The organism is Cryobacterium sp. TMB3-10 (assembly GCF_004402305.1).
GTDB lineage: Bacteria > Actinomycetota > Actinomycetes > Actinomycetales > Microbacteriaceae > Cryobacterium > Cryobacterium zongtaii.
Window position 1 is genome coordinate 626,832 of record NZ_SOGH01000020.1, and the last position, 54,723, is coordinate 681,554.

Consider the following 54,723-nt stretch of genomic DNA (forward strand, 5'->3'; position numbering starts at 1 on the left):
GGCGAGCACGACAACCGCGAGCTGGTGCTCGAGATCACCCGCTTGCGAGCCCGGCGCGCGCGGCTACTCGGCTTCGCCAGCCACGCCGCATACGTCACGGCCGACGAAACCGCGAAGTCCCCGGAAGCCGTCGCCGGGATGCTGGATCGACTCGCGCCCGCCGCGGCACGCAACGCGCGCGACGAACAGCAGGCGCTGCAGGCCGCGGTACGAGACTCTGGCGGCGACTTCGAGCTCGCCGCCTGGGACTGGGCGTTCTACACCGAGAAGGTACGACAGGCCAGGTACGACGTCGACACGAGCGCCATGCGGCCGTACTTCGAACTGGAGCGGGTGCTGCACGACGGGGTCTTCTACGCTGCCACCCGGCTCTACGGGATCACCTTCACCGCACGGCCCGACCTCACCGCCTGGAATCCCGAGGCTCGCGTTTTCGAGGTCGCGAACGAGGACGGCTCCCCGGTGGGCCTGTACATCGCCGATTTCTACACCCGCGACTCCAAGCGCGGCGGTGCCTGGATGAACGCGCTGGTCTCGCAGTCCACCCTGCTGGGCACTCCCACCATCGTCACCAACAACCTCAACGTGCCCAAGCCCGCCGCCGGCTCCCCCACCCTGCTCACCTTCGACGAGGTGACCACCTTGTTCCACGAGTTCGGGCACGCCCTGCACGGTCTCTTCGCGCAGGTCACCTACCCGCGCTTCGCCGGCACCAATGTCTACAGGGACTTCGTCGAATTCCCGAGCCAGGTCAACGAGATGTGGATGCTCTGGCCCGAGGTCCTGGCGAATTACGCCAGGCACTACCGCACCGGCGAGTCCATGCCGCAGGAGCTCGTGGACCGCATCCGCGAATCGGCGACGTTCAACGAGGGATTCGCCACCAGTGAGTACCTTGCCGCCGCCCTGCTCGACCAGGCCTGGCACCGCATCACCGCCGACGACACCGTGGCGGATGTGGCTGCCTTCGAAGCGGCCGCGCTGGCCGCGGTGGGCCTGGACAACCCCGTGGTCCCCACCCGGTACGCGAGCACCTATTTCGCGCACACCTTCTCCGGCGGCTACGACGCAGGCTATTATTCCTACATCTGGAGCGAGGTGCTCGACGCGGACACCGTGGCCTGGTTCACCGAGAACGGCGGCCTGACCCGGGCCAACGGTGACAGGTTCCGTGACCGGCTGCTCGGCGTGGGCGGCAGCGGCGACCCGCTGGTCGCCTACAGGTCCTTCCGCGGTCGCGACGCGCACATCCAGCCCCTGCTCGACCGCCGCGGGCTCGACTAACCGGCCGTAAACGTAATCGACCGTGGACGCAGAACCGCCCCCGATGTGAGGTCGGGGGCGGTTCGGGACGGACGGGACCGGTTACGCGGACTTCTCCTCGCGCCGAGCCGAGTGCAGCACGATGGTGGGAGCCGCGTTCTCGAGGACCGATTCGCGGGTGACCACGACGCGGGCGACATCCGTGGCAGACGGTACCTCGAACATGATCGGTCCGAGCACCTCCTCCATGATGGCGCGGAGGCCTCTGGCACCGGTCTTGCGCAGGACCGCGAGGTCGGCGATGGCCTCGAGCGCGGGCTGTTCGAAGTCCAGTTCCACACCGTCGAGCTCGAACATGCGCTGGTACTGGCGCACCAGGGCGTTCTTGGGCACCGTGAGGATCTGCATCAGGGCGACCTGGTCGAGTTGGGTGACCGTGGTCACCACGGGCAGCCGGCCGATGAATTCGGGGATCAGCCCGAACTTGTGCAGGTCTTCCGGCAGCACCTCACTGAAGAGGTTGATGTCGTCGCCCTTGCTGTGCAGCGGGGCGCCGAAGCCGATGCCCTTCTTGCCGGCACGCTGGGAGATGATGTCGTCGAGCCCGGCGAAAGCGCCGGCAACGATGAACAGCACGTTGGTGGTGTCCACCTGGATGAACTCCTGGTGCGGATGCTTGCGGCCGCCCTGCGGCGGCACCGAGGCGACGGTTCCCTCGAGGATCTTCAAGAGCGCCTGTTGCACGCCCTCCCCGGACACGTCGCGGGTGATCGACGGGTTTTCGGCCTTGCGGGCGATCTTGTCGATCTCGTCGATGTAGATGATGCCGGTCTCGGCGCGCTTCACGTCGTAGTCGGCGGCCTGAATGAGCTTGAGGAGGATGTTCTCGACGTCTTCACCCACGTAGCCGGCCTCGGTGAGGGCCGTGGCATCCGCGACGGCGAACGGCACGTTGAGCCGCTTCGCGAGGGTCTGGGCGAGGTAGGTCTTGCCGCAACCGGTGGGGCCGATCAGCAGGATGTTGGACTTGGCGATCTCGACGTCGTCATGGATGGCGTCCGCCGCGGTCAGGGTGGCGCGGCTGCGCACGCGCTTGTAGTGGTTGTAGACGGCCACGGCGAGGGCGCGCTTGGCGGCTTCCTGCCCGATGACGTACTCCTCGAGGAATCCGAAGATCTCCCGGGGCTTGGGCAGCTCGAATTCGCTGCCGACTTCTTCGGCTCCGGCCTCGGCCAGACGTTCTTCGATGATCTCGTTGCAGAGCTCAACGCATTCATCGCAGATGTACACGCCGGGTCCGGCAATGAGCTGCTGCACCTGCTTCTGGCTCTTTCCGCAGAAAGAACACTTCAACAGGTCGGCGCTCTCGCCTATTCGGGCCATCCGTGAGCCTCCTCCATCAATGACGCTGAATTCGAGCCTAGCTTGTGCGTGTGACAGATGCGTGCAGCCACGGAACAATGCGAAACGGCGCGCCGCCTCGGGGCGACGCGCCGTTCGGTGAACAGGCTGACCAGAGGGCCAACCCGTCCGTTGCGGTACTACTTGACCAGCGTGGGCACGTTCTTGCGGCTGGTCAGGATCTGGTCGATCAGACCGTATTCGAGGGCCTCTTTCGAGCCGAGGATCTTGTCGCGGTCGATATCCTTGTGGACCTGCTCCTTGGTGCGGTTGGAGTGACCGGCGAGGGTCTCTTCAAGCCATTCGCGCATCCGCTGGATCTCGGCCGCCTGGATTTCGATGTCGGAGGCCTGGCCGCCACCCTGGCCGCCGGCCGACGGCTGGTGGATGAGGATGCGGGCGTTCGGCAGCGCGAGGCGCTTGCCGGGTGTTCCACCGGCCAGCAGCACGGCGGCGGCGGAGGCCGCCTGGCCGAGGCAGACCGTCTGGATGTGCGGACGGATGTACTGCATGGTGTCGTAGATCGCCGTCATGGCGGTGAAGGAGCCACCGGGCGAGTTGATGTACATCACGATGTCGCGGTCGGGGTCCTGGCTCTCGAGGACCAGGAGCTGGGCCATGACGTCGTCGGCCGAGGCATCGTCAACCTGCACGCCGAGGAAGATGATGCGGTCCTCGAACAGCTTGGCGTACGGGTCCTGGCGCTTGTAGCCGTAGGCGGTGCGCTCCTCGAAGGTGGGGAGGATGTAACGCGACTGCGGGGCCTGCGGTGCCATTCCACCGGGCGCCATTCCGCCGGCCTGGTGGCCAAAATTAGTGAATTCCATTTTCTGCCCGTCCTACTTCTTGTTCACTGAGTCGTCGGTGCCGCCGCCGCCGACAACCTGCGTCGCAGATTCGCGCAGGTGGTCAACGAATCCATAGTCCAGAGCTTCCTGGGCGGTGAACCAGTTGTCGCGGTCGTTGTCGATGAGGATCTGCTCGACCGACTTGCCGGTCTGCTCGGCCGTGAGCTCTGCCATCCGCTTCTTCATGTCGAGGATGACCTTGGCCTGGGTCTGGATGTCGGCCGCCGTGCCGCCGAACCCACCGGACGGCTGGTGCAACAGCACGCGCGCGTTCGGGGTGATGTACCGCTTGCCCTTGGTGCCGGAGGAGAGCAGGAACTGGCCCATCGAGGCCGCCAGTCCGATTCCCACGGTGACGATGTCGTTCGATACGAACTTCATGGTGTCGTAGATTGCCATGCCCGCGGTGATCGAGCCACCAGGTGAGTTGATGTAGAGGAAGATATCCCGCTGCGAGTCCTCTGCGGCCAGCAGCAGGATCTTGGCACAGATCTCGTTGGCGTTGTCGTCTCGCACCTCTGAGCCGAGCCAGATGATGCGGTCGGCCAGCAGTTTGTCAAAAACGCCGGGTGTAAGTGCCATTTCGGCCATGTCGCGCTCCGTTTCGCTTGTCGCTTCAGAATGAATCTATAGGGTCCAACGCGCGCAAAAGGCTCTGTTCGCCCTCGGCAGATTCACGCCGGCGGCGGTACACGCAGAACGGGCCGGATGTCCGCAGACATCCGACCCGTTTACCAGCGCCATCAGGCGTCGGGGTTACTTCTTTGCAGCAGCCTTCTTCTTCGGCTTGGCCTCGGCGGCCGGGGCCTCCTCGGCTGCTTCATCAGAGGCGGCTTCATCAGAGGCGGCTTCGTCAGAGGCGGCTTCGTCAGAAGCAGCCTCGTCGGCTGCAGGCTCGTCGTCGACGACGGCCGTGAACTCGGACAGGTCGACGGAGGCACCGTTGGAGTCGGTGACCTCGGCCTTGCCCAGGGCGATCGCGAGGGCCTTGTTGCGGGCGACCTCGGCGACCATGGACGGGATCTGGCCGTTGCCGGACAGGGCCTGAACGAACTCGCTCGGGTCCATGCCGTACTGCGAGGCACCCTGGATCAGGTACTGGGTGAGCTCGTCCTGGCTGACCTTGACCTTCTCAGCCTCGGCGATGGTGTCGAGCAGGATCTGCTGACGGAAGGTCTTCTCGCTGGCCTCGGTGACCTCGGCGCGGTGGGTCTCGTCTTCGAGGCGGTTCTCGCCCTCGAGGTGACGGTGCACCTCGTCGGCGATGATGGCCTCGGGGATCGGGACCTCGACGGAGGAGAGCAGCTGCTCGATGAGCAGCTCGCGGGCCTGGTTGCCCTGGCCGAAGACCTTGGAGCGGCCGACCTGGACCTTGAGGCTCTCGGTGAGCTCGTCGATGGTGTCGAACTCGCTGGCGATCTGCGCGAAGTCGTCGTCGGCGGTGGGAAGCTCGCGCTCCTTGACAGCGATGACGGTGACGGTGATCTCCGCGGTCTCGCCCTCGTGGTCGCCGCCGAGCAGCTTGGAGGCGAAGGTGGTGGTCTCACCGGCGGTGAGGGACTCGAGGGCCTCGTCGATGCCCTCGATGAGGTCGCCGGAGCCGACCTCGTAGGAGATGCCGCTGGCGTTGTCGACCTCGACACCGTTGACGGATGCGACGAGGTCGATCTGGGCGAAGTCGCCGGAGGTGGCGGGACGGTCGACCGTGATCAGCGTGCCGAAGCGGCTGCGCAAGGTGTTGAGTTCTTCGGTGACCTCATCGTCGGAGATCTCGACGGCGTCGACGGTGAGCTTGATGCCCTCGTAGACGGGCAGGTCGATCTCGGGACGCACGTCGACCTCGATGGCCAGCTGCAGGTCTCCGGAGAAGTCCTTGTCGCTGGGCCACTCGACGATGTCGGCCTCCGGACGGCCGAGCGGGCGCAGCTTGTGCTCATCAACGGCCTTGCGGTAGAAACCGTCGAGGCTCTCGTTGACCGCGTGCTCCAGCACGGCGGACTTGCCGACGCGCTGGTCGATGATGGCGGGCGGGACCTTGCCCTTGCGGAAGCCGGGGATGTTGATGTCTTCGGCGATGTGCCCGTAGGCGTGGGTGATGCTGGGCTTCAGCTCTTCCGGAGTCACCGAGATGGTGACCTTGGCGCGCGTGGGGCTCAGCTTTTCTACCGTGGACTTCACGTTTAAATCTCCTGTGTTCGACAGATTATGTTCGACAGATGTGCAGGGGGGTGATGGTCGGGGCGACAGGATTCGAACCTGCGACCTCTCGGTCCCAAACCGAGCGCTCTACCAAGCTGAGCTACGCCCCGGATGTCATCTCACCCGTTGGGGCCACCAACTTGGCACGCATACTCACGCGACAGGCGGATTGACCTCCGTCAGTCTAGTGCACCACCCGCAGCCCGGGGCGTCCCTGAGCGGATTCCGGGCGCGTTCCGGGGTGTTTGTCGGCGCTGGGGAAATCACGCACCGAAACCTGTACTACGATATTCGAGTGCCAGCAGGTGTGGCACATGGGGATGTAGCTCAATGGTAGAGCCTCAGTTTTCCAAACTGATGGCGCGGGTTCGATTCCCGTCATCCCCTCCATATTGCAAGGGTCTCGGGCCCTTCCGGGTCAGGCGAAGACGTAGGTCACACCGGTGAGGCGCTCGCTCTCCGTCCAGAGGCGGCGGGCGTCGTCGGTGTTCTGTGCGCGCTTGGAGCGTGTGACGGGCACCGGATGCCCGTGCTGCTGCCCGAACCCCTCCGGCCCGACGAACGAGTTGCCGGCCAGCCCGGGCAGGGTGGCCGCGTACAGCGACGGCAACGCACCCCACACCGCCGGTTGGGCGAATTCCCGGGTCAGCGTCGCCATCAGGCGGCTGCGCCTGGTGGTGGTCTTCGCACCGCGCATGGCAGGACCGGCGGTCTGCAGGTTCGTCAGGGCGAAGCCCGGATGCGCAGCCATCGCCCGCAGGGACAGCTTCGCGGCCGCCGACCGGCGCTGCAGCTCGCTGGTAAACAACAGGTTGGCGAGCTTGCTCTGCCCGTACGCCGGCCACGGCCGGTAGCGCCTGGTGCCCATCAGGTCGTCGAAGTTCATCCGTCCGATGCGGTGCACCGTCGACGACAGCGTCACCACGCGCGCATCCGGGCCGGCCACCAGCAGCGGAAGCAGCCGCCCGGTCAGTGCGAAGTGACCCAGGTGGTTGGTGCCGAACTGCATCTCGAAGCCATCGACGGTGCGCCGCTCGGGCAGGTTCATCACACCGGCGTTGTTCACCAGCAGGTCGAGACGACCGGGGCCGGCGATGAACTCCTCGGCGAAGGCGGCAATCGAGACCAGGCTGGCCAGGTCCAGCACTCGAACCGACAGATCGGCATCCGGCAGGCGATCCCGCATCCGCTCCACGGCCGCCGCTCCCCTGGCGCCGTCCCGCACGGCCAGGGTCACGGATGCGCCGTGCGCGGCCAGCTGCGCCGCGGTCACGAAGCCCAAACCCGAGTTGGCTCCGGTCACGATGGCGGTGCGGCCGGTGAGGTCGGGAATCTTGTCTTCGGTCCAGCCGTAGCCGAGTTTCGGTTCCACGGGTCAGGCCAGTCCGAGGGTGTCGAGGGAGGCGCGGAGGGTGGCGGCGGAGTGTTCGAACAGCGCCTGCTCCTTGGCCGAGAACGGCACGTCGATGACGCGGGCGATACCGCTGGCGTCAATGACGCTGGGCACCGACAGGGCCACCCCGCTGACACCCCGGTAGTCGGTGAGCACCGAGCTGACCGGCAGGATGGCTCCCTCGTCACGCAGCACCGCCTCGACAATGCGGGCGCCGGAGAGGCCGATGGCGTAGTTGGTGGCGCCCTTGCCCTCGATCACCTTGTAGGCAGCGTTCTTGACCTCGTCAGCGATCGACTCGAACTCGGCCTCGGAGAACGGCACAGATCCGCTGCCCTGCGCCGGTCCGGTGGCGCCGCGGGCCAGCATCCAGTCGGCCAGCGAGATCGGCCCGATACGCGCCTGCGACCAGAGCGGGAACTCGGAGTCGCCGTGTTCGCCGACGATGAGGGCGTGCACGTTGGAGATCGCCACGCCGACACGTTCGGAGAGCATCCAGCGCAGCCTGGAGGAGTCGAGCACGGTGCCGGAGCCGAACACCCGCGCCGGCGGCAGGCCGCTGAACTGCTGGGCGGCCACGGCGAGCACGTCGACGGGGTTGGTGACGAGGACGAAAATGGCGTCGGGGGCCCGCTCGACGAGCTTGGGCATCAGGTCGCGCAGGATCTCGACGTTCACGCCGGCCATCTCGAGGCGGGACTGGCCGGGATGCTGGCGGGCGCCGGCGGTGATCACGACGACGTTGGCGCCACTCACCACGTCGAGGTCATCGCCGCCGGTGACCCTGGATGCCCCGGTGAACTGGGTGCCGTGTGCGAGGTCGAGCACCTCGGCGGCCACCTTGGCCGAGTTGATGTCGTACAGAGCCACCTCACGGGCGGACTCGCGGATCAGGGCCGCGTAGGCCAGGGATGTGCCGACGGCGCCGGCGCCGACGATGGCCAGTTTGGAGTTCTCAATCACGCTCATGGTCCCAGTGTCCTCTATCGTGGGTCCGCTCCCTCACGCCGTGCCCTGTCACGCCGGGTGCCCTGTGCGGCTTGGCGGATGCGGGCCACTATGGCTGCATGCCCGACGAGGACCCGGCGCCGGCCGGCCCGAACCCGGAAGTACCGCCCGCGGTGCGCGCCCAGCTGCTCGCCACCGAGCACTGGAGCCTGCTGGCCTCGCGCAGCACCACCCAAGGTGAGGTGCTGACCCGCATCAGCATGTTCCTGTACCTGGTCTCGGCCGGGCTGGTGAGCCTGGCCCTGGCCGGGCAGGCCACCCAGTTCGACGAGGGCTTCCCCGGCTTCGCACTCACGGTGCTCGGCATCATCCTGCTCGTGGGTATCCTCACCCAGGTACGGGTGACGAATGTGAGCATGGAGGACCTGGCCTACGTGCTGGCGATGAACAGGTTGCGGGCGGCGTACGTGGAGCTTGACCCCGGGGTCGCGCCGTACCTGATGGCGTCCCGGTTCGACGACCTGCCCGGCACCCAGACCACCTACTACTTCCTGGGCGGCAAGCCGCGGAATTTCAGCCAGGTGCTGGGCAGCAGCATGATGTTCATCATCGCGGTGAACTCCACCCTGCTCGGCCTGTTGCTGGCCGGGATCACTCTGGGGCTTGGCCTGCCGCTGCTCGTCTGCCTCGCGATCTCCGTAGTGGGCGGCGTGGGCTTCCTGGCCGGCTCGATCGTGGTGGGCGGCACCCGCTATCTCGGCTTCTGGCGGCGGTACACGCCGTTGTTCCCGTCTCCCCCTGCCGAGTGATCCCTGCTCTGCGCCGACGTGCGAACGAAGCACCGTGTGCGGGCGTTGACGGGGCACGGTGCCGCAAGTCAGGGGCGCCCTGCAGTTGCTAGCCCTGCAGGAAGGCCAGCACCGCGAGCACCCGGCGGTGATCGGACCCGGTGTCGTCGAGGCCGAGCTTGACGAAGATCGCGGTGACGTTCTTCTCCACCGCGCCGACCCCGATCACGAGGCGCTCGGCGATGCCCACGTTGGTGCGCCCTTCCGCCATCAGGCCGAGCACGTCACGCTCCCGCGGGGTCAGCGCCGCCAGCGGACTGGTGCGGCGGGCCAGCAGTTCGCGCACCACCTGCGGGTCGAGCACCGTGCCGCCGGCGCTCACCCTGGCGACGGCATCCTGCAGCTCGTCGAGCGACGCGACCCGGTCCTTGAGCAGGTAGCCCAGGCCACCCTCCCCCGACGCCAGCAGCTCCTGCACGTAGGTGCCCTCGACGTACTGGCTGAGCAGCAGGATGCCGATGCCCGGCAGCCGGCGCCGCAGCTCGATCGCGGCGCGCACCCCCTCGTCGCGGAAGGTGGGCGGCATCCGAACGTCGAGCACCGCCAGGTCGGGTCGCAGGGCTTCTATCTCGGCGAGCAGGGCGTCGGCGTCGCCGTAGGCGGCCACGGTGTCGAAACCTGCCTCGGCGAACAGCCGCACCAGACCCTCACGCAGCAGCACGGAGTCCTCTGCCAGGACCAGGCGTAGCGGTGCGGTCGGGGTGGGACGCTGGAGTGTGCTCACCCGTTCAGGATAGGGCGCACTCATCACCGAACGACGGAGCTGCCCAGGTCGTGCACCACAGGGATGTGCGCGCCCACCGCGGTGGGGCCGCCGTGCGGGCTCCGCACCGACAGGATGCCGCGCAGGCCCTTGAGGCGTTCGTCCAGGCCGGCCAGACCGTGGCCGTCCTGCAGCACCGCGCCGCCGCGGCCGTTGTCGATCACCCAGAGGTCCAGCCAGGTGGAGTCGTCCTCCGGGACCCGGCGGAGTTCCAGGTGCAGCCGGATTCCAGTGGCCCCGGCATGCTTGGCCACGTTGGTGAGCAGTTCGGCGGCGATGAAGTAGCTGCTGCGCTCGATCTCCGAGGGCAGCCGCAGGTCGTGGTCCACCTGCAGTTCCAGCTGAACGGGCACGGTGCTGCGAGCGGCCAGCGACTCCAGGGCCACGATCAGGCCGCGGTCCTGCAGGATCGGCGGCACCAGTCCGCGGGAGAGTGCCCGCAGTTCCTCGAGCGTGTCGCGCGCCTGTTCGCGGGCCTCGACGAGAAGCCGGCGCGCGGCATCCGGGTCGTCGTCGAGCCGGCGTTCGGCGCTGGCGAGATCCATCTGCAGGCGCACCAGGCGCTGCTGGGGCCCGTCGTGGATGTCGCGTTCGAGCCGCCGCAGCGACTGGTCTTCAGCCGACACGGCCGCGCCGCGGGAGGCGCTGAGGTCGGCGACCTCGCGCTGCAGGGCCTCGGACGACCAGGCGCCGAGCATCACGCTGGCGATGCCCTGGTGCATCAAGACCATGCCGCGGGTGACGAACGGCAGGGTGAGCAGGAAGGCCAGGCCCAGGGCGGCGTTCAGCACGTTCTCGGCGGCCAGGTTCTGGCCGCTGTCGGGGCCGAACGAACCGGTAATCAGATCGAAGAGCCCCACGGACTCGCTGTCGTTGGGCAGCGACCAGCTCCAGATCCAGTAGGTGAGCCCGCCAAGCGCGCCGGACAGCCACACGATGACGATCGACCAGGACACCACGCCCACGATGAAATTCACGATCATGCCGTGCAGCAGGTACAGCCAGTAATGACCGGACACCAGCGGGCCGAGGATGGCGCGCAGCGGCGTCGCGGGTTCGCCGCGCGGTGTCCACTGCGGCGGGGTGATTGCCGGCTGGCCGGCCCAGCGCAGCCGGGTGAGCTCGACGACGCCGAAGCCGCGGGCGGCGTACAGGGCGGCCACGACGATGAACAGGCCCACGAACAGGGCCACCAGGCTCACTCCCGTGGCGAACAGGGTCACCAGGACGGTCAGGGACACGATGACGATGGGCAGGGTCGGCAGCAGGAAGCCGAGCTCCCTGGGCGTGCGCGCCCACAGGCTGAGATAGCCGGTCGGGCTCTGGCCGCTCTCGGCGGGCTTGATGGCGGGCTGCACGAAGCCCAGCGTGGCAGAGTTCGGGCTCCCGGTGGTGTCACCGGCGCCCGTGGCGGAATTGAGGGTGTCGTTGGTCATGGTTCCAGCGTGCTCTCGGCGGCGGCCTGCGCCCATCCCCTCAGCCGCCGGATCTGTGTGGGGGTTATCCCCCGCACCTCAGAGTGTGCTGTGCGTGAACCGGCCACCGAGCAGTGTCGCGGCCACGGGCATCCGTCGCAGATCGGCCACCGACGCCACAAACGGGTCGATCTCGCAGATCGCGAGGTCGGCGATCTGGCCCACACCGATGCCGTGCCGGCCTCGGGCGGATGCCGCCAGCGCGGCCTGCCGGGAGATCGCCTGGTCGGGGTGCCAGGCGGCGCGCTCGCCCCGGCTGCGCCCCACGGCGGCCGAGATGGCCACCCACGGGTCGAGTGGCGCGACGGGTGCGTCGGAGCCGAGCGCCAGCTGCACCCCGGCGGACAGCAGGTCGGCCAGCGGGAACGCCCGTTCGGTGCGGCCGGCCCAGTACCGGTCGGCCACGTCGCGGTCGTCGAGGGCGTGTTCGGGTTGAACGCTGGCTGTGATCCCCAGGCGGGCGAACCGGGCCACATCGGCCGCGGTGAGCAGTTGGGCGTGCTCGATGCTGCCGGTGCAGCCCACGGCCTCGAAGGCGTCGAGGGCGAGACTGTTGGCGTTGTCGCCGATGGCGTGCACGGCGGGGCGGATGCCGGCGGCGGCGGCCCGCCGCATCAGGGCCTCGAGCTCGTCGGCGGGCACGGTGAGCATGCCACGGTCGTGGTCGCCGGAGAGTCCTGGGTAGGCGTCGAAGCAGTACGCGGTGCGGGTGTTCAACGAGCCGTCGGTGATCACCTTGTACGGGCCGACGGTGAGCAGCCCGCCGGTGCCGTCGATCACCTGGCCGCTGGTGAGACCCTGCGCGATCGCGTCGTCGAGGTGGTGCGTGTACAGGCCGAAATCGACCCGCAGGCTGTCGGTGCCCGCATCGATGCGGCGCCGCCAGACGTCGAGGTTCCAGGTCATCTCCAGGTCGACGATGCCGACCACACCGCGGGCGGCCGCAGCACGGGCGGCCTCGTCGGCCCAGGCGTCGAGGTCGGCGTCCGGCACGTTGTCGATGGCGTGTTCCACCGCGAAGGCGTCGTCCTCGCGCAGCAGCCCGGTCTGGTGGCCCGCGAAACCGTAGACCGCGAGGGCGGCGGAATTCAGCCAGCAGCTGTGCAGGTCGCCGCTGACCAGGACCACCGGCACCGGCCCTGACGCGGCGTCGAGCAGAGTGCGGCTCGGGGCATCCGACCACAGGGCGTCCCGAAAGCCGAAGCCGACGAGTCTGTCGTGCTTGCCGGCGGCCGGCACCGCGGCCAGCCGGTCGACGACCAGATCGGCGGCCGCCCGGGCGCTCGTCGCGTCGGACACGTCGAGGCGCCTGGCGGTCTGGGACCACTGGCTGAAGTGCACGTGATTGTCCCAGAGCCCCGGCGTGATCCAGCGCCCGTCCAGATCAACGGTCCGGGTCGCCGGCGAGTGGCCGCTCGCGGGTGCGAGGTAGCCGATCGAGGTGATCAGGCCGTCGTCAACGCGCACGTCGACGAGGTCGTCGCTGCCGGGCAGGCGGCCGTTGCGCAGTACCAGGCTCATTCGGCGGCGCTGGGTTCGGCGGCGCTGTCGCGGGCCCGGCGCATCCGGGCGGCCAGCGCCGGGCTCGCGTACGGACCGTCACCGTCGAGCTCGGCGAGGATACGGTCGACTGTGGCGGCCGGCTTGTTCTGGCTCATTTTGTCCTTCGCCGTGAAGCGCGTCACCCGCAGGCGGAAACCCACGGTACCGGCGACGATGCGGGCAGCGTAGTCGGCGTTCTCCGGGGTGCCGTTCATGCGCCGGGGCTCGTCCATGCGGTCCTCGAAGTGGTCGACCAGGGCCGCGAGTACCCGCAGGTTCTCGGCGTCGGAGAGTATCTCGGGAGTGCCGTGCAGGTGCGCGGTGACGAAGTTCCAGGTGGGCACGGCGGGGCGGGCGTCGTACCAGCCGGGCGAGATGTAGCCGTGCGGGCCCTGCACGATCACGAGGATCTCGTGCGCGCCCAGCTCGTGCAGCTGCTCATCGGGCCGACCGACGTGGCTGAGCAGCACGATCTCGCCGTCGGCGGCCGCCGTGTCGAGGATCACCGGGTAGTGCGAGGCGACGAGCTCGCCCGCCTCCGTGGAGCTCACCAGGGTGACCCAGGGGTACTCCTGAATCAGACGGCGTACCTCGTCGACCTGGTCGAGCGCGAAGCTGGGGTTGGTTCTCACGGGCGGGCTCCTGGGGTGCGGGCGGGGTCAGCGATGACAGACGCAGGTGCGGCGGATGGGACGGGTCAGGCCTGGCAGGACGGGCAGTAGTAGAGCTTGCGGGCGCCCATTTCCTCGAGGGTGATGTGGGTGCCGCAGATCCGGCAGGGCAGGCCCTCGCGCTTGTAGACCCAGTGCCGGTCGGCGCGGTTCTTCATCGCGAGTCGGTAATCCTCGCCGGTCAGGTCGTCCATGGTCATCATCTGGCCGGTGTTCACACCGATGGCCAGCAGATGCGCCCAGTCCCGCCAGAGGGCCCGCAGGCTCTCCTCGGTCAGCGACTTGCCCGGGGCGTGCGGGTTGATCTTCGCCCGGAACAGCAGCTCGGCGCGGTAGACGTTGCCGATACCGCTGACGACTGACTGGTCCATCAGCAGCAGGCCGATACGGGTGGGCTTCTTGCGCACGGTGTCCACGAAGCGCTGTTCGGCCTCCGGTCTGTCGTCGAGCTGCGGGTCGGGGCCGAGCCTGGCCAGCACAGCGTCGACCTGGGCGGGGTCGAGCACCTCACAGGCGGTCGGGCCGCGGAGGTCGGCCGAGACCGTGTCGGTGAGCAGGCGCACCCGCACCTGGCCGACGGGTTCGGGCGGGAACGTGTCGAGCTGGTCGATCTCCTTTTCTTGCTCGGCCATGCGCACCCGGGTGCGGCGGGGCGCACCGATGCTGTGCATGGAGTTCTCGCCCGCTGAATCGAGCACCGGCGCGAGGTCGGTGCCGCGCTGGTTGGTCTGTCCCATCCGGCCGTTGCTCGAGGCGATCGTGGCGTCCATGATGATGTCGCCCGCGAAGTCCCAGGCGCCGTACATGCCCAGGTGCACCCGTAGCCAGAGCCCGTTGTCGAACTCCAGGAACATCTGTTTGCCCACGGCGCGGGCATCCGTCATGACGTGACCGCTCAGTTGTGCCGCACCGGCGGCGAACCGGCCCTGCGGCGACGAGAGCTGCACCGGGCGGCCCACGAAGTTGCGCGCGAATTGCCGGGTGATGCGATGGACGGAATGACCCTCTGGCACGGCGATGCCTTTCCGACTCGGTGGATCAGGTGAGGTACAGCTCAGTTGCTCAGGACGGTGCCGGCGATGGTGCCGGTGGTCTCGTATTCGGCCAGCTGGTCGATGCGGCGCTGGTGGCGTTCCTCGCCGGGGAACGGGGTGGCGATGAAGGCGTCGATGAACGCGATGACGTCCTCGATGGGGTGCTGGCGGGCGCCGATCGCGATGACGTTGGCGTTGTTGTGTTCGCGGGCGAGGGTGGCGGTGGCCGCGTTCCAGACCAGCGCGGCGCGTGCGCCGTGCACCTTGTTGGCCGCGATCTGCTCACCGTTGCCGGAGCCGCCGAACACCACGCCGAGTGCCTCGACGCCGGCCGCTTGGTCGGCGACCACGGCCGCCGCCGCGCTGATGCAGAACGCCGGGTAGTCGTCGAGCGGTTCGTAGCTGGTGGGCCCGTGGTCGATGACCTCGTGCCCGGCCGTACCGAGGTGGCTGATCAGGAGGGTGCTGAAGTCGAGGCCGGCGTGGTCGGTGGCGATGTGGATGCGCATGATGAGCAGTCTATTTAGTCGGGCGGGATGCTGCGGCGCTGCTACTCGGCTGCCGCAACGAGGGCGGGCGCGAAGATCGGGTCGCGGGTGCGGCTGCGCTTGATCTCGAAGAAGCCGTCGTAGCCGGCCACCGCGACCACGCCGTCCCACAGGGCCAGCGCTTGATCCCCGGTCGGTGCCGGCGAGATGACCGGGCCGAAGAAGGCAACGTCGTTCACGGCGATCACCGGGGTGCCGACGTCCTGGCCCACCCGGTTGATGCCGTCGAAGTGGCTGGCGCGCATCTGCACGTCGAACTCGTCGCTCTCGGCGTAGCGGGCGAAGTCGGCCGGCAGGCCCACCTCGGCGAGCGCCGCGGGAATCACGGAATCGGCATCCGAGTTGCCCTCGTGGTGGATTCGGGTGCCCAGCGCGTCGTAGAGAGCCTTGACGGTCTCCTGGCCGTGCAGCTCCTGAGCGGCCTGCACCAGACGGGTGTATTTGAGGGCCCGGGGGAAGAACGCGCGGTACTCCTCGGAAACGTCGGTGTTTTCGTTCAGCACCGCGAGGCTCATCACCCGCCAACTCACCTCGAAGCCGCGCAGATCACTCACCTCGTCCACCCAACGAGAAGTCATCCAGGCCCAGGGGCAGGAGGGGTCGAACCAGAAGGTCACAGAGTCGCTCATCGACCCAGCCTAAGCGAGTCACAGGTCCCGAAATGCCGCCGAAGCGGCGCGCACCGAACCCGGCTAAAGCCCTGTCCAGAGCGGCTATCGAAAGAGAAATGCCTGATTCTGAGGCAAATTGCGCTAAAATTGATGCTTATGCCCATCGAGGGGCGGCCCCGCATCCGGGGCACATGACCTCCATCTGAGGCATCTCACGACCTCCATTCGAGGCTCGACGTGCCTGCGCAAGAGTCATGTCATGACCTCCACAAGAGGCATCTCTACTGTCAGAAAGTGACACATGTCAAACGCTATTAACGGTGCTGATCGCACCGTGAAGAAGATCAAGAAGCCGCTGTTGCGCCGGAAGCTCAAGGTCTCCGACGTGAACGTCGTCGACCGCCCGATGCTGAAGAAGGCGCTCGGCGGCACGATCGTCGGAAACACCATGGAATGGTACGACGTCGGAGTCTTCGGCTACCTGATCACCACAATGGGTCCCGTCTTCCTCCCCGAAGCCGACCCGACCGTGCAGACGCTGTTCCTGCTCGGCACCTTCGCCGCCACCTTCATTGCCCGCCCCCTCGGTGGCGTGTTCTTCGGTTGGCTCGGCGACAAGCTGGGCCGCCAGAGGGTGCTCGCCATGACGCTGATGCTCATGGCCGCCTCCACCTTCGTGGTCGGCATCCTGCCCGGCTACGCCCAGCTCGGCATCTGGGCAGCGGTGCTGCTCGTGCTGACCAAGCTCGTGCAGGGCTTCTCCACCGGCGGCGAGTACGCCGGTGCCACCACCTTCGTCAGCGAGCACGCTCCGGACAAGAACCGCGGCTTCCTCGCCAGCTTCCTCGACATGGGTAGTTACCTCGGCTTCGCGATGGGTGCCGCTCTCGTGTCGATCCTGCAGGTGACTCTCGGTCAGGCGGCCATGGAAGAGTGGGGTTGGCGTCTGCCGTTCCTGCTCGCCGGACCGCTGGGCCTGATCGCCATCTACTTCCGGATGAAGATCGAGGAATCCCCGGCCTTCCAGGCCAGCCTGGACGCTCAGGAAGTCAACGCCAGGAACCCCGACTTCGTGGAGGACGACAGCATCCCCAAGGGACCTGTCGCCATCTTCAAGAACTACTGGCGCGGCATCGTCCTCGCGATGATCCTCGTCGCCGCCGCGAACACCGTCGGATACGCTCTCACCTCGTACATGCCGACCTACCTCACCAGCACCATGGGGTATGACGAGCTGCACGGCACGCTGCTGACCATCCCGATCCTCGTGATCATGGCCTGCTGCATCCCGCTCACCGGTCGCCTGAGCGACAAGATCGGCCGTCGCCCAGTGCTCTGGATGGGTTCGATCAGCGCCGTGGTCTTCGCCATCCCCGCGTTCCTGCTCATCGGTATGGGCTCCGTCTTCACGACCCTCGCCGGTCTGGCCCTGATCGCCCTCCCGGTGACGTTCTACGTCGCCAACCTCGCCTCGGCGCTGCCGGCCCTGTTCCCCACGGCCAGCCGCTACGGCGCGATGGGCATCGCGTACAACTTCGCCGTCGCCATCTTCGGTGGCACCACGCCGTTCATCATCGCGGCGCTCATCGCCGCCACCGGTGACGACATGATGCCGGCCTACTACCTGATGGCCACCTCGTTCATCGGTGGAATCAGCATCTTCTGGCTCAAGGAATCCGCCAACCGCCCGCTGCCCGGCTCCATGCCGAGCGTGGAATCGGTCGAAGAGGCACACGAGCTCGTTGCCGGCCAGTTCGAGAACCCCCTGCTCGACCACGACGAGATGCCGTTCGACGCCACCTTCGAGCCGCCGACCTCGTCGATGGACCTGAGCGCGCTCAAGACCGAGACCGACTCGGAGCCGGCCAAGGTCTAGCTCCACCTCGCACCGCCCCGTCCACTTCGGAGGACTGCTTTACACAAGCAACTGTGGCCGGTGCGGACAATTGTTACCCGCACACCGGGCGCAATTGTCCGCACCGGCCACAGTTGTCTGTTCGCCCGGCTGTGTGAGGGGCGGATGCGCCGTCGTAGAATTCTCTGATGACCACCGAGCAACACCCGCAGAGCACACCCGTAGAGCCCGCATCCGTCGCGTCCGTCGATGATGCTCCCACCGGCGACGCATCCGCGACACCCGCGATCGACCCCCACGACCTCGAGGTGGCCCTGCGCGTGCTCGCCTCCCTGGCCACCATCGACCCGGACGACCCCGACTTCGTCACCGTGCGCCAGGCCACCGCCAAGATGTTCAAGTCGGTGAAGACCGTGCGCCGCCACGAGAAGCGCCAGCTGATCGCGGACGCGGACCGGGAGGTCATCGCCGCCACCGCCACCGGGGCTCCCACCCGCATCGACGACGAGACCATCGGCGCCCAGCTGCGTCTGGGCACCGACCGGCCCTCGGCCGGCGAACTGCTCGTGCCGCGCGCCTGCTACATCTGCAAGCAGAAGTACACCCTCGTCGACGCGTTCTACCACCAGCTCTGCCCGAGCTGCGCGGCGATGAGCCACACCAAGCGCGACGCCCGTACCGACCTCACCGGCAAACGCGCCCTGCTCACCGGCGGCCGCGCCAAGATCGGCATGTACATCGCCCTGCGGCTGCTGCGCGACGGCGCCCACACCACCATCACCACCCGGTTCCCCCGCGACGCGGTGCGCCGGTTCAGCGCCATGCCCGACTCGAAGGACTGGCTGCACCGCCTCCGCGTTGTCGGCATCGACCTGCGCGACCCCGCCCAGGTGATCGGCCTGGCCGACTCCGTCGCCGCGCAGGGTCCGCTGGACATCCTGATCAACAACGCCGCGCAGACCGTGCGCCGCTCCCCCGGGTCGTACTCCCCGCTGGTGGAGGCCGAGTCCTCGCCGCTGCCGGACGGCGAACTGCCCGAGATCGTCTCGTTCGGGCACACCAACGATGCGCACCCCACCGCGCTGGCCGCGTCCGTGGCCAGCCACCCGATCCTCGCCGCCGCGGCCACCGGCGCCGCCCTCACCGCCGACGACCTCACCGCGTTGGCCCTGGCCCCCGGCTCCTCGTCGCTGGCACGGCTGGCCGCTGGCACCGCCATCGACGCGGGCGGACTGGTGCCCGACCTGCACGAGGAGAACAGCTGGACGGCCAACGTCGAAGACGTCGACCCACTCGAGATGCTCGAGGTGCAGCTGTGCAACACCACGGCCCCGTTCCTGCTGGTGAGCCGTCTGCGGGCCTCGATGGCGGCATCCGAGGCTCGGCGCACCTACATCGTGAACGTGTCAGCGATGGAGGGTGTCTTCGGCCGCGGTTACAAGGGTCCGGGGCACCCGCACACCAACATGGCCAAGGCCGCCCTGAACATGCTCACTCGCACCAGCGCCAAGGAGATGCTCTCCGACGGCATCCTGATGACCAGCGTCGACACCGGCTGGATCACCGACGAGCGCCCGCACCCCACCAAGATCCGCCTGGCCGAGGAGGGTTTCCATGCCCCACTCGACCTGGTTGACGGCGCCGCCCGGGTGTACGACCCCATCGTGCGCGGCGAGGCCGGCGAAGACGTGCACGGGGTCTTCCTCAAGGACTACCGCCCCGGTACCTGGTAGGGGACCGCACCACCCCCTCTTAGCGAAAGGTTCATCTCGCGAAAGCGGGTTCACGGCTGCCTCCGCGGCGCTGAAGCAACCGATTCACCGCTTTCGCGATGAGTTGTGGAGAGGATGCGCGGCACTCCCGGCCGCCTCACCGGGAGTGTCGGTGGGCGCCGATAGGGTCGGAACGTGCAGACATCAACCGCCAAGACCGCGATCGCCGACATCCCCTCGCTGTGCGTGTTCGACCTGGAGACCACGGGTGTGAACACCGATGAGGACCGCATCGTCACGTGCTTCATCGGCCGCGTCATGCGCGACGGCACGGTGAACGGCTCGTACAGCTGGCTGCTCAATCCCGGCATCCCCATTCCGGAGGGAGCGTCCGCCATCCACGGCATCACCGACGAGGTCGCCCAGCGTGACGGCGTCGACCCGGCCACCGCCATCGCCGAGATGCTCACGGTACTGCGCCGCAGCATCGACGGAGGCCGCCCGATCGTGGCCTACAACGCCAGCTTCGACCTGTCGATGCTCAACGCCGAGGCCCGCCGCTACGGGCTGGCGCCCATCGAGGACTTCGGCCCGGTGCTCGACCCCTACGTGATCGACAAGGCTGTGGACCGCTACCGCAAGGGCAAGCGCACCCTGGTGGCCACCGCCGAGTACTACGGCGTGCTGCTCGAGGGGGCCCACGACGCCGAAGCGGATGCCGTGGCCACCGGTCGGGTCGCCTGGGCCCTGTTGGCCAAGACCGAGGAGACCGACCTGTACACCCTGCACGACCGCCAGGTCGGTTGGGCCAGGGAGCAGGCAGAGAGCTTCCAGACCTACCTGCGCAAGTCCAAGGGCGACGACCTGATCGTCATCGACGGTGCCTGGCCGATCCGGGCCGGCGCCGACCGTGCCGCGGCTGCGCCCATGCTGGCCACACCGGCGATCTAGCCTGCCCTCAGCCGAGCCAATGCACCGCGCGACCGTGCGGCTGGGCTAGCGCGACCGCCCGGCCGTCCAACGACAGCACGAAGTCAGCCGAACCGGATGCCGCAGGCAGCGTCGACGGCAGCGTCCCGGCCACCCCTGGCACCACGGTGCGCCCCTCATTGGCCAGCCAGCGCACCCCACGCTCGGCCCTCAACCGGGCCATGGTCGCCACGAACCGGTCCCGGCCGGCCTCGTCGAGATAGGCCAGCACCGCCGTGTGGAACACCACGACGGTCGCATCCGGCGGGGCCTCGGCCACGAGAGCCTCGACCTGCTCGTTGAGGTCGCCGCGCACTAGCCGGGGCGGGGCTGTGCGGGCGACCTGCACGGCCGCCCGCAGCCGGGCCCGCCGGTCATCGTGCTCCGGCCAGATCAGAGCCTCCAGCCAGGCCACGTCGGCGGGATCGGTCACGTCGAGCGGGTTGAGGTCGATGCCGGCCCGCCACACCACGCGAGGCAGCCGGCTCGGCACGGGAACAGATCCGGTCACCGCGCACTCCAGCAGCACTGGGCTGGTCCCCGCGGGCGGGTCGAGCAGGGCCGCGCCGTCACCCGGGCCGTCAGCACTGCGACCGCCCGGCCGATACCGATAGCTGTATAAGTCCGGCAGCAGGCAGAGCCCGGCCGACGCCCCCACCTCGATCAGGGCGAGCGGCCCCGGCAGACTCCCGAGCGTCGGGAGCAGCACCGCGCATCGGCCCGGCTCGTTGGTCTGGGTCGCGTGGCTGCGGCACGTCTGCTCGACCACCGCCCAGTTCTCGGCCAGCCAGGCCCGGAAACCCAGATAACCGCCGGCCTCGGCGCCGTGGAACCTGGCCGCGCTGAACACCAGGTTGGGTTGCCGTTTGGTCGGCGGCAGCCGGTCGATCAATCCGATCGTCGCCGCATCGCACGCCACCCCCGCCGCCCAGGCCTCGTAGCAGGCGCTCAGCCCCCGGGCCTCCACCTCGGCGAAGGCTCGATAGCGCAGCGCGGTATCGGCGCCGGCATCCGTGCTGGTTCTCATGCCGGCAGCCTAATCAGGCGCGCCACCAGCGCGACCGTGGCTAGGCTTGTTCTCTATGCGGATGCGCCAGAGCGCTCTCGCGAAACGAAGATGGAGAAACCGTTGCCCGGAGAAAACCTCACCAGGATCGAAGCCCAGGAGCGCAAAGCGCTCGTCAGCGTGACCAGTTACGACGTCACCCTTGACCTGACGACGGGTCCCACGACCTTCGCCAGCACCACCACGGTCGCCTTCAGCGCCGTGGCCGGTAGCTCGACCTTCATCGACGCGATCACCGAGAGTGTGCACAGCGTCACCCTCAACGGCGCCTCGCTTGACCCGGCTGTCGTCAGCGACGGCGTCCGCATTCAGCTTGACGACCTCGCGGCCGAGAACGTGCTCACCGTCGTCGCCGACGCCGCGTACACGAACACCGGCGAGGGCCTGCACCGTTTCGTCGACCCCGTCGACAACGAGGTGTACCTGTACAGCCAGTTCGAGGTGCCAGACTCCCGCCGCGTCTTCGCGGTGTTCGAGCAGCCCGACCTCAAGGCCGCCTTCACCTTCACCGTCACCGCGCCCGGCGCCTGGGAGGTCATCTCCAACTCGGCCACGCCAGAGCCCACGGATGCCGGCAACGGCAACAAGACCTGGGCGTTCGAACCCACCCACACAATCTCCAGCTACATCACCGCCCTCGTGGCCGGTCCGTACGCCGTGGTGCGCAGCGAGCTCACCTCCAGCGACGGCCGCATCATTCCGCTGGGCCTGTTCAGCCGCAAGAGCCTGTTCGAGTACCTGGATGCCGACTACATCTTCGAGAAGACCCGCCAGGGCTTCGCCTACTTCGAGGAGAAGTTCGACTTCCCGTACCCGTTCGACAAGTACGACCAGATGTTCGTGCCGGAGTTCAACGCCGGCGCGATGGAGAACGCCGGCGCGGTCACCTTCACCGAGACCTACGTCTTCCGTTCCAAGGTCACCGACGCGATCAAGGAACGCCGGGTCGTCACGATCCTGCACGAGCTGGCGCACATGTGGTTCGGCGACCTGGTCACCATGAAGTGGTGGAACGACCTGTGGCTGAACGAATCGTTCGCCGAGTGGGCATCCACCATCGCCACCGCCGAGGCCACCGAGTGGACCGAAGCCTGGACCACCTTTGCGGCAATGGAGAAGAGCTGGGCGTACCGTCAGGACCAGCTGCCCTCCACCCACCCGGTCGTGGCCACCATCACCGACCTCGAAGACGTGCAGGTCAACTTCGACGGCATCACCTACGCCAAGGGCGGATCCGTTCTCAAGCAGCTCGTCGCCTGGGTCGGCATCGACGCGTTCTTCACCGGCGTCGCCTCCTACTTCAAGAAGCACGCCTGGGGCAACACCGAGCTCTCCGACCTGCTCGTCGAGCTCGAGGCCGCCAGCGGCCGTGACCTCTCCGGCTGGGCCGCCCTCTGGCTCGAAACCGCCGGCGTCAATACCCTGCGCCCGCAGATCGAGGTCGACGATGCCGGGGTCATCACCGCGTTCGCCGTGCTGCAGACCGCAACCGAGGATTACCCCACCATCCGCCCGCACCGCCTCGCGATCGGGTTCTACGACCTGGTCGACGGCGCCCTGGTGCGCACCCACCGCGTCGAACTCGACGTCGACGGCGTGCAGACGGATGTGCCGGAACTCGTCGGTCGTACCCGTGCCGATCTGATCCTGCTCAACGACGACGACCTCGCCTACGCAAAGGTGCGCCTCGACCCCGCCTCGCACGCCGTGGCGCTCGAGCACCTCGCAGCGATCGAGAGCCCGCTGGCCCGCTCGCTGGTCTGGGGCTCCGTCTGGGACGCCACCCGCGACGCCGAGACCTCGCCGCGCGACTTCGTGAAGCTGGTGCTGGGCAACGTCGCCACCGAGACCGAGTCGACGACGCTCCGCACGGTTCTCGGCCAGGTGTCCCTCGCCGCGCAGTATTACGTGGCCCCGGAGCACCGCGACGCCACCGTCGCCTCGGTCGGCGACGCACTCTGGGCCTTGGCCCAGGGCGCAGAGGCCGGCAGTGATGCTCAGTTCCAGTTTGTGAAGTTCTTCGCCTCCGTCGCCGAGACGCCGGCCCAGCTGGCCGCCGTTGCGGGCCTTCGCACCGGTTCGTTCAAGCTGCCGGGCCTGGACATCGACACCGACCTCAGCTGGGAGCTGCTCGCGGCGCTGGTCGCCGGCGGCGAAGCCGGTGAGGCGGAGATCGCCTCCGCCCTGGCCGCGGACAACACCGCCACCGGTGCCCAGTCCGCCGCCAACGCGCGCGCCGCGATCCCCACCATCGAAGGCAAGCAGGCAGCCTGGGCCTCGCTGATCGACGTGGACACCGCACCGAACACCATCGTGCGGGTCACCGCCGCCGGATTCCTGCGCGCACACGACACGAGCCTGCTCGAGCCGTTCGTCGGCCAGTACTTCGATGTGCTGCAGAAGGTGTGGGCCGAGCGCAGCTACTCCATCGCCGAGAAGCTGATCGTGGGCCTCTACCCGTCGCCGCTGTCGAACCAGGCCCTGGTCGACGCGACCCGGGCGTGGTTGGACGCCAACCCGGAGCCCGCGGCGCTTCGCCGTCTCGTGGTGGAGAACCTCGCCGGCGTCGAACGCAGCCTGCGCGTGCAGGCCCGCGACCAGGAGTAGTCCGCCGGCACCACCGGACAACGGCGCCGCCTTCGATGATTTTCATCGTGGCGGCGCCGTTGTCGTATGGCACCTTCAGGAAGCGCCGAGTCGGCGCTCGGTAGACTGGTCGATCTATGAACTGGGACACTTTTTGGGCTACGGCCGACTACATCTGGAACCTGACCATCGTGCAGGTCGTCGTCATCATCATCTTCGCGCTGGTCGCCCGCTGGGTGTTGCTCTTCGTGATCAGGCGGGTCGTCACGCAGATCGTGTCCGGGGTGAAGAAGGGCCAGAACGTCGACGACACCCAGTCGCTGGACGTGTCACCGGTCACCGCCGTGCGTGTCGTGCAGCGCACCCGCACACTCGGGTCGGTATTGACCAATATCGTCAACGTCCTGGTCGTCATCGTGACCACCCTGCTGATCGTCACGACGATCAACGAGAACATCCTCGGGTCATTCGCCCTGCTCACCGCCGCTCTCGGCGCCGGCCTGGGTTTCGGCGCCCAGAACATCGTGAAGGACGTGCTCAACGGTCTCTTCATGGTGATGGAAGACCAGCTCGGCGTGGGCGACGTGGTGGACCTCGGCCTGGCCACCGGAGTCGTCGAGTCCGTCGGCATCCGCATCACCCAGGTGCGCGACATCGAGGGCACCCTCTGGTTCGTCCGGAACGGCGAGATCCTGCGCACCGGAAACATGTCCCAGGGCTGGGCCCGCGTCATCGTCGACCTTGCCATCCCCTACTCGTCGGATGTCGAGGCCGTGCAGGCCGAACTGCTCAAGGTCGCCCGAGCCTTGGCGTCCAGCCGCAAGTGGCGCGGGGCGATGCTCGGCAAGCCCGAGATCTGGGGCCTCGAATCCATCTCGGCGGAGGCCCTCGTTGTGCGCCTGGTCGTGCGCACCCGGGTGGGCGCCCGCTGGGACTTCGCCCGTGACCTGCGGCTCCATCTCAAGAAAGCCCTCGACGGGATGGGCTCAGGACTCACCCCGCTCAACAGCGTGGTGATGGCCGCGGCCGACGGATCGGTGTCCGCCGGAAGCAACAACGGTGACGGCGCGGCAGACGGCGCCCCGGTGGATGCAGCGGCCCAGGCCGCCGCCGCGCTCCCGAGCACCGACACGGCGCCCTTCGAACAGCCCGTGCCCGCCCGCCGGGTTCGTGCCCCGCGCCGGCCGAAGAAGCCCGCGACGGACCAGCAGCCCGATTCCGGATCGACCGGCACGCCAGGCGGCGCAGCGGCCACCGAACAGGAGAAGCCCGATGACAAGTGACAACATCCCGCTCGGAGTACACCTTCGGTCGAGCGAGAACGCCGCCGCCGTGAGCCCGTCGTTCTACCAGGAGGTCGGCGGCCGGCCGTTCTTCGAGAAGCTCGTCGCCGAGTTCTACCGGGGCGTCGCCGGCGACCCGGTCCTCAAACCGATGTACCCTGAGGAGGACCTTGGCCCCGCTGCGGAGCGGCTGACCGGTTTCCTCGAGCAGTACTGGGGCGGGCCGGGCACCTACAGCGAGCAACGCGGACACCCGCGGCTCCGCCAGCGTCACCAGCCTTTCAAGGTGAACCCGGATTCCCGGGACCGCTGGTTGCTGCACATGCGGAACGCCGTCGACTCCTGCGACCTGCCCCCGCTGCAACGCGCCACCCTGTGGGACTACCTCGAGCGAGCCGCACACGCTATGGTCAACACCTTCGACGCGTAACACTCGAACCGCACCATCCGCCCCGCAGCACCCTCACTGACAATGGAGTCACCATGAGCCCAGCCCGCCCCGGCCTGCCCACGCATCCGAACACCTCCGCCGACGTGATCGTGGTGGGGGCTGGCCTGGCCGGCCTGGTGGCCACGGCCGAACTCGTGGAGGCGGGGAAACGGGTGCTGCTCGTCGACCAGGAGAACGCCGCCTCGCTCGGCGGTCAGGCCTGGTGGTCGTTCGGCGGGCTGTTCCTGGTCGACTCCCCCGAACAACGCCGAATGGGAGTCACGGACTCCCTGGCTCTGGCCCGGCAGGACTGGTTCGCCAGCGCCGGGTTCGATCGCGGTGAGGACTACTGGCCGACCCGGTGGGCCGAGGCGTACCTCAACTTCGCCGCCGGCGAGAAGCGGGCCTGGCTCAAGGAACGCGGCGTGACGTTCTTCCCGGTCGTCGGCTGGGCCGAACGTGGCGGTTACACCGCCCTGGAACACGGCAACTCGGTACCACGCTTCCACATCGTCTGGGGAACCGGGCCCGCGATCCTGGAGCCGTTCATCACCAGGGTCCGTGAAGGGGTGCGCGCCGGCCTGGTCACCACCCTGCACCGGCATCGCGTCGACGAGTTGATCGTCGAGGGAGGCGCCGTGGCGGGAGTGCGGGGCAGCCTGCTCATCCCGAGCGCTGCGGCGCGCGGTCAGGCCAGCAGCCGGGAGATCGTCGGCGAGTTCGAGCTGCGGGCGTCCGCGGTGATCGTCACCAGCGGTGGGATCGGCGGCAACCACGACCTGGTGCGCGCCCAGTGGCCGGCCCGGCTGGGACCGGCACCCGCGAAGCTGCTCTCCGGTGTGCCCGCCCATGTCGACGGCCGGATGCTCGGGATCACCGAGAAGGCCGGCGCCCGACTGATCAACGGCGACCGTATGTGGCACTACACCGAGGGCATCGTCAACCACGACCCGGTCTGGCCGGCCCACGGCATCCGCATTCTGCCCGGCCCGTCATCCCTGTGGCTGGACGCCACCGGAAAACGCCTGCCGGCCCCGCTGTTTCCCGGTTTCGACACCCTCGGCACGATGGAATACCTGCTCAAGACCGGCCACGAGCACAGTTGGTTTGTGCTGACCCAGAAGATCATCGAGAAAGAGTTCGCCCTCTCGGGCAGCGAACAGAACCCCGACCTCACCGGCAAGGACCTGCGCCTGCTCGCCCAGCGGCTCGGATCGGGCGCGCCCGGCCCGGTGGAAGCGTTCAAGAGCAAGGGTGAGGACTTCGTGGTGGCCGATACCCTGCACCAGCTGATCAAGGGCATGCAGCAGCATTCCCCCGAGGTGCGCATCAATGCCGCGCAGGTGGAACGGGAGATTCTGGCCCGCGACAGGGAGCTCGACAACGACTTCAGCAAGGATGCCCAGATCAACGCGATTCGCCAGGCCAGGCACTATCGCGGCGACAGGCTCATTCGGGTGGCGAGCCCGCACAAGCTGCTCGACCGCGCCAACGGGCCGCTGATCGCGGTGAAGCTGCACCTGCTCACAAGGAAGAGCCTGGGCGGCATCGAAACCGACCTCTCCGCCCGGGCTCTCCGAGCCGACGGGCAACCGGTCCCCGGACTCTACGCGGCAGGCGAGGCCGCCGGCTTCGGCGGCGGCGGCGTGCACGGCTACCGCTCGCTGGAGGGCACCTTCCTCGGCGGCTGCCTGTTCTCCGGCCGCACCGCCGGTCGAGCCGTCGCCGCCGCGCTCTAACCCGTCCCGCACCCGGGTGGAGCGTCAGGCGCGCAAGGACCAGGGCTTGCGGCGTACCAGAATGTGGCCGCGGGCTGTGCTCAGACGCGTCCAGGGGCCGGTCTCGAAGAGCTGCACCGGCTCATCCGCCGCGAGGAAGCCCAGGCTCACCGCGGCGAACCCGGCACCGGCGGGTACGAAGTCCAGGGCCTCGATCGGGCGGCCCCAGACCTCGGACCGTACCCGTTGGACGATCTGCTCACCGGTGCCGGTCGGGATGACGGACGCGACTTCGGCGATGCCCTCGCGGGCGGCGCCCTCCAGCACAGCCGGTGAGGCGCTGCCATGGGATGTCCAGCCTCCCTTCGGCGGCGTGATGCCCGCCCAGGTGACCGAGGATACCTGCAGCGGCACGGTGACGGTGACCGGAGCATCCGCGTCGGTGACGGCGGCCTCGAGGCGCAGCAGCCGATCCAACAGCGACCGCACCGGAACGACGACGTCGAGGTCAACAGGTTCGGTGAGCGCGAAGGTGCGCAGGCCCAACACCGTGGGGCTCGAGTCCAGCAGACCACGCGGGTACAGGATCGCCGTGTACACGGCGAGCACGCCCGCCGCGGAGACGAGCCGCACCGATCCGTCCTCCACCCGGCTGGCGCGCGAAAGGTAGACCCGGAGGTCGCCGAGGGACAGGGAATCTGAGAGGGAAAATGACTGGCTCATCTGCTGTCTAAACTACCAAGGTACGTCGGTGTCCCGGGGACCCGAGCTCGAACAAGGAGGCAGCATGCACGCACCGCTGGAGGGTCTTCTGGCCGCTCTCGACCTGACCGACACCGGTGCCCGCACCAGTGAGGACATCTTCACCGGCCCCTCGCAGTGGATGCCACAAGGTCGCGTCTTCGGCGGCCAGGTGCTCGCGCAGTCCCTCGTCGCCGCCATGCGCACAGTGCCCGACGAACGAAACGTGCACTCCATGCACGGTTACTTCCTGCGCCCCGGCGACGTCAACCACCCGATCACCTTCTCGGTCGACCGCATCCACGACGGCCGTTCGTTCTCCACTCGACGCACCCAGGCGTACCAGAACGGCGTGCCGATCCTGTCGATGATCGCGTCGTTCCAGGACACCGACGAGGGTCTCGAGCATCACATCGAGATGCCGACCGACCTGCCCGACCCCGAATCCCTGCCGACCACGGCAGACACCCTCGGTCACATCGACCACGACTTCGCGCGGGCCTGGGCCAACGACCGCCCGTTCGACATGCGCCACGTGCCCTCGTCGATCTACCTCACCGTGGACGGCGAGCACACCAGCAAGCAGATGATCTGGATGAAGACCTTCGAGCCCATCCCCGACGACCCCGACCTGCACCGCGCCGCACTCGCCTACGTCAGCGACTATTCGATCATGGAACCCGTTATGCGCCGGCACGGCCTGCCCTGGGCCACCCCGGGCCTCAAGGTCGCCAGCCTCGACCACGCCATGTGGTGGCACCGCTTCGGCCGGGTCGACGAGTGGATGCTGTACGTGCAGGACTCCCCCTCCGCCCAGGGCGGCCGGGGACTGTCCACCGCCAGCATCTACAGCCGCGAAGGCCTGCTGCTGGCCACGGTGGCCCAGGAGGGCATGGTGCGGGTTCCCAAGCCCCGTGACTAGGCTGCAGCCCAACCTGTCCGAGCCAGTAGGAGCATCATGACCCACGACGCTGACCTCACCCGCCGCACCCTGCTCGTCGCCGGAGGCGCCGGTACCGCCCTGGCCCTGGCCGCCTGCGCATCCGGCGACCCGAACACGGATACCGACGCCGGCACGGCCTCACCCGCCGAGGTCGCGGTACTCTCCGACATCCCCGTTGGCGGCGCCATCGCTGTCATGTTCGACGGTGCGCAGATCATCGTGTCGCAGCCCACCGCCGGCGAGGTCGTGGCGTTCAGCGCCATCTGCACCCATCAGGGCTGCATCGTGGTTCCGGAGAAGAAGGGCCTGAACTGCCCCTGCCACATGTCTCTCTTCGACACCGCCACCGGCGCGGTCCTCCAGGGACCAGCCACCGAGCCCCTCCCGGCGGTCACGGTCACCCTCGACGGCGACAAGGTCCTCGCCGGCTGACCCGTTCACGCTCGTGAACGGGGCTACTTGCGGGTGAAGGGGACCGCGGGCTCCAGGTATGGGGTCCAGGCGGCTCGTTCGACGTCGTTGATCTTGCGGGGGCGCTCCGTCGCCGCGTCCACCAGCACGATCGTGGTGGTCGCGCGGGCGTACAGCCGCGCGGACTCCTGCCCGGCCGGTCCGTATACCTCGTAACACACGTCAAGGCTTGCGCCGCCGAGCTTGCCGATCCACAGCTGCACGTCGATGGGCTCCCGCAGATACGGGATCGGCGCGAGGTACTCGATCTCCATCCGGGCGATCAGGGTCAGCGTCGCCGCCCCCGGCCGCCCGTCCAGCACCGCGGTTCCCCGCGCACCCGATGCACCGGCCGCCTCGTCGTTGACCCAGAACGCCTGGATGCGCGCCTCCTCGAGGAGGCGCAGCATCTCGGCGTTGTTCACGTGGGCGTAGGCGTCGAGGTCCGACCAGCGCAGCCGGATGGGAACGTGCAGCCGCATGGGGTTCCTAGTCGCGCGTCAGTTTGCGGTATGCGGACCGGTGCGGCTTGGCCGCGTCCGGGCCTAGTCGCTCGATCTTGTTCTGCTCGTAGGACTCGAAGTTGCCCTCGAACCAGTACCAGTTCCCCGGCGCCTCAGCGGTGCCCTCATACGAGAGGATGTGCGTGGCGATGCGGTCGAGGAACCACCGGTCGTGAGTGATGACCACGGCGCAGCCGGGGAACTCGAGCAGCGCGTTCTCGAGCGAACCGAGGGTTTCGACGTCGAGGTCGTTAGTCGGTTCGTCGAGCAGCAACAGGTTGCCGCCCTGCTTGAGCGTCAGCGCCAGGTTCAGGCGGTTGCGCTCACCACCGGAGAGCACACCGGCCTTCTTCTGCTGGTCGGGGCCCTTGAAGCCGAACGTGGACACGTAGGCGCGAGACGGCACCTCGGTCTTGCCGACCTGGATGTAGTCCTGGCCGTCGGAGACGACCTCCCACAGCGACTTGTTCGGGTCGATGCCGCCACGGCTCTGGTCGACGTAGGAGATGTCGACGGTCTCGCCGATCTTGAGGTCACCGGCATCCAGCGGCTCGAGGCCCACGATGGTCTTGAACAATGTCGTCTTACCGACACCGTTCGGGCCGATCACGCCGACGATGCCGTTACGCGGCAGGGTGAAGGAGAGATCTTCGACCAGCACCCGGTCGCCGAAGCCCTTCTTGAGCTTCTTGGCGTCGATGACCTGGGCGCCCAGGCGGGGGCCGACGGGGATCTGGATGTCTTCGAAGTCGAGCTTGCGTCCGCGCTCGGCCTCGTTCACCATCTCCTCGTAGCGGGCCAGGCGGGCCTTCGACTTGGCCTGACGGCCCTTTGCGTTGGAGCGCACCCATTCGAGTTCCTCGGCGAGACGCTTGGAAAGCTTGGCGTCCTTCTTGCCCTGCACCTGCAGGCGCTCCTGCTTCTTCTCCAGGTAGGTGGAGTAGTTGCCCTCGTAGGGGTACAGGTGGCCGCGGTCGATCTCGGCGATCCACTCGGCCACGTGGTCGAGGAAGTACCGGTCGTGGGTGACGGCGAGCACGGCGCCGGGGTACTTGGCGAGGTGCTGCTCGAGCCACAGCACGCTTTCGGCGTCGAGGTGGTTAGTCGGTTCGTCCAGGAGGAGCAGATCGGGCTTCTGCAGCAGGAGCTTGCAGAGCGCCACGCGGCGCTTCTCACCACCGGAGAGGTCGACGACGGGGTAGTCGCCCGGCGGGGTGCGCAGCGCATCCATGGCCTGCTCGAGCTGGGAATCGAGGTCCCAGGCGTCGGCGGCGTCGATCTCTTCCTGCAGGGTTCCCATTTCGGCGAGCAGGGTGTCGAAGTCCGCGTCGGGTTCGGCCAGCGCGGCGCTGATCTCGTTGAACCTGTCAACCTTGGCCTTGATCGGGCCAACGCCTTCCTGCACGTTCTCCAGCACGGTCTTGGTCTCGTCGAGCTCCGGCTCCTGCATGAGGATGCCGACGGAGTAGCCCGGCGAAAGCCTGGCCTCACCGTTGCTCGGGGTATCGAGCCCGGCCATGATCTTCAGGATCGTGGACTTACCGGCACCGTTGGGGCCCACCACACCGATCTTGGCTCCGGGGAAGAACGACATTGTGACGTCGTCGAGGATGAGTTTGTCGCCGATTGCCTTGCGCGCACGCACCATCGAGTAAATGAATTCAGCCATAGTGTTTACCAGTCTATTTGGCGCGTGGCTCCCACGAGACACGTTCCGGTTGCGAGCAGGGGGGCGACGACGCTGTGGTAGCCGCCGGTGGAGGGACCGTTCTGGCCGATCAGGCACTCTCCGGCGATGTTCACGGAGAACTGGATGGAGTCCGCCGGTTCACCCTTGGTGGTGGTGTCGGCGGTGACCTCCATCGTTGTCTTGTCGAAGCCGGCGGCGACCAGGGCGTCGATGTAGCTGCGGCCGGCGACGTTGGGGTCGGCGGCGAGCGCCGCGGTGATGACCGAGTCGAAGTAGGGCAGGTTCTCGGCGGCGGTGCCCTCAGGCATGAGCGCCGGCGGAGCAACCTCCGTCGGGGTTGGGCTTGCGGTCGCGGGCGCTGTCGCTGTCGGCGTCGGGCGGTCGACGGGGGCGGCGGAGCATCCGGCCAGGCCCAGGCCGAGGACAAGACATGTTGCCCAGATCGTCGCTCTGCGGCTGTGCCGCACGGGTGCGTCCAAAATCCAGGCCACGCGTAGTCCTCCCCCACCGCCGCACGCTGCGACCGAGAAGTCGAGTCTAAGCGGACCGTGTTTCCGATTCCCCCTGCCCGGTGTCAGGTTCGGCCGGCGCGGCATCCGGTTCGGCCGGCGCGGCATCCGGTTCGGCCGGCGCGGCCGTGGCCTCGCCCGCAGTGCCGCCCGCTGTGCCGCCCGTGGCGCCGCCCGTTGCGCCGCCCGCTGGGTCGGCATCCCGCTGCTCGGCGGCGGACGGGGCGGTGGTTCGCATCAGCGCCGTCGTTCCCCAGGCCAGGTTGTGGCCCACGGCGTCGGCCTCCACCTCCACCGAGGTGCCCGTACGGTCCTCGTTCTCCCAGTCCCGGATGCGCAGGCGCCCGGTCACGAGCACCGGCTCGCCCTTGTGCACCGACCGCTCCACGTTGTGGGCGAGCTGCCGAAAGCTGGAGACGGTGTACCAATTGGTGTCGGCGTCCACCCAGGCGTTCTTCACCCTGTCGTAACGGCGTTGCCGGCAGGCCAGCCGGAATGAGGTGATGGCCAGGCCGGAACTGGTGACGAGGTGCCGCGGGGTGGTGGCCACGATTCCGGTCAGGGCTATGGTGTCGGTCACGGGAGTCTCCTGGGCGGCACGAGGCTGATGGAGGTATCGAACGCGACCCGGGAGCAGTCCTCGTGCCGGGTTCGTGTTCCCGGGCCGCGCTGCATTCACCCTCCCCGTTCCGGCACCTCCTCTGGGGCCGGCTGTCCAGGGTGTGCAGAACCCGAGCCGCAGCCGCCTGGGGAGGAAGCGCGGATCTAGAGTGAGACCATGACCTTCGATGCTGCAGAGAACCGTTATTCCGAGATGCCCTACCGCCGAACCGGGCGCAGCGGCCTGAAGCTGCCCGCCCTGTCGCTGGGGTTGTGGCACAACTTCGGCCACGAACGCCCGATCGACACCCAGCGCGGCATCCTGCGCCGGGCATTCGACCTCGGCGTGACGCACTTCGACCTGGCCAACAACTACGGCCCGCCTCCCGGTTCCGCCGAAACCAACTTCGGGCGCATCTTCGCCGAGGACTTCCGTGGGTATCGCGACGAGATGATCATCTCCAGCAAGGCCGGTTACGACATGTGGGCAGGCCCCTACGGCGACTTCGGCTCGCGAAAATACCTGCTGTCGTCGCTGGATGCCAGCCTCGGCCGGCTGGGAATGGACTACGTCGACATCTTCTACTCCCACCGCCCCGATCCCGAGACCCCTATCGAGGAGACCATGGGCGCCCTGGCCACCGCGGTGCAGTCGGGCAAGGCCCTCTACGCGGGCATCTCGAACTACAGCCCGGAGCAGACCGTAGCGGCCTACGCCGCCCTGGCCGAGCACAAGATCCCGCTGCTGATCCACCAGCCGCGCTACTCGATGTTCGACCGGCACATCGAAGAGGGACTCTTCCCGGTGCTCGACGACCTCGGCATGGGCAGCATCGTGTTCTCCCCCCTCGCCCAGGGCCTGCTCACCGACCGCTACCTCGACGGTGCGGTGCCGTCGGACTCCCGGGTGGCCACGAGCCGGTTCCTGAACGAGAGCTCCCTCAACGCGACCTACCTCGAGCGCGCCCGCGCCCTGAACACCATTGCGGCCGACCGCGGCCAGACCCTGGCCCAGCTCGCGGTCACCTGGATCCTGCGCCAACCGCAGGTCACCAGCGTGCTCGTGGGGGCCAGCAGCATCGGCCAGCTCGAGCAGACCGTGGCGGCGCTCGAGGCGCCGGCGCTGGACGCCGATGAGATCGCCGCCATCGAGCCGTACGCGGTACACGGCACCGGCATGAACTAACCCACGCCGGTCCCAGGCAGGGGCGAGGGGTGGATGTCGGTGGCCGGTTCTACGGTAAGGCCAACGGCATCCGCCCTCGCATTGGAGCACACCATGAGCACTGGGACCATGAGCACTGCCACCATGAGCACTTCCGCCATGAGCACTGCCACCATGAGCACTGCAGCCAGAGCTGTCCAACCCCGGACTGTTCTCCCCGCGACCGCACGACGCACGACCATCGCCCACGCCGCCGGCCCGGCCCGGCCGAGCAACTCCGCCCGGTCGAGCGGTCCCAGCCTGGTCGCCGTGCGCGACGGGCTGTGGCGGGTCGTCGACCGGTCCGGCGCGGTACTGGGGCACATCGAGCGTGAGACGCACGCCGACGGCGAGCGGTACCTCGCCCGGCGCCTGGTGATGCCCACCAGGCGCATCGAGCTCGGTGCCTTCTGGCGCATCGATGACGCGGCTGACTGCTTTCGCTGACTCCGCCGTACCCACCCCGGTACGCTGAAACGATGTTGCCCCAGCCCACTCCCGTCCCCCCAGTTCCGGCCCGGCAGGGGCTGGTTCCCGACCTCCTGGCGGGGGTGGGGTACCTGGGTCGTGGTTTCGGCATGTGGATCACCTCCCCGAAGCTGATGCTGCTCGGCGCGCTGCCGGCGGTGGCGGTCGGTGCCGTGTACCTCGTCGGCATCGTGCTTCTGCTCGTCAACCTCACCTCGATCGTCACGTGGGCGACCCCGTTCGCCGACGGCTGGGCCGAGCCCGTCATCCTCACGACGCGGGTGGCTGCGGCGCTGGTCTTCGTGCTCGTGGCCGCCCTCTTCGTGGTCTACACGTTCACTGCCGTGACCCTGATCGTCGGCGACCCGTTCTACGAACGCATCTGGCGCGCCGTCGAGACCGACCTCGGCAACCCACCCACCGCACCGGAGCGCGGCTTCTGGGGATCCCTGGGCCGTGCCATCGGCGACGGCCTCCGGCTCCTGATCCCCGCCGTCGGTGTGGGCCTGCTCCTGTTGGCCTGTGGCTTCATTCCGTTGGTGGGGCCGATCATGGTGGCGGTGCTCGGCGCCCTGTTGGGCGGCTGGTTGCTGGCGGTCGAGCTCACCGGATTCGCCTTCGACGCTCGGGGGTTCACTGTGCGCGAACGTCGTCGCGCCCTGCGCACGCGACGCGGCATCGCGCTGGGCTTCGGAGCGGCGTCCTACCTGCTGTTCCTCGTGCCGTTCTTCGCAATCGTGGCCATGCCCTCCGCCGTGGCGGGTGCCGCAATGCTCAGTCGCGACGCCCTCGAGCGGTCGACCAGCGCGCCGGCCGGCCGGACGGCCTGACCGCGCCGGAGTCTCGGTTTGACACCGCGTATCGGCCACGCCGCCACGGTTCCCTAGGATGCGCCGGCCCACGAGGTAGCGTTCCGCACATGCAGTGGTGGAATGATTTCGTAACCTGGCTCACAGCGACCAGGAACCAGCCCATGATTTTCAGCGCAATCGTGCTGATCGTCGCCATTATCGTGGCCAGCCTTCTGGCGGCCTGGATCGCACGCGGGGCCATCAAGCGCCTGCTCGCCCAGCACGATCGCGAGCTGCGGGCCGCGGCCATCGGATCGATCGTGGATGCCGCGACCGAGGCATCCGTGTGGAACTCGCTCACCCCGCAGGAGCAGGTGATGAACGACCGTGCCGTTGGCATGGCCGACATCCAGATCCGGCTGCTGCCGATCAAGGGATCGAGCGTCGCGGCGGACTGGGCAGCGCACCAGCTCGCCGAGCTCAAGCGCACCTCGGCTACCTTCGGCTACCAGCTCGAGCCGGCCCTCGTGGAGTTCCGCGACCGCCTCATCGACTGGCAGAACAAGCCGTCCCGGGCCCGCAAGATCTTCCAGGGCGACCTCGAGCGTTGGAAGTCGCAGAACACCTCCACCGAGAAGAGCCTCCTGGCCGAGCAGGATGCCTGGGTGGCGAAGCAGCACCACGACCAGTTCGCGACCCCCGCCGCACCGGCACAGGCTCCGACCGCGCAGCCGCTCGGCTATGTCCCCGCTGCGGCTCCCCCCGGGGCCGTGTCGTCGCCGGCCGCGTCTCCGTCTACGGAGACCCAGCGCCTCCTGGACGACGTTCAGGCCCTCGAAGTGCGTCCAGCGCCGCTGCCGCACCCCTAGTTCCCGCTATCCAGAAAAACGCCGGTCCGCTCACGCGGACCGGCGTTTTTCGCTGCCAGGCTGCGGCTCACAGAGCGGCGGACCGGCGGGCCGGATCGGACTACTTCCACCAGTCGTCGAACAGGGATGCCGGCACCTGGCGCTTGTGCTCGGTGCGCAGGTAGCGCCGCTCAATGGCCTCGGCGACGTGGTCCGCTACGGGCTTGCCCTCGAGGAAGTCGTCGATGTGCTCGTATTGCATTCCCAGGTTCGCCTCGTCGGTCTGTCCGGGGTTGTCGTCGAGCAGGTCAGCGGTCGGGGCCTTCAGGTAGAGCTGCTCCGGGGCGCCGAGCGCCATCAGCAACTGCCGGCCCTGGCGCTTGGTCAGACCGGTCAGCGGCAGCAGATCCGCGCCGCCGTCACCGAACTTGGTGAAGAACCCGGTGACCGCCTCCGCCGCATGGTCGGTGCCGACCACGAGCAGGCCCTGGGCGCCGGCGAGAGCGTACTGCGCGATCATCCGGGCGCGCGCCTTGACGTTGCCCTTGTCGAAGTCCGGCATCGGGGTACCGGTGCTGACGGCGAATTCGGCTTCGAAGCCATCCACCGCACGCTGGATGTTGAACGTGAGGTTCGAGTCAGGATTAATGAACTCCAGGGCGAGTTGGGCGTCGTCCTCGTCGCGCTGCACCGCGTACGGCAGGCGCACCGGCACGAACCGGAGGGCATGCCCCTCGACGGTGAGCTCTTCGATCGCCAGCTGGCACAGACGCCCGGCCAGGGACGAGTCCTGTCCCCCGCTGATCCCGAGGATCAGCCCCTTCGCCCCGCTGGCAAGCAGGTAGTCCTTAAGGAAGTCGATGCGCCGCCGAATCTCGGCGGCCGGGTCGATGACCGGGGTCACGTGCAGTTCCTTGATGATTCGCACCTGTTGTTCTCGCATCTGACGAATCTATCAAGTCGCGGCGGGCGGATGTCTGAAGGACGCCTGCACATCCGCCCGGTCACACGGCGACTCATTGGACCGAGCCGCTCGGCCGAACTCGTAGCGTCGGAGGTGCTTCCGACATCACGTCGGAGGTGAAACGAATGGGGAAGCTGCATGCTGGTCACCGGATTGCTCGTGGGGATAGCCCTCGGATTTGTCATGCAGCGGGGGCGGTTCTGTGTCACGGGGGCGTTCCGGGACCTGTGGGTCACGGGCAACACGAGATGGCTCACCGCGTTCCTCATCGTCATCGCCGTGCAGAGCGTGGGGGTTTTCACCCTCGACGCCCTGGGCGTCATCTCGCTGTCTTCCAGCCCGTTCCCATGGCTCTCCACCATCGGCGGAGCCTTCATCTTCGGCTTTGCCATCGTTCTGGCCGGCGGTTGCGCGACGGGAACGTACTACCGCGCCGGTGAGGGCCTGGTGGGCAGCTGGCTGGCCCTGATCTTCTACGCTCTGTTCTCCGCCGTGTCCAAGACCGGTGCGCTCGCCCCCGCCGTTACGGCCGCCCGCGGCGTCACCGTCGAGGCGTCCACGGTGCACGGCCTCCTCGGCGTGTCACCATGGCTCCTCGTGGCGGTTCTCGCCGTGGCCGTGGCCGCACTGGCCCGCCACCACCTGCGTCGCCGTCCGGCCGCACCGATGGCCACCCTGCCCGCTCGCAGGACGGGCATCGCCCACCTACTCTTCGAGAAGCAGTGGGGCGCCTTCAGCACCGCCCTGGTCATCGGAGTCCTCGCCATTGTGGCGTGGCCGCTCAGCTGGGCAACCGGCCGCGAGGCGGGCCTGGGCATCACGGGCCCCTCGTCGAACATCGTCAACTACCTCGTCGCCGGCGACGCCGAAGTGATCGACTGGGGCGTCTACCTCGTCATCGGCATCCTGCTGGGCTCCTTCATCGCCGCGAAGGCCAGCGGCGAATTCCGGGTGCGGATTCCCGATGCGCTCACCACTGTGCGCAGCATCGGCGGCGGTGCGCTGATGGGCATCGGCGCCAGCCTGGCCGGCGGCTGCACCATCGGTAACGCGATGGTCAACACCGCCACCTTCCAGCTGCAGGGCTGGGTGGCGTTCGGGTTCATGATCGTGGGAGTGGGCGCTGCGACCCGGCTGTTCATCACGGGACCGTCCAAGGCCCGGCTGGCGGCCGCCGGCCAGGCATCCGCGCCCGCCGCGCCCGCACCTGCATCGGTGCGCTCGTGACGGTCCGGTGATCGCTCCACTTCCTAGCAGCACCCCGTTCCGATCAGCAAGGAGACAACCATCATGGCTCAGCACGTTCTCGAAACCAACGGCCAGGTCTGCCCGTTCCCCCTCGTGGAGGCCAAGGAAGCCATCGCCCTGCTGGCGATCGGCGACGAGCTGGTGATCAACTTCGACTGCACCCAGGCGACGGATGCACTGCCGCGGTGGGCGGCGGAGGCCGGCTACCCCGTGACGAACTTCGACAGGGTCGGCAGCGCGGCATGGACCATCACGGTGCAGAAGGCCTGAGTCCCGCCGCCCAGAAAAAACCAACCCCGCCGGCAGGACCGGCGGGGTTGTGCTGTGCCCCCGGCAGGATTCGAACCTGCGACAAAGAGATTAGAAGGCTCCTGCTCTATCCCCTGAGCTACGGGGGCGCATAGCGCTTCAACGATACCGCAGTCCGGACCGCTGCCCTCGCGGCGGCGCGTTCAGAGCGCCTTGGCCGTTGCGACGAGCACCTGAGCGAGGGTCGGAACGCCCGTGGCGCGGAACACCTCGTCGCCGGCGGTGTTCTGCACGATGATAGTGGGGGTGTTGCGGATTCCGGCGGCCTCGGCCTCGGCATTGTCGTGCGCCACATCGAGCTCGCGCACCGTGGCGGCCGGCACCAGCCGTTCGACCTCGGCCAGAACGGCGCGGGTCTGCAGGCACGGCTCACAGAATGCCGAGGAGAAGAAAATGAGTTCCATGAGGGCTCCTAACCGTTGACCAAGGCGAGAACGGCCACAACCGCGGAAACCGCGGCCAGCAGCAGCGACACCCCGACCAGCACCGCGTGCACGATCAGGAACGACGTCGGCTTGCCGGACTCATCCCGCGCCCTGCCGTCCTGACTGACCCTCTTGTAGAAGCGCGGCCAGACCACGACGTTCCAGACGGCGTTGAGCAGAAGCAGGATGGCGAGTGTTGTAAGCATCGTCATCAGTCTACGAGCGCCGGGCGGCGAGCCGATCAGGGAGCCGCGTCGGGGCCCACCGCTAGACTCGCCCCATGACAAACAGCAGTGACCGGTTGGTATGGATCGATTGTGAAATGACCGGGCTCGACATCAACAATGACGAATTGGTGGAGATTGCGGTGGTCGTCACCGACTTCGACCTCAACATTCTCGACCCCGGCCTCGACATCGTGATCAAGCCCGACGCCTCCGCCCTGGCGAACATGGGCGACTTCGTGCGCAACATGCACACCTCCTCCGGCCTGATCGAGGAGATCCCCAACGGCGTGAGTGTGGCCGAGGCTGAGTACCAGGTGCTCGAGTACGTCCTGCGTTTCGTCCCCGAAGACCAGCGCGCGCCCCTGGCCGGAAACTCGATCGGCACCGACCGGGCGTTCCTGACCCGGTACATGCCGCGCCTGGACAAGCAGTTGCACTACCGCAACGTCGACGTGTCCTCGATCAAGGAACTCGCCCACCGCTGGTTCCCGCGGGCTTACTTCAACGCACCCGCCAAGGACGGCGGCCACCGCGCCCTCGCCGACATCCTCGAGTCCATCCGTGAGCTCGCCTACTACCGCAAGAGCGTGTTCGTGGCCGACCCCGGACCCACGAGTGCGGAAGCAAAATCGCACGCAACGGCCGTTGTGAACATCTTCACCCAAAACGTGTAATAGAATTCTTGAGTTGCCTTCGCTTGAGAAAGCGGAGCGGCACTTGGTGGGTATAGCTCAGCTGGTAGAGCGCCTGGTTGTGGTCCAGGAGGTCGCGGGTTCAAGCCCCGTTACTCACCCCAATGAAACAAGAAGTCCCGGCCCAACAGGCCGGGACTTTTTGCGTGCGCCACATGGCATGCTGAGTGGATGCTCACGCTCAGCCACGACGACTTCGAACGACTCGTCATCGATCAGCTCGATCTGCTCCCCGACGACATGGTCGACGGCCTCGAGAACGTGATCTTCGTCGTCGAGGACCGTCCAGAGGACGGCACCCTGGACACCCTGGGCCTCTACGACGGCGTCGCCCTCACCGAACGCGGCCAGTACGGTTTCGGTGAGATGCCCGACCGCATCATTCTGTTCCGCGAACCGCTGCTGGCCATCGTCGAGGATCTGGACGAGCTGCGCGACGAGGTTCACGTGACCCTCGTTCACGAGATCGCGCATTTCTACGGCATCGACGACGACAGGCTGCACGAGCTGGGTTGGGCGTGAGCCGCAGCCTGAGCGCGGTCGGCTACCCTGAACCATGAGTAGATTTCGACCTGGCCGTGTCCTCGGTATCTCGGTAGGAACTCTCGTGATCTTGATGATCGGGGTGTATGGGCCGGCCACGTTGCTCGGCCCGCTGCCCAGCGCCACGGTCACCGTCACCGCTCCGAACAGTGCCGTGCCGGCGTCCACCCCGGTGCTGCCCGCCGCCGGCTCCAGTGGGCTGCTCGCCGTCACCGCGGTGGACGACACCGCTACGGACGACACCGCTACGAACGACACCGCGACCGGCGGCGACCCCGTCGAGCCCGCACCCGCGACGCTCGGCGTGGACACCATTGCCATCGGCGGCGGCAGCGACCCGGTGCCGATGGCATCCGCCGCCAAGATCATCACGGCCCTCGTCGTGCTGGACGCCAAGCCCCTCGCGGCCGGCGAACCCGGACCGGCCTACTCCTTGGTCACCGCCGACTACCAGGATTACCTCGACTACACGGCCCAGGATGCCCGCACCGTCATCGTGTTTCCCGGCGAGAGCTGGACCGAGCGCGAGATGCTGCAGGCCATGATCCTCGGCTCCAGCAATAACCACGCCGACACCCTGGCCCGCTGGGCGTTCGGCTCCGTCGACGCCTACCTCATCGCCGCCAACGCCTGGCTGGCCGCCAACGGCATGCCGAACACCACGGTGGTCGACGCCAACGGCCTCCTCGACGGCAGCGCCGGGACCGGCACCGACTTGGCGCGCGTCGCGGGCCTGGCCGCGACGAACCCCGTGGTCGCGGACATCATCGCGCAGCCGGCATCCGCTCTGGTCGGCCAGCGCGGCGTCAGGAACACCACGGAGTATCTGCCCGAAGAGGGGATCACCGGTATCTCGCGCAGCTACACCGAATCCGGCGGGGTCTGCTTCCTGTTCACCGGCACCGTCGTCGCCGGCGAGAAGGCCTTCACCTTCGCGGGTGCCTTCCTGGGCGAACCGGACTACGACACCCTCACGGCCGACCTGACGGCCCTGATGGCCTCGGCGCGGGCGGGGGTCACGGAGCTTCCGATCCTGGCGGAGGGTGACGGATACGCGACCCTCACGACGGCGTGGGGCGATTCGGCCGATGCCGTCGTCGCCACCCCCAAGACCCGCTTCGGCTGGCAGGCCGCCGCCGGCACCGACCCTGTCGTGACGCTCGACGACGTCACGACGGGGCGTGCGGGAGCCAAGATCGGCCGGGTCACGGTGGATGCGTTCGGGGAGAGCGTCTCGTCGACGTTGGAGCTCGACAGCAGTCTGACCGACCCGGGTCCGGGCTGGCGCCTGCTGCACCCGGTCCCCGTGGTCAGCGCCCTCGTCGCCAGCTGGTAGTCAGCGGGTGGGCGTAACCGGTTCAGACCGGAGCGTCGTCAGATTCGACGGGATCGCTGTCCGACGAGTCGAAGGCGTAGCGCACGTGCAGCTTGCCCTGCACCTCTCGACTGTCGACCTCGTCGTACCAGAACAGCGATTCCATGCTGTCGACGGCGGCGACCATGCTGATCCGGGCGTCGTGCTTGCCGTGCAGGAGCACGCGGCTGTCGGTCTGGCCCTCGAGGGGACCGTCCACGAATTCCACGGTGTACTCGGTGTTCTCACTCTGCGGGGTAGTCATGACCCCAACTTACTGCTCAGGCCCGGTTTTCGCCTCAGGCGCCGCCGGAGCGCCCAAGCCCAGGCGGGGTGCCCGTGAGACTGACGCCGGCCGATAGTTGGGGCTGCTCCCGGGCTCGGTAGGCCTCCCAGTCGTGCTGCCACTGGTCCCAGTGCGCCTCGAACCCGCCGCCGTCACGGGCCAACGCCCGCCGCTTGCGGATGCCGTCGTCGGCATCCAGCCACACCCTGACGTCGCTCAGGGACGCATGCGCCCGGGCCAGGGCACCGCAGCCCTCGATCACGAGCGGCCGGTCGGGGTCGACGCTATGCCATTCGGCCGGGACGGCCCCCGCCCAGTCGTACCGCTGCCAGGCGGCTGGCCGGCCGGCATGCCGGGCGCCGAGCACCAGCCGGCCGACCTGGTCGACGGCGGCGTCCAGGCCGCCCCAGCCCGGGTAGATGTCATCGAGGCGCACCAGTGTCGGCGCCACCGGTCCCGGCCAGGCGGCCAGCACGGCGTCGGCGAGGGTGCTCTTGCCCGCGCCGCTGGGACCGTCGATGAGGATCACGGCCCGGTCGCCGACCGGATTGCGGTTCAGCGCCCTGACGGCGGCGAGCACCGGTGCGACCAGGTCAGGCGAGCACAAAATGCCACGTCCCCGCCAGAACGGCTGCCGAGATCGCCGCGGCGGCGATGGCAGCCCCGATCAGGACGACCAGTGTGTCACGCGCTCCGAAGACCGATTCCCTGGCCCAGGTGCGCGGTTCGTCGCTGCCGAAACCCCGGGCCTCCATGGCCGTGGCGAGTTTGCTGCCCCGTCGCACCGAAAGAACCAGCAGAGCGAAGGCGAGTCCGCCGAACCGGCGGGCGCGGCCGCGCAGGCCGCCGCCGTCGCCCACCCCGCGGGCCCGCCTGGCCAGGGCCAGGGAATGCCAGTCGTCGATGAACATGCCCACCAGGCGCAGCCCGGCTAGGGCGCCGAGCACGAACCGGGCCGGCAGGCGCAGCACCTGCGCGAGGCCGTCACCGAGGTCGGTGGGATCGGTGGTGGCCAACAGCACGATCCCGGGGATGCCGATGGCCAAGATCCGCAACCCAATCGCGAGGGCCAGGGCCACGGACCCCTCGGTCACCGATACGAAGCCGGCGCTGAACAGCACGGCGCCGGAGTCCTGTCCGTAGAGCACCGTGGTGAGCACGGCGAAGGGAACCGCGATCCACACCGGTGCGGTGCGCAGCCAGAACTGGCGGGCGCTCAGCCCGCACCAGGCCAGCAGCACAGCCTCGAGTGCGAGGGCGACCGCGGCCGAGACCCAATCGATGGACAGCATCAGGGCGCAGCTGATCACCAGCGCCACGGCGAGCTTGGCGACCGGGTTCACTCCAGCGATCGCACTGGGCCGGATCTCCGGCGTCATCAGGCTCACGACGCCTCCCTTCCGGCGGGCGCGCGCAGCCCGGCGGTCACGCTGCGGCCACTCGCCGGCCCGGTTCCAGGCACCAGGGTGAGGCGCGCATCCGCCAGCGCGGCCACGAACTGCTCATCGTGCGTGACCGCCAGGACGGCGGTGCCGGTGTCCAGCAGTTCGGCGAGGAGGCGCACCAGCTCGGCCCAGGTGCGGGAGTCCTGCCCGAAGGTGGGTTCGTCGAGGACGAGCAGCCGGGGCCGGGTCGCCAGCACCGTCGCCACGGACAGTCGGCGCTTCTCGCCGCCGGACAGGGTGAACGGGTTGGCGTCGGCGAGACGGTCCAGCCGCAGTCTGTGCAGCAGCGCGTCCACTCGCTCAGTTTGCTCGGCCCCGCCCAGGCCGAGGGCGCGGGGGCCGATGGTGAGCTCGGCACGCACGGTCCCGGCGAGGAACTGGTGCTCGGGGTCCTGGAAGACGGTGCCGATGCGCGCCAGCAGGTCGCGGGAGCGCCATCGGTGCGGGGCCGGCCCGAGTCCCCCGGCGAGGGCATCCGTTGCGGTCAACCGCCCGCCCGCGGGGGCCAGAAGCCCGGCCAGGGTGAGCGCGAAAGTCGACTTGCCGGTGCCGTTGGGTCCGGTGAGAGCCGTGGCCGTGCCGGCGCGCAGGGCGAGGTCGAGGCCGTGTGCGACGACGACGGCCTGTTTGCGGGCGAACGGCACCCGTCCGACGGCGAGGTCATCGGCGCTGAGCAGGACTTCCGCGCCGGGACCGTCGGAGCGGGGGCGCCGGTCGGGCGTCGCGGGTGGGAACCTGGGTATCCACACTCCGGCGGCGGCGAGCCGCTCCCCTTCGGCGCTGAGCACGCTGTCGGTGGGTCCGTCGGCGAGGATGCCGCCGGCCGGGTCGAGCACCACGATGCGGTCCACGACGTGCTGCCAGACCGCGACGCGGTGCTCGATCACGATGAGGGTCGCACCCGACGCCTCCACGGAGCGCAGCACGGCGTCGCGCACCTCGACGACACCGTCAGGGTCGAGGTTGGCGGTGGGTTCGTCCAGCAGCACCAGGCCCGGGCGCATGGCGAGCACCCCGGCCAGGGCCAGGCGCTGCTTCTGGCCGCCGCTGAGCGCGCTGGTCGGGTGCCGCAGAGGCAGGTCCAGGCCCACGTCCGCGAGGGCCCGACCGACCCGGGGCCAGATTTCGGCGCGCGGAACGGCGCGGTTCTCACAGCCGAAGGCGACGTCGTCGCCCACCCTCGCAAGCACGACCTGCGAGTCCGGGTCCTGCAGCACGAGGCCCACCCGGCCGCGGGACGCGCTGGGGCGGCGGCCGTCGATGAGGAGTTCGCCGGTCTCGTCGCCGTCCTCGTCATCGCCGAGCACACCGGCGAGGGCGTGCATCAGCGTGCTCTTGCCGGCTCCGCTGGGTCCGAGCACGAGCACCCGCTCCCCCGGGCGGATGTCGAGATCGAGCCCGGAGACCGCGGGGCGGGACCGGCCGGCGTGCCGCCAGCCCCAGCCGGAGGCCGTGACCCTGGCGCCGGTCACGGCCGGGCCTCGGCGACGCGGAGCGGGCATCCGGTGCGGGTCACCGGGCAGGCTGGGTGTCGACCCGGTCGGTCGGGCCCGATTCGCGGCCGGCGGCGAACCGGCTCAGCGCGCCGGTGCGGGCGAGTCCGCGCACCGCCAGCCAGGACAGCAGCCCGGCGAGCACGGTACCGGAGACGACGGCGGAAACCAGGTAGACGATCTTGGGGCCGATGTCGAGGGCCGCGTAGCTGGTGAAGGTGGTGTCGAGCAGACCAACGGCGATGCCCGCGCCGGCGCCGGCCAGGAGGGCCACGCCCAGGCGCCAGTTGGCGTACAAGAACAGGGCCAGCACGATCTCCGCGCCCAGCCCCTCGACGACACCCCAGATCAGGGTGGAGAAGCCCCACTGGGTGCCGATGAGCATCGAGACGACGGCGGCGACGACCTCGGTGTAGACGGCCGCACCGGGCTTGCGGATGATGAGTCCGCCGAGCACCCCGGCGAACAGCCAGCCGCCGGCCAGGAGTCCTTCGAGCCCGGGGGTGAAGGCCAGGAGGGCGCTCAGCGGCGACCAGGCCAGGCCCCATGCCCAGAAGATCACGCCGCTGGCGACGCCGATGACGCTGGCCACGACGATGTCGACGACCCGCCATTTCAGCACCCGCGGTTTCCGCGACGTGGAGGGAGAGGTGGCGGACGAAGTCCTGGAAGGCTGGGTGTTGATTGACGCGTGCACTGTACGTGCCCTTTCCGTAGAGGAATACTGGGCACGGGATTGAGAAGCCTCCCTGCGCTGGCATGATCCAGATCAGGTTCGACGGTCGAAGCTGAAGTAGCTTCCTCTCAGCCCGGTTCACCGGACTCCCGTGTTCAGCTTCGAGTATAGAACTCCCCGGGCGCATCCGGGCAATGCAAGGCGTCGCGCGACAATTTCTGCGCGCGAGGATCTCGCTGCTAGTGCTAGCGCTTGAGCGCGCGGATGATGCGCGCGATGGCCTTGCCGGCGACCCAGACGAAGGGGATGCCGACGGCCAGCAGCGAAATCACATTCGGTTCGAAGCGGGCCGCTCCGCCGGACTTAACGTAAGCGCCGATCGGGATGGCCATGCCACCGCCGCCACCGCCGGCCGCCGCGGACTCGTCACCTTCGCCGCCACCGCCAAAGCCGTACTGCACCAGGGCCACCGGAACGATCGTGACGCCCTCGATCTGCACGGGGTCTCCGTAGGCCGACCTGACGCCGATGGATCGAGCGTTTTCTGCGAGCTTCAAGGCGAGATTAGTCATGGTGAGAGGCTACTCCCCCTCTCCCTGCGGCGTCCCGGCGTTCGGTGTTCCGAACGGATGGACATCACGCTTCGGAGCACTTCCGCCGCCCAGCTGCGAGGCCGGCCGCACGATCCCCCGGCCGAACCGGGCGGTGACGGTGTCCACGGCCAGTTCGGCTTCCCGCCAGTCGTCGTCATCGTCCCACAGGCCCATGCCGGCACCATCGCCGGAGCCGAGTTGCTCGGCCCGCACTCCGATCAGGCGCACCCGGATGCCGCGGGCCGCGAGCACGTCGAAGCTCGCGGTGACCTCCTCGTATATCCGCCGGCCCACGTTGGTGGGCTCGGCCAGGGTGCGCGACCGGGTCACCGTGCTGAAGTCGGCGTAGCGGAGCTTGAGCACCACAGTCCGTGCGACGAGGCCGTTGCCGCGCAGCTTGGCGGCCACCGCATCCGCTTGGCGCAGGAGTTCGCTGCGCAACCGGGCGACATCGGTGACGTCATGTTCGAAGGTCACCTCGTGGCCGACGCTTTTCTCCTCGCGTTCGAGGTTGATCGTGCGCGGGTCGATGCCCCAGGACAGATCGTGCAGTTTGTGCGCGCTGGCGACGCCGACGGCACGCTGCAGCATCTCGAGGGGGGCGTGCGCGATATCGCTCACGTGCCGCAGCCCGAGCCCGAGCAGCACCTGTTCGGTGCTGGCGCCCACCCCCCAGAGGGCGCCGACGGGCAGCGGATGCAGGAAAGCGATTGTGTCCTCCGCGGGGATCACCAGCAGCCCGTCGGGCTTGGCCCGTCCGGAGGCCAGCTTGGCCACGAATTTAGTCGACGCGGCGCCGACCGAGCAGGTGAGTCCGGTCTCGGCGAACACACGGGCGCGGATCTTCCGCCCGATCTCGGCGGGTGAACCGTGCACACGCCGGGCGCCCGCGACATCCAGGAACGCCTCGTCGATGCTGAGCGGCTCGACCATCGGCGTCATGTCGGTGAAAATGCCCATCACCTGGCGGGACACCTCCACGTACCGGCCCATGTGCGGCTCGAGCACGATGGCGGCCGGGCAGCGGCGCAGGGCGATAGCCATCGGCATAGCCGAGTTGACCCCGTACTTGCGGGCGACGTAATTGGCCGCTGTCACCACGGACCGACCGGAGCGGTGGCCGATGACGACGGGGAGGTGCACGAGTTCGGGGTGGTCGAGCAACTCGACGGACGCGAAGAACGCATCCATGTCTATGTGCAGCATGGTGGCGGTCGTGTCGTCGACATCGGCGCCGGTGGTCTGCCGGTCGCTGCCATCCTGCCTGCTCACGCCGCACCACACCCTTCTGCCGCTCCGGCCGGAACCAACTCGAAGCTACCTTCGAGAGTACAGGCAGGAGGGGTCGGCATCGAGCTAGAAACCGCCGAAATCTCCACCGCCGCCGAAATCGCCGAATCCGCCGGAGTCGCCACCGAAACCGCCGCCGGAGTCACCACCGAAATCGCCGCCGGAATCGCCTGAGTCCGCCGTGGTCTCGGCGCCCGAGTCGGTGCCGGCGTCACCGGCCGCATCCGCCTCGCCGCCCATATCGGGCAGGAACGCGCCCACCAGCGCCGAGCCGACAACGTAGCCGGCCACGGTACCGAGCAGGGAAGCGCCGAGCATGCTGCCGAAGCCGGGGCCCTGCCGGCCGCCGGCCTGGTCGCCGCCGAAGACCCGGTCCAGGGTGCCCGGCTGGCGGAGTTCGGCCCGGGTGGCGGACTTGGCCAGGGTGGCCGGTTCGGCGTTCGCCGGGCGCTCACCCTCCATCGCGTTCTCGGTCAGCTGCTGGAAGAGCAGGTCGCGCTGCTCGTCGGTGAGCTTGCTGAACGCTTCGGTGTGCACTTGTTCAATGGTCTCCGGCGGTGCGGTGCGCAAGAGGTACCTGTAGCGTTCCACGGCGATCTCGTCGTCGGTGCGCTGCGGGGCCGGCGCGGTGCGGGTCGGCTCCGGTTGTTCGGGTCGGCCCAGGAGGCGATCGAGGAATCCCATGAGTCTGCTCCTTCGCTTTGGTGTCAGCCTAGGCGGCACCAGCCCGGACCGACAGGACCGTGGCCAGCGACTCCAGCGCTTTCACAGGGTCGGGACCGGCCGGGATGAGGACAACGCTCGTGGCTCCGGCGGTGTGCAGCTCATCGATGCGGCGGCGAGCGGATGCGGCGGTGCCGACCACCGCGAGCTGATCGACCCAGCTCTCGGGCATCGCTGCCGCGAAGTCAGCCCGGCTGGCGCTGGCCGAGCGCAGGGCGGCGAACTCCTTCGCGAAGGGCAGCACCGTGATGTGCGGGGCCCAATCGGGGTCGCCGATCCACTCAAGAGCCGGGCGCACCAGGTTGCGGGCCACGGCGGGGTCCTCGTCGACGGCGGCCGCGTTGTAGGCCACCACGTGACGGGCAGCCGACGGGGGGCGGAGGCCGGGGAACCCGAAGCCCTCCGGCGGAGCGTCGCGGCCGGCATCGAGGGCACCGATCGCGGCAGCGAGGTATTCGGGGGTGACGGGCTCGGCCAGCACCACCCCGTCGGCGCAGGCGCCGGCCAGGTGCAAGGACTTCGGTCCGCGCACGCCCGCCAGGATCGGCGGCACCGTGGACGGCGGACCGGCCAAGGCCACGGCATCCGCCTGGACGTAGCGGCCGGCTGTCGTGATGGAGGCCCCGCGCAGCAGGGCACGCATGAGGTCGATGTTCTCGGCGAGCATGGCCAGGGGGCTGGTCGGCCAGCTGCCGGTCTGCCGCATCCAGACGGGCATGCCATGCCCGACGCCCACCTGCAGTCGACCCGGGAAAAGTTCGGCGAGGGTGGCGATCTCGAGGGTCGCGAAGCCGGGGTTCCGGGCTGCGGCGGGCAGGATCCCGATTCCCACAACTATGGTCGTGGTGGCGGCGAGCACCACGGCGGCCTGGGCGATGCCCCCGCGGAAGAAGCAGTCCTCCACCACCCAGATCTCGGTGAAACCCAGTTCCTCGGCGCGGCGCGCGTAAGCCACGAACTGCGCTGCGGGCAGGTCTCGCGGCAGCATGACGGCGATGGAACCCGGGGCACTGGAAGCTGGCATGTGGACCTCGTCGCGGTAGGGCCGAGGACAGAGCCCGGCGGTGTTCTCTGTCGAACCTAGCTTCTACGGCGGAACTTCTCGCACTGACGGGGAGATTTCCGGCGGACCCGGAATGCCCGCGGGCCGAGCGTCGTTGCACCCAGCACGGACTTTCCCCTCTGGGCGGATGCCGCACGACAATCAACGAAGTGAGCCCACTGTGCTTGAAAAGACTCTGTCCGAAAAAACTGTGCTTGACACCACCTCCGCCAGCGCAGCTCCGTCGATCGACTGGTACACCCTGCAGAAACAGGCGCACCGTGAATTCGGCCGGCGCATCGCAGCCGTGGACGATTGGAACGCTCCGACGCCCGACAAGGAGTGGACCGTCGGTGATCTGGTGCGCCACGTCGTTCGGGAGCAGCAGTGGATCCCGCCGCTGCTGGCCGGGCTGACCCTGGACCAGGCCCGGCGCCGCGTCGACCCGCTCGGGGACGACCTCGTTGCCGAATGGCACACGCACTCCTCACTGGCCACCGCGGCGTGGCAGGCGGCGTCTGCGGATGCGTCGGTGCAACTCTCCTACGACACCGTCACGGTGCTGGACTACCTGCGCGAGCAGGTCTCCGACGTGACGATTCACTCCTGGGACCTGGCCAGGGCGACGGCGGCCGACGAGACCCTGGACCCGGCTCTGATCGAGGCGGTCTGGACGGTGTTCGAGCCGCAGCGGGATGCGCTGGAGGCCAGTGGCCTGTTCGATTCCCCGGTGCCGATGCCCGAGGACGCTCCGCTGCAGTCCCGGCTGCTGGCCCTCACCGGCCGCGACGACCGCCGCTGACCGCCGCCGCCGCGTCCGCCCGCGCCGATCAACTGTTGCTCGTTCGGACAAGTGCGCCCGGCACACCGGGACCATTTGTCCGCACCGGCAACAGTTGCGGCGCTAGGCCGGGCGCTAGGCGACGGTGGTGCCGAAGAGCAGTCCGAGCAGGTAGGTGACCCCGGCGGCTCCGAAGCCGATCACAAGCTGACGCAGCGCACGCTTCAGCGGCGGACCGCCGGAGAGCAGTCCGACGACTGCGCCGGTGGCCAGCAGCGCGAGGCCCACGAGGACCGCGGCGACGATGATCGCAGCGACGCCCTGCATGCCGAACAGGTAGGGCAGCACCGGCAGCAGGGCCCCGGAGGCGAAGAAGCAGAAGCTGGAGATCGCGGCGCCCATGCCGGTGCCGATGGCTTCGTGCTCGTCGACAAGTGCGGCGGTGGAGCCGTCGAGCCGGCTCACGTCGAGCGCACCGGTGGCGACCGCCACGGTGCGCAGCACCTCACGGGCGTGTACCTCGGCGTCTTCGGGCGTCATGCCCTGGGCACGGTACACGAGGGTCAGTTCGTTGGCGGCCTCGTCCAGGTGTGAGAGCACGCTGCGCGTGGCCGGGTTCGGGGTGGATGCCTCGAGAAGCTCGCGTTGGGAACGCACCGACACGTACTCCCCCGCACCCATCGACAGGGCTCCGGCCAGCAGGCCGGCGATGCCGGTGAAGAGGATGGTGGCGGTGGGCACCCCGGTCGCCCCGATGCCCAGCACCAGGGCGAGGTTGCTCACCAGACCGTCGTTGACGCCGAAGACCGCGGCCCTGAAGGTGCCGGACAGCCGCTGGCGGCCGCGGGCGGCCAGGCCTCGAACGACTTCCTCGTGGATACGCTCGTCTGCGGCCATGGCGCTGGTGGCATCGGCGTCCCCGTCGTAGGGCGACCGTGCCTCGGCGCGTTGGGCGAGCGCGAGCACGAAGACGGAACCGAACCTGCGGGCCAGCAGGCCAAGCACCCGGGTGCGCAGCGCACCCTTCCGGGGCGCTCCGACCCGCTCGCCGAGCAGGTGGCGCCAGTGCGCTTCGTGCCGGCCCTCTGCCTCGGCGAGGGCCAGGAGGATGTCGCGTTCCTCGCCGGAACGCCGACCGGCCAGATCACGGTAGACGGCGGCCTCGGCCTGTTCATCGGCCAGATACCGCCGCCACCGACGGATGTCGGCCTCGGCGGGCTGGTTGAGGTCGGCCACGGCGATCACGACTCCGGAGCTGCCTCGAGCGAACCCTGCGACACCCGGGCCGACTCGTGCGGGCCGGTGCCGTCGAGACCGTAGAACGGTTCCTCGAAGTGCACCACCCACACCGCTTCCTTGCCCACGACGGGTGCATAAAGCGCCGAGCCGACGAGCTCGCCTGGCGCGGTGATGACCCCGATCGGGTCCTCCACCATCGAGTCGGGGTAGCGGCTGCGGTCAAGCCGCACCACCACCTGCATGCCGACGCCGAACACCGCGGCCGCCCCGTCGGCTGACGGGGCGTCCGCGGGCCGGCGGCTCCAGAGCGCCATTACTCCACCGACTCCGAAGGTGCAGACTCCACCGGAGCGCTGCCGGCGCGTTCGAGCACCAGTTCGCGCACCCTGGCGGCATCCGCCTGGCCGCGCATGGCCTTCATGACCGCGCCGATGACGGCGCCGGCGGCCTGCACCTTGCCGTCGCGGATCTTCGCGAGCACGTCGGGCTGCCCGGCGAGGGCCTCGTCGATGGCCGCAATCAGCGGCCCGTCGTCGCTGACGACGGCCAGTCCACGGCTGGCGACGACCTCGCTGGGGGTGCCCTCGCCGGCGATGACGCCCTCGAGCACCTGGCGGGCCAGGCGGTCGGTGAGGGTGCCGTCGGTGATCAGCTCGATCAGCGCGGCCACCTGGGCCGGGGTCACGAGGCTCTCGGCAGTCACGCCGGCGGCGTTGGCCAGACGGGCAATCTCGCCGGTCCACCACTTGCGGGCGGACTGAGCGGGCGCGCCGGCGGCGATGGTGGCCTCCAGAACGTCGAGGAGGTCGGAGTTGACCACATCCTGGAACTCGAGGTTCACAAAACCCCAGTCCGCCTGCAGCCGCTTGCGGCGGGCCGCGGGGGGCTCGGGCAGCGTGGCGCGCAACTCTTCGACCCAGGCACGCGACGGGGCGACGGGCACCAGGTCGGGCTCGGGGAAGTACCTGTAGTCGTCCGCGTCGCTCTTGGGCCGGCCGGCGGAGGTCACCCCGGTGTCCTCGTGCCAGTGCCGGGTCTCCTGGGTGATGGTGCCGCCGGCGTGCAGCAGCGCGGCCTGGCGCTGGATCTCGTAGCGCACGGCGCGTTCGACGCTGCGCAGTGAGTTGACGTTCTTGGTCTCGGTGCGGGTGCCCAGGATGTTCGAGCCGCGCGGGCGCAGGGACACATTCGCGTCGCAGCGCACGTTACCCTCTTCCATCCGGGCGTTCGAGACGCCGAGCGCCTTGACGATCTCGCGGATGGCGGCGACGTAGGTCTTGCCGATCTCGGGCGAGTCGGCTTCGCCACCCTCGATCATCTGGGTGACGATCTCCACCAGTGGCACGCCGCCGCGGTTGTAGTCGACCAGTGAATAGTCGGCGCCCTGGATGCGTCCTGCCGCGCCACCCATGTGGGTGAGCTTGCCTGCGTCGTCCTCCATGTGCGCGCGCTCGATGTCCACGGTCACCTGGCGGCCGCTCTCCAGCTCGATGGTGAGCTGGCCGTTGAAGGCGATCGGCTCGTCGTACTGGGAGGTCTGGAAGTTCTTGGCGGTGTCGGGGTAGAAGTAGTTCTTGCGGGCGAACCGGCTGGTTTCGGCGATCTCGCAGCCCAGGGCCAGGCCCAGGCGGATGGAGGACTCGATGGCCTGGCGGTTCACCTGCGGCAGCCCGCCGGGCAGGCCCAGGCAGGTGGGGCAGGTGTTGGTGTTGGCACCGGAACCGAATTCGTTGGCGCAGCCGCAGAACATCTTGGTCTTGGTGTTGAGTTCGACGTGCACCTCGAAGCCGAGCACCGGCTCGAACAGCTCGAGGGCCTTGTCGTAGTCCATCAATTCGGCTTTCGCCATCAGACGGCTCCCCCTTCGGTTGCGAACATTTCGATGTTGGCCAGAGCGGGTGCCTGGCTGAGCAGGGTGTGCCCCCAGTGTGCCTCGAGCAGCTGCTCGACGGCGGCGCCGAAGGTGTACAGACGGGCATCCGCCCGGGCGGGCGCCATCACCTGCAGACCCACCGGGAGGCCGTCTTCGGGCGCGAGGCCCATCGGCAGGCTCATGCCGGGGATGCCGGCGAGGTTGGCCGGGATGGTGGTGATGTCGTTGAGGTACATCGCCATCGGGTCTTCGGTCTTCTCGCCGAACTTGAACGCCGTGGTCGGCGCCGTGGGAGAGACGAGCAGGTCGACCTTGTCGAACGCGGCGGCGAAGTCGCGCTGGATCAGCGTGCGCACCTTCTGGGCGCTGCCGTAGTAAGCGTCGTAGTAGCCGGCGCTGAGGGCGTAGGTGCCCAGGATGATGCGGCGTTTGACCTCGTCGCCGAAGCCGGCGTCGCGGGTGGCGGCCATGACGCGCTCGCTGGTGAGCGGGCCGTCCTCCGGGTTGACCCGGATGCCGAAGCGCACCGAGTCGAAGCGGGCCAGGTTGCTGGAGGCTTCGGCGGGCAGGATCAGGTAGTAGGCGGAGACCGCGTACTCGAAGTTCGGGGCGCTCACCTCGCTGACGATGGCGCCGGCCGCGGACAGCAGGGCCAGGGTCTCCTCGAAACGCTGCTTGACACCGGCCTGGAAACCCGCACCGTTGAGTTCCTTGATCACGCCGATCCGCACCCCCTTGAGGGCACCGTCGGCCAGCCCGGCCTGGGCCGCGGCGGCCATCGACGGCCACGCATCCGTCAGCGATGTCGAGTCGAGCGGGTCGTGCCCGCCGATCACATCGTGCAGCAGCGCGGCGTCGAGCACCGTGCGGGTGACCGGGCCGACCTGGTCGAGCGAGGAGGCCAGCGCGATCGCGCCGTAGCGGGACACGCCGCCGTAGGTGGGCTTGACGCCGACGGAACCGGTGACGGCGGCGGGCTGACGGATGGATCCGCCGGTGTCGCTGCCGAGCGCCAACGGTGCCTCGAACGCGGCGACGGCGGCCGCGGAGCCACCGCCGGAGCCGCCGGGGATGCGGTCAAGGTCCCACGGGTTGTGGGTGGGGCCGTAGGCGGAGTGTTCGGTGGAGGAGCCCATCGCGAACTCGTCCATGTTGGTCTTGCCCAGCGGGATGAGGTCGGCGTCGCGGATGCGCCGAACCACGGTGGCGTCGTACGGCGGGATCCACCCCTGAAGGATCTTCGACCCGGAGGTGGTGGGCATGTCGTGCGTGGCGAGCACGTCCTTGATGGCGATCGGAACGCCGGCCAGCGGGCCGAGCTTCTCGCCGGCGGCGCGACGGGCGTCGACCCTCGCGGCGGTGGCCAGGGCGGCGTCGCGGGCCACGTGCAGGAACGCGTGCACATCGGGCTCGACGGCGTCGATGTGGTCGAGGTGGGCGCGCGTGACGTCGACGGAGCTGACCGAGCCGTCGGCGAGCAGACCGGCCAGGGCGGCGGCGGTCTGGTTGATAAGACTGGTCACGTTGTTACTCCTCGTCCAGGATGGCGGGCACGCGGAATTTGTCGCCGGCACGGTCGGGGGCGCCGGACAGGGCCTGGTCGACGGTGA

General features: G+C 68.6%; 57 protein-coding genes, 4 tRNA genes and 1 riboswitch (2 of these 62 running past the window's edge). Of the genes, 23 read left to right on the forward strand and 38 right to left on the reverse strand.

All coding sequences use genetic code 11. From position 1 onward, the window contains the following. Positions 1-1,284, forward strand: partial view of a M3 family metallopeptidase gene (locus E3T22_RS11015; RefSeq protein ID WP_134480119.1) — the 3' portion only. 762 nt of this gene lie to the left of the window's left edge; only the last 1,284 of its 2,046 coding nucleotides appear in the window; its start codon lies off the left edge, out of view; its stop codon occupies positions 1,282-1,284. Between the two features lie 81 nt (positions 1,285-1,365). Here E3T22_RS11015 and clpX read toward each other — a convergent pair whose 3' ends face one another. The 5 genes from clpX to E3T22_RS11040 all read right to left on the reverse strand — a co-directional run bounded on the left by clpX (position 1,366) and on the right by E3T22_RS11040 (position 5,821). Next, entirely contained in the window at positions 1,366-2,646 is a 1,281-nt protein-coding gene (clpX, locus tag E3T22_RS11020) for an ATP-dependent Clp protease ATP-binding subunit ClpX (RefSeq protein ID WP_088456390.1), read from the reverse strand. Positions 2,647-2,804: 158 nt separating this feature from the next. After that, entirely contained in the window at positions 2,805-3,491 is a 687-nt protein-coding gene (locus tag E3T22_RS11025; RefSeq protein ID WP_370028119.1) for an ATP-dependent Clp protease proteolytic subunit, read from the reverse strand. A gap of 12 nt (positions 3,492-3,503) precedes the next feature. After that, positions 3,504-4,103 carry an ATP-dependent Clp protease proteolytic subunit gene (locus E3T22_RS11030; RefSeq protein ID WP_088456392.1) on the reverse strand — a complete coding sequence of 200 codons (600 nt, stop codon included), beginning with the start codon at positions 4,101-4,103 and terminating at the stop codon, positions 3,504-3,506. Between the two features lie 165 nt (positions 4,104-4,268). Further along, a complete protein-coding gene (tig, locus tag E3T22_RS11035) occupies positions 4,269-5,690 on the reverse strand; it encodes a trigger factor (protein ID WP_134480120.1) in 1,422 nt (473 codons plus the stop codon). A gap of 54 nt (positions 5,691-5,744) precedes the next feature. Next, positions 5,745-5,821, reverse strand: a tRNA-Pro gene (locus E3T22_RS11040). A 206-nt stretch (positions 5,822-6,027) separates the two neighbouring features. Between E3T22_RS11040 and E3T22_RS11045 the strand changes: the two genes are divergently transcribed. Next, positions 6,028-6,101 (forward strand) — tRNA-Gly (locus tag E3T22_RS11045). Positions 6,102-6,129: 28 nt separating this feature from the next. Here the strand turns inward: E3T22_RS11045 and E3T22_RS11050 are convergent. Continuing rightward, positions 6,130-7,083, reverse strand: coding sequence for an oxidoreductase (locus tag E3T22_RS11050; protein ID WP_103479561.1), 954 nt, complete (start codon positions 7,081-7,083; stop codon positions 6,130-6,132). 3 nt (positions 7,084-7,086) lie between these two features. Next, on the reverse strand, positions 7,087-8,073 hold the full coding sequence (locus E3T22_RS11055) for an L-lactate dehydrogenase (protein WP_103431987.1): 987 nt from the start codon (positions 8,071-8,073) through the stop codon (positions 7,087-7,089). 98 nt (positions 8,074-8,171) lie between these two features. Between E3T22_RS11055 and E3T22_RS11060 the strand changes: the two genes are divergently transcribed. After that, a complete protein-coding gene (locus E3T22_RS11060) occupies positions 8,172-8,861 on the forward strand; it encodes a hypothetical protein (protein ID WP_088456396.1) in 690 nt (229 codons plus the stop codon). A gap of 88 nt (positions 8,862-8,949) precedes the next feature. Here E3T22_RS11060 and E3T22_RS11065 read toward each other — a convergent pair whose 3' ends face one another. The 7 genes from E3T22_RS11065 to E3T22_RS11095 all read right to left on the reverse strand — a co-directional run bounded on the left by E3T22_RS11065 (position 8,950) and on the right by E3T22_RS11095 (position 15,562). Further along, positions 8,950-9,648, reverse strand: a complete 699-nt coding sequence (locus tag E3T22_RS11065) for a response regulator transcription factor (protein ID WP_088456397.1) — start codon at positions 9,646-9,648, stop codon at positions 8,950-8,952. Continuing rightward, positions 9,648-11,099 (reverse strand): sensor histidine kinase, encoded by a 1,452-nt coding sequence (locus E3T22_RS11070; RefSeq protein ID WP_134408745.1) that lies wholly within the window; start codon positions 11,097-11,099, stop codon positions 9,648-9,650. The genes E3T22_RS11065 and E3T22_RS11070 overlap by 1 nt, the downstream gene beginning before the upstream one ends. Before the next feature lie 78 nt (positions 11,100-11,177). Further along, complete coding sequence (locus tag E3T22_RS11075) at positions 11,178-12,659, reverse strand: amidohydrolase (protein ID WP_134480122.1); 1,482 nt, start codon at positions 12,657-12,659, stop codon at positions 11,178-11,180. Further along, positions 12,656-13,312: an FMN-binding negative transcriptional regulator gene (locus tag E3T22_RS11080; RefSeq protein WP_134408746.1), complete on the reverse strand. Its 657-nt coding sequence runs from the start codon at positions 13,310-13,312 to the stop codon at positions 12,656-12,658. The genes E3T22_RS11075 and E3T22_RS11080 overlap by 4 nt, the downstream gene beginning before the upstream one ends. Positions 13,313-13,377: 65 nt before the next feature. Further along, positions 13,378-14,364 carry an Fpg/Nei family DNA glycosylase gene (locus tag E3T22_RS11085; protein ID WP_134480124.1) on the reverse strand — a complete coding sequence of 329 codons (987 nt, stop codon included), beginning with the start codon at positions 14,362-14,364 and terminating at the stop codon, positions 13,378-13,380. Positions 14,365-14,405: 41 nt separating this feature from the next. Next, positions 14,406-14,894 carry a ribose-5-phosphate isomerase gene (locus E3T22_RS11090; protein WP_088456402.1) on the reverse strand — a complete coding sequence of 163 codons (489 nt, stop codon included), beginning with the start codon at positions 14,892-14,894 and terminating at the stop codon, positions 14,406-14,408. A gap of 41 nt (positions 14,895-14,935) precedes the next feature. Further along, complete coding sequence (locus E3T22_RS11095; RefSeq protein WP_088456403.1) at positions 14,936-15,562, reverse strand: DsbA family protein; 627 nt, start codon at positions 15,560-15,562, stop codon at positions 14,936-14,938. Between the two features lie 283 nt (positions 15,563-15,845). On the opposite strand from E3T22_RS11095, the gene E3T22_RS11100 reads away from it, so the two are divergent. The 3 genes from E3T22_RS11100 to E3T22_RS11110 all read left to right on the forward strand — a co-directional run bounded on the left by E3T22_RS11100 (position 15,846) and on the right by E3T22_RS11110 (position 20,062). After that, entirely contained in the window at positions 15,846-17,420 is a 1,575-nt protein-coding gene (locus tag E3T22_RS11100; RefSeq protein WP_088456404.1) for an MFS transporter, read from the forward strand. Between the two features lie 167 nt (positions 17,421-17,587). Further along, complete coding sequence (locus E3T22_RS11105; protein ID WP_088456405.1) at positions 17,588-19,132, forward strand: SDR family oxidoreductase; 1,545 nt, start codon at positions 17,588-17,590, stop codon at positions 19,130-19,132. A 174-nt stretch (positions 19,133-19,306) separates the two neighbouring features. Continuing rightward, a complete protein-coding gene (locus E3T22_RS11110; protein ID WP_240632188.1) occupies positions 19,307-20,062 on the forward strand; it encodes an exonuclease domain-containing protein in 756 nt (251 codons plus the stop codon). Positions 20,063-20,069: 7 nt separating this feature from the next. Here E3T22_RS11110 and E3T22_RS11115 read toward each other — a convergent pair whose 3' ends face one another. Further along, positions 20,070-21,107, reverse strand: a complete 1,038-nt coding sequence (locus tag E3T22_RS11115; protein ID WP_134408749.1) for a DUF2332 domain-containing protein — start codon at positions 21,105-21,107, stop codon at positions 20,070-20,072. A 102-nt stretch (positions 21,108-21,209) separates the two neighbouring features. On the opposite strand from E3T22_RS11115, the gene pepN reads away from it, so the two are divergent. The 4 genes from pepN (at position 21,210) to E3T22_RS11135 (ending at position 27,184) form a co-directional block, all read left to right on the forward strand. Beyond that, positions 21,210-23,753 (forward strand): aminopeptidase N, encoded by a 2,544-nt coding sequence (pepN, locus tag E3T22_RS11120; RefSeq protein WP_134408750.1) that lies wholly within the window; start codon positions 21,210-21,212, stop codon positions 23,751-23,753. 116 nt (positions 23,754-23,869) lie between these two features. Beyond that, the gene (locus E3T22_RS11125) at positions 23,870-25,015 is read left to right on the forward strand and encodes a mechanosensitive ion channel family protein (RefSeq protein WP_134408751.1); all 1,146 of its coding nucleotides are present in this window, start codon (positions 23,870-23,872) and stop codon (positions 25,013-25,015) included. After that, positions 25,005-25,445, forward strand: a complete 441-nt coding sequence (locus tag E3T22_RS11130; RefSeq protein WP_088456408.1) for a globin — start codon at positions 25,005-25,007, stop codon at positions 25,443-25,445. The genes E3T22_RS11125 and E3T22_RS11130 overlap by 11 nt, the downstream gene beginning before the upstream one ends. Before the next feature lie 53 nt (positions 25,446-25,498). Then, on the forward strand, positions 25,499-27,184 hold the full coding sequence (locus E3T22_RS11135) for an FAD-binding dehydrogenase (protein WP_134408752.1): 1,686 nt from the start codon (positions 25,499-25,501) through the stop codon (positions 27,182-27,184). Between the two features lie 24 nt (positions 27,185-27,208). Here E3T22_RS11135 and E3T22_RS11140 read toward each other — a convergent pair whose 3' ends face one another. Beyond that, the gene (locus tag E3T22_RS11140) at positions 27,209-27,886 is read right to left on the reverse strand and encodes a hypothetical protein (protein WP_088456410.1); all 678 of its coding nucleotides are present in this window, start codon (positions 27,884-27,886) and stop codon (positions 27,209-27,211) included. 64 nt (positions 27,887-27,950) lie between these two features. On the opposite strand from E3T22_RS11140, the gene E3T22_RS11145 reads away from it, so the two are divergent. Then, the gene (locus E3T22_RS11145) at positions 27,951-28,826 is read left to right on the forward strand and encodes an acyl-CoA thioesterase II (RefSeq protein ID WP_174776234.1); all 876 of its coding nucleotides are present in this window, start codon (positions 27,951-27,953) and stop codon (positions 28,824-28,826) included. Positions 28,827-28,862: 36 nt separating this feature from the next. Further along, complete coding sequence (locus tag E3T22_RS11150; RefSeq protein ID WP_134480126.1) at positions 28,863-29,279, forward strand: ubiquinol-cytochrome c reductase iron-sulfur subunit; 417 nt, start codon at positions 28,863-28,865, stop codon at positions 29,277-29,279. A gap of 23 nt (positions 29,280-29,302) precedes the next feature. On the opposite strand, the gene E3T22_RS11155 is transcribed toward E3T22_RS11150, so the two are convergent. From E3T22_RS11155 to E3T22_RS19215, 4 genes are all read right to left on the reverse strand, one after another. Beyond that, a complete protein-coding gene (locus tag E3T22_RS11155) occupies positions 29,303-29,779 on the reverse strand; it encodes a thioesterase family protein (protein WP_088456412.1) in 477 nt (158 codons plus the stop codon). A 7-nt stretch (positions 29,780-29,786) separates the two neighbouring features. Next, a complete protein-coding gene (gene ettA / locus E3T22_RS11160) occupies positions 29,787-31,469 on the reverse strand; it encodes an energy-dependent translational throttle protein EttA (RefSeq protein WP_088456413.1) in 1,683 nt (560 codons plus the stop codon). A gap of 5 nt (positions 31,470-31,474) precedes the next feature. Beyond that, entirely contained in the window at positions 31,475-31,798 is a 324-nt protein-coding gene (locus E3T22_RS11165) for a hypothetical protein (protein WP_370291363.1), read from the reverse strand. 229 nt (positions 31,799-32,027) lie between these two features. Continuing rightward, on the reverse strand, positions 32,028-32,579 hold the full coding sequence (locus E3T22_RS19215) for a single-stranded DNA-binding protein (RefSeq protein ID WP_194087751.1): 552 nt from the start codon (positions 32,577-32,579) through the stop codon (positions 32,028-32,030). A 198-nt stretch (positions 32,580-32,777) separates the two neighbouring features. Between E3T22_RS19215 and E3T22_RS11175 the strand changes: the two genes are divergently transcribed. The 4 genes from E3T22_RS11175 to E3T22_RS11190 all read left to right on the forward strand — a co-directional run bounded on the left by E3T22_RS11175 (position 32,778) and on the right by E3T22_RS11190 (position 35,931). Then, on the forward strand, positions 32,778-33,785 hold the full coding sequence (locus tag E3T22_RS11175; protein ID WP_134480128.1) for an aldo/keto reductase: 1,008 nt from the start codon (positions 32,778-32,780) through the stop codon (positions 33,783-33,785). A 93-nt stretch (positions 33,786-33,878) separates the two neighbouring features. Next, entirely contained in the window at positions 33,879-34,250 is a 372-nt protein-coding gene (locus tag E3T22_RS11180; RefSeq protein WP_134480130.1) for a hypothetical protein, read from the forward strand. A 32-nt stretch (positions 34,251-34,282) separates the two neighbouring features. Then, positions 34,283-35,101: an EI24 domain-containing protein gene (locus E3T22_RS11185; RefSeq protein WP_134480132.1), complete on the forward strand. Its 819-nt coding sequence runs from the start codon at positions 34,283-34,285 to the stop codon at positions 35,099-35,101. A 143-nt stretch (positions 35,102-35,244) separates the two neighbouring features. Next, positions 35,245-35,931, forward strand: coding sequence for a hypothetical protein (locus tag E3T22_RS11190; protein WP_240632189.1), 687 nt, complete (start codon positions 35,245-35,247; stop codon positions 35,929-35,931). A gap of 100 nt (positions 35,932-36,031) precedes the next feature. On the opposite strand, the gene nadE is transcribed toward E3T22_RS11190, so the two are convergent. Further along, the gene (nadE, locus tag E3T22_RS11195; RefSeq protein WP_088456419.1) at positions 36,032-36,853 is read right to left on the reverse strand and encodes an ammonia-dependent NAD(+) synthetase; all 822 of its coding nucleotides are present in this window, start codon (positions 36,851-36,853) and stop codon (positions 36,032-36,034) included. Positions 36,854-37,012: 159 nt separating this feature from the next. Here nadE and E3T22_RS11200 point away from each other — a divergent pair, with 159 nt between their 5' ends. Further along, positions 37,013-38,101, forward strand: a complete 1,089-nt coding sequence (locus E3T22_RS11200) for a YeeE/YedE family protein (protein ID WP_103479573.1) — start codon at positions 37,013-37,015, stop codon at positions 38,099-38,101. A gap of 63 nt (positions 38,102-38,164) precedes the next feature. Then, positions 38,165-38,392, forward strand: coding sequence for a sulfurtransferase TusA family protein (locus E3T22_RS11205; protein WP_134480134.1), 228 nt, complete (start codon positions 38,165-38,167; stop codon positions 38,390-38,392). A 55-nt stretch (positions 38,393-38,447) separates the two neighbouring features. On the opposite strand, the gene E3T22_RS11210 is transcribed toward E3T22_RS11205, so the two are convergent. The 3 genes from E3T22_RS11210 to E3T22_RS11220 all read right to left on the reverse strand — a co-directional run bounded on the left by E3T22_RS11210 (position 38,448) and on the right by E3T22_RS11220 (position 39,062). Further along, positions 38,448-38,520: transfer RNA gene (locus E3T22_RS11210), tRNA-Arg, on the reverse strand. 54 nt (positions 38,521-38,574) lie between these two features. Beyond that, the gene (locus E3T22_RS11215; protein WP_134480136.1) at positions 38,575-38,835 is read right to left on the reverse strand and encodes a thioredoxin domain-containing protein; all 261 of its coding nucleotides are present in this window, start codon (positions 38,833-38,835) and stop codon (positions 38,575-38,577) included. Between the two features lie 8 nt (positions 38,836-38,843). Beyond that, complete coding sequence (locus tag E3T22_RS11220) at positions 38,844-39,062, reverse strand: SCO4848 family membrane protein (RefSeq protein ID WP_088456423.1); 219 nt, start codon at positions 39,060-39,062, stop codon at positions 38,844-38,846. Between the two features lie 74 nt (positions 39,063-39,136). On the opposite strand from E3T22_RS11220, the gene orn reads away from it, so the two are divergent. The 4 genes from orn (at position 39,137) to E3T22_RS11240 (ending at position 41,654) form a co-directional block, all read left to right on the forward strand. Next, on the forward strand, positions 39,137-39,757 hold the full coding sequence (orn, locus tag E3T22_RS11225) for an oligoribonuclease (RefSeq protein WP_088456424.1): 621 nt from the start codon (positions 39,137-39,139) through the stop codon (positions 39,755-39,757). Positions 39,758-39,803: 46 nt separating this feature from the next. Beyond that, positions 39,804-39,879: transfer RNA gene (locus tag E3T22_RS11230), tRNA-His, on the forward strand. A 67-nt stretch (positions 39,880-39,946) separates the two neighbouring features. Continuing rightward, complete coding sequence (locus tag E3T22_RS11235; RefSeq protein ID WP_103432014.1) at positions 39,947-40,297, forward strand: metallopeptidase family protein; 351 nt, start codon at positions 39,947-39,949, stop codon at positions 40,295-40,297. Positions 40,298-40,391: 94 nt separating this feature from the next. Continuing rightward, positions 40,392-41,654: a D-alanyl-D-alanine carboxypeptidase family protein gene (locus E3T22_RS11240; RefSeq protein ID WP_241980152.1), complete on the forward strand. Its 1,263-nt coding sequence runs from the start codon at positions 40,392-40,394 to the stop codon at positions 41,652-41,654. A gap of 22 nt (positions 41,655-41,676) precedes the next feature. Here the strand turns inward: E3T22_RS11240 and E3T22_RS11245 are convergent, their stop codons facing one another. The 9 genes from E3T22_RS11245 to E3T22_RS11285 all read right to left on the reverse strand — a co-directional run bounded on the left by E3T22_RS11245 (position 41,677) and on the right by E3T22_RS11285 (position 49,202). Next, complete coding sequence (locus E3T22_RS11245) at positions 41,677-41,937, reverse strand: hypothetical protein (RefSeq protein ID WP_088456427.1); 261 nt, start codon at positions 41,935-41,937, stop codon at positions 41,677-41,679. Positions 41,938-41,971: 34 nt separating this feature from the next. Next, positions 41,972-42,538 (reverse strand): ATP-binding protein, encoded by a 567-nt coding sequence (locus E3T22_RS11250; protein ID WP_241983665.1) that lies wholly within the window; start codon positions 42,536-42,538, stop codon positions 41,972-41,974. A 13-nt stretch (positions 42,539-42,551) separates the two neighbouring features. Continuing rightward, positions 42,552-43,346 (reverse strand): energy-coupling factor transporter transmembrane protein EcfT, encoded by a 795-nt coding sequence (locus E3T22_RS11255; RefSeq protein WP_370291366.1) that lies wholly within the window; start codon positions 43,344-43,346, stop codon positions 42,552-42,554. Further along, entirely contained in the window at positions 43,343-44,905 is a 1,563-nt protein-coding gene (locus E3T22_RS11260) for an ABC transporter ATP-binding protein (RefSeq protein ID WP_134408757.1), read from the reverse strand. Before E3T22_RS11260 ends, E3T22_RS11255 begins: the two co-directional genes overlap by 4 nt. A 10-nt stretch (positions 44,906-44,915) precedes the next feature. After that, a complete protein-coding gene (locus E3T22_RS11265; protein ID WP_088456429.1) occupies positions 44,916-45,593 on the reverse strand; it encodes an ECF transporter S component in 678 nt (225 codons plus the stop codon). A 31-nt stretch (positions 45,594-45,624) separates the two neighbouring features. Continuing rightward, positions 45,625-45,735, reverse strand: a riboswitch (TPP riboswitch). Between the two features lie 82 nt (positions 45,736-45,817). Next, a complete protein-coding gene (locus E3T22_RS11270) occupies positions 45,818-46,144 on the reverse strand; it encodes a hypothetical protein (RefSeq protein ID WP_088456430.1) in 327 nt (108 codons plus the stop codon). Positions 46,145-46,153: 9 nt separating this feature from the next. After that, positions 46,154-47,437 (reverse strand): DNA polymerase IV, encoded by a 1,284-nt coding sequence (gene dinB, locus E3T22_RS11275; protein WP_134408759.1) that lies wholly within the window; start codon positions 47,435-47,437, stop codon positions 46,154-46,156. An 84-nt stretch (positions 47,438-47,521) separates the two neighbouring features. After that, positions 47,522-48,139 carry a hypothetical protein gene (locus E3T22_RS11280; protein ID WP_088456432.1) on the reverse strand — a complete coding sequence of 206 codons (618 nt, stop codon included), beginning with the start codon at positions 48,137-48,139 and terminating at the stop codon, positions 47,522-47,524. Positions 48,140-48,167: 28 nt separating this feature from the next. After that, the gene (locus tag E3T22_RS11285) at positions 48,168-49,202 is read right to left on the reverse strand and encodes an LLM class flavin-dependent oxidoreductase (RefSeq protein ID WP_088456433.1); all 1,035 of its coding nucleotides are present in this window, start codon (positions 49,200-49,202) and stop codon (positions 48,168-48,170) included. A gap of 229 nt (positions 49,203-49,431) precedes the next feature. On the opposite strand from E3T22_RS11285, the gene E3T22_RS11290 reads away from it, so the two are divergent. After that, entirely contained in the window at positions 49,432-50,022 is a 591-nt protein-coding gene (locus E3T22_RS11290) for a TIGR03086 family metal-binding protein (RefSeq protein WP_240632192.1), read from the forward strand. Between the two features lie 114 nt (positions 50,023-50,136). Here the strand turns inward: E3T22_RS11290 and E3T22_RS11295 are convergent, their stop codons facing one another. The 5 genes in view from E3T22_RS11295 to gatC are tightly spaced (at most 4 nt apart) and all read right to left on the reverse strand, a layout consistent with a single transcriptional unit that may run on beyond the window. Continuing rightward, a complete protein-coding gene (locus E3T22_RS11295; RefSeq protein WP_198414989.1) occupies positions 50,137-51,246 on the reverse strand; it encodes a VIT1/CCC1 transporter family protein in 1,110 nt (369 codons plus the stop codon). Continuing rightward, positions 51,243-51,554, reverse strand: coding sequence for a hypothetical protein (locus E3T22_RS11300; RefSeq protein WP_088456435.1), 312 nt, complete (start codon positions 51,552-51,554; stop codon positions 51,243-51,245). Before E3T22_RS11300 ends, E3T22_RS11295 begins: the two co-directional genes overlap by 4 nt. Beyond that, a complete protein-coding gene (gene gatB, locus E3T22_RS11305; RefSeq protein WP_088456436.1) occupies positions 51,554-53,089 on the reverse strand; it encodes an Asp-tRNA(Asn)/Glu-tRNA(Gln) amidotransferase subunit GatB in 1,536 nt (511 codons plus the stop codon). The genes E3T22_RS11300 and gatB overlap by 1 nt, the downstream gene beginning before the upstream one ends. Next, entirely contained in the window at positions 53,089-54,636 is a 1,548-nt protein-coding gene (gatA, locus tag E3T22_RS11310; protein WP_088456437.1) for an Asp-tRNA(Asn)/Glu-tRNA(Gln) amidotransferase subunit GatA, read from the reverse strand. The genes gatB and gatA overlap by 1 nt, the downstream gene beginning before the upstream one ends. A gap of 4 nt (positions 54,637-54,640) precedes the next feature. Next, a protein-coding gene (gene gatC / locus E3T22_RS11315) for an Asp-tRNA(Asn)/Glu-tRNA(Gln) amidotransferase subunit GatC (RefSeq protein WP_088456438.1) crosses the window boundary here: on the reverse strand, positions 54,641-54,723 show its 3' end. Its footprint extends 214 nt past the window's final position; the window shows 83 of its 297 coding nt (coding positions 215-297); the start codon falls outside the window, past its right edge — the gene reads right to left on this strand; it ends in the stop codon at positions 54,641-54,643.

Coding starts and splice junctions, on each gene's coding strand:
- E3T22_RS11285 (WP_088456433.1), bottom strand. CDS start 49,202: ATGCCAGCTTCCAGTGCCCCGGGTTCCATCGCCGTCATGCTGCCGCGA.
- E3T22_RS11115 (WP_134408749.1), bottom strand. CDS start 21,107: ATGAGAACCAGCACGGATGCCGGCGCCGATACCGCGCTGCGCTATCGA.
- E3T22_RS11205 (WP_134480134.1), top strand. CDS start 38,165: ATGGCTCAGCACGTTCTCGAAACCAACGGCCAGGTCTGCCCGTTCCCC.
- E3T22_RS11095 (WP_088456403.1), bottom strand. CDS start 15,562: ATGAGCGACTCTGTGACCTTCTGGTTCGACCCCTCCTGCCCCTGGGCC.
- E3T22_RS11055 (WP_103431987.1), bottom strand. CDS start 8,073: ATGAGCGTGATTGAGAACTCCAAACTGGCCATCGTCGGCGCCGGCGCC.
- E3T22_RS11060 (WP_088456396.1), top strand. CDS start 8,172: ATGCCCGACGAGGACCCGGCGCCGGCCGGCCCGAACCCGGAAGTACCG.
- E3T22_RS11070 (WP_134408745.1), bottom strand. CDS start 11,099: ATGACCAACGACACCCTCAATTCCGCCACGGGCGCCGGTGACACCACC.
- nadE (WP_088456419.1), bottom strand. CDS start 36,853: ATGCGAGAACAACAGGTGCGAATCATCAAGGAACTGCACGTGACCCCG.
- E3T22_RS11235 (WP_103432014.1), top strand. CDS start 39,947: ATGCTCACGCTCAGCCACGACGACTTCGAACGACTCGTCATCGATCAG.
- E3T22_RS11140 (WP_088456410.1), bottom strand. CDS start 27,886: ATGAGCCAGTCATTTTCCCTCTCAGATTCCCTGTCCCTCGGCGACCTC.
- E3T22_RS11280 (WP_088456432.1), bottom strand. CDS start 48,139: ATGGGATTCCTCGATCGCCTCCTGGGCCGACCCGAACAACCGGAGCCG.
- E3T22_RS11135 (WP_134408752.1), top strand. CDS start 25,499: ATGAGCCCAGCCCGCCCCGGCCTGCCCACGCATCCGAACACCTCCGCC.
- E3T22_RS11300 (WP_088456435.1), bottom strand. CDS start 51,554: ATGGCGCTCTGGAGCCGCCGGCCCGCGGACGCCCCGTCAGCCGACGGG.
- E3T22_RS11215 (WP_134480136.1), bottom strand. CDS start 38,835: ATGGAACTCATTTTCTTCTCCTCGGCATTCTGTGAGCCGTGCCTGCAG.
- E3T22_RS11240 (WP_241980152.1), top strand. CDS start 40,392: ATGATCGGGGTGTATGGGCCGGCCACGTTGCTCGGCCCGCTGCCCAGC.
- E3T22_RS11145 (WP_174776234.1), top strand. CDS start 27,951: ATGCACGCACCGCTGGAGGGTCTTCTGGCCGCTCTCGACCTGACCGAC.
- E3T22_RS11125 (WP_134408751.1), top strand. CDS start 23,870: ATGAACTGGGACACTTTTTGGGCTACGGCCGACTACATCTGGAACCTG.
- E3T22_RS11090 (WP_088456402.1), bottom strand. CDS start 14,894: ATGCGCATCCACATCGCCACCGACCACGCCGGCCTCGACTTCAGCACC.
- orn (WP_088456424.1), top strand. CDS start 39,137: ATGACAAACAGCAGTGACCGGTTGGTATGGATCGATTGTGAAATGACC.
- E3T22_RS11100 (WP_088456404.1), top strand. CDS start 15,846: ATGTCAAACGCTATTAACGGTGCTGATCGCACCGTGAAGAAGATCAAG.
- E3T22_RS11150 (WP_134480126.1), top strand. CDS start 28,863: ATGACCCACGACGCTGACCTCACCCGCCGCACCCTGCTCGTCGCCGGA.
- clpX (WP_088456390.1), bottom strand. CDS start 2,646: ATGGCCCGAATAGGCGAGAGCGCCGACCTGTTGAAGTGTTCTTTCTGC.
- E3T22_RS11155 (WP_088456412.1), bottom strand. CDS start 29,779: ATGCGGCTGCACGTTCCCATCCGGCTGCGCTGGTCGGACCTCGACGCC.
- E3T22_RS11270 (WP_088456430.1), bottom strand. CDS start 46,144: ATGACTAATCTCGCCTTGAAGCTCGCAGAAAACGCTCGATCCATCGGC.
- E3T22_RS11200 (WP_103479573.1), top strand. CDS start 37,013: ATGCTGGTCACCGGATTGCTCGTGGGGATAGCCCTCGGATTTGTCATG.
- E3T22_RS11030 (WP_088456392.1), bottom strand. CDS start 4,103: ATGGCCGAAATGGCACTTACACCCGGCGTTTTTGACAAACTGCTGGCC.
- E3T22_RS11105 (WP_088456405.1), top strand. CDS start 17,588: ATGACCACCGAGCAACACCCGCAGAGCACACCCGTAGAGCCCGCATCC.
- E3T22_RS11165 (WP_370291363.1), bottom strand. CDS start 31,798: ATGCCTGAGGGCACCGCCGCCGAGAACCTGCCCTACTTCGACTCGGTC.
- E3T22_RS11220 (WP_088456423.1), bottom strand. CDS start 39,062: ATGCTTACAACACTCGCCATCCTGCTTCTGCTCAACGCCGTCTGGAAC.
- E3T22_RS11065 (WP_088456397.1), bottom strand. CDS start 9,648: ATGAGTGCGCCCTATCCTGAACGGGTGAGCACACTCCAGCGTCCCACC.
- E3T22_RS11180 (WP_134480130.1), top strand. CDS start 33,879: ATGAGCACTGGGACCATGAGCACTGCCACCATGAGCACTTCCGCCATG.
- E3T22_RS11075 (WP_134480122.1), bottom strand. CDS start 12,659: ATGAGCCTGGTACTGCGCAACGGCCGCCTGCCCGGCAGCGACGACCTC.
- E3T22_RS11260 (WP_134408757.1), bottom strand. CDS start 44,905: ATGCCCGCTCCGCGTCGCCGAGGCCCGGCCGTGACCGGCGCCAGGGTC.
- E3T22_RS11190 (WP_240632189.1), top strand. CDS start 35,245: ATGATTTTCAGCGCAATCGTGCTGATCGTCGCCATTATCGTGGCCAGC.
- E3T22_RS11175 (WP_134480128.1), top strand. CDS start 32,778: ATGACCTTCGATGCTGCAGAGAACCGTTATTCCGAGATGCCCTACCGC.
- E3T22_RS11025 (WP_370028119.1), bottom strand. CDS start 3,491: ATGGAATTCACTAATTTTGGCCACCAGGCCGGCGGAATGGCGCCCGGT.
- gatB (WP_088456436.1), bottom strand. CDS start 53,089: ATGGCGAAAGCCGAATTGATGGACTACGACAAGGCCCTCGAGCTGTTC.
- E3T22_RS11185 (WP_134480132.1), top strand. CDS start 34,283: ATGTTGCCCCAGCCCACTCCCGTCCCCCCAGTTCCGGCCCGGCAGGGG.
- ettA (WP_088456413.1), bottom strand. CDS start 31,469: ATGGCTGAATTCATTTACTCGATGGTGCGTGCGCGCAAGGCAATCGGC.
- E3T22_RS11245 (WP_088456427.1), bottom strand. CDS start 41,937: ATGACTACCCCGCAGAGTGAGAACACCGAGTACACCGTGGAATTCGTG.
- E3T22_RS11130 (WP_088456408.1), top strand. CDS start 25,005: ATGACAAGTGACAACATCCCGCTCGGAGTACACCTTCGGTCGAGCGAG.